The 56,014-nt window shown below is 61.7% G+C and carries 55 protein-coding genes and 1 tRNA gene (1 of these 56 only partly in view); 31 read left to right on the forward strand and 25 right to left on the reverse strand.

Features of this window, described 5'->3' with window-relative positions:
• The 5 genes from CWR53_RS00690 to CWR53_RS00710 all read left to right on the forward strand — a co-directional run.
• Window positions 1-127, forward strand: the final stretch of a protein-coding gene (locus CWR53_RS00690) for a hypothetical protein (protein ID WP_023535786.1). It extends 215 nt beyond the left edge of the window; only the last 127 of its 342 coding nucleotides appear in the window; its start codon lies beyond the left edge, outside the window; its stop codon occupies window positions 125-127.
• A gap of 196 nt (window positions 128-323) precedes the next feature.
• Window positions 324-1,223, forward strand: a complete 900-nt coding sequence (locus CWR53_RS00695) for a TauD/TfdA family dioxygenase (RefSeq protein ID WP_058604667.1) — start codon at window positions 324-326, stop codon at window positions 1,221-1,223.
• A gap of 16 nt (window positions 1,224-1,239) precedes the next feature.
• Window positions 1,240-2,259 (forward strand): ABC transporter substrate-binding protein, encoded by a 1,020-nt coding sequence (locus CWR53_RS00700; RefSeq protein ID WP_100850570.1) that lies wholly within the window; start codon window positions 1,240-1,242, stop codon window positions 2,257-2,259.
• Between the two features lie 3 nt (window positions 2,260-2,262).
• A complete protein-coding gene (locus CWR53_RS00705; RefSeq protein WP_100850571.1) occupies window positions 2,263-3,126 on the forward strand; it encodes an ABC transporter ATP-binding protein in 864 nt (287 codons plus the stop codon).
• Between the two features lie 15 nt (window positions 3,127-3,141).
• On the forward strand, window positions 3,142-4,005 hold the full coding sequence (locus CWR53_RS00710; protein WP_058604670.1) for an ABC transporter permease: 864 nt from the start codon (window positions 3,142-3,144) through the stop codon (window positions 4,003-4,005).
• A gap of 59 nt (window positions 4,006-4,064) precedes the next feature.
• On the opposite strand, the gene CWR53_RS00715 is transcribed toward CWR53_RS00710, so the two are convergent.
• The gene (locus CWR53_RS00715; RefSeq protein ID WP_058604671.1) at window positions 4,065-4,625 is read right to left on the reverse strand and encodes a WYL domain-containing protein; all 561 of its coding nucleotides are present in this window, start codon (window positions 4,623-4,625) and stop codon (window positions 4,065-4,067) included.
• A gap of 207 nt (window positions 4,626-4,832) precedes the next feature.
• Here CWR53_RS00715 and CWR53_RS00720 point away from each other — a divergent pair, with 207 nt between their 5' ends.
• From CWR53_RS00720 to CWR53_RS00745, 6 genes are all read left to right on the forward strand, one after another.
• Window positions 4,833-5,624 (forward strand): tetratricopeptide repeat protein, encoded by a 792-nt coding sequence (locus CWR53_RS00720; protein WP_058604672.1) that lies wholly within the window; start codon window positions 4,833-4,835, stop codon window positions 5,622-5,624.
• Window positions 5,625-5,760: 136 nt separating this feature from the next.
• Window positions 5,761-6,213: a MarR family winged helix-turn-helix transcriptional regulator gene (locus CWR53_RS00725; protein WP_058604673.1), complete on the forward strand. Its 453-nt coding sequence runs from the start codon at window positions 5,761-5,763 to the stop codon at window positions 6,211-6,213.
• Window positions 6,210-8,297: an FUSC family protein gene (locus CWR53_RS00730; RefSeq protein WP_100850572.1), complete on the forward strand. Its 2,088-nt coding sequence runs from the start codon at window positions 6,210-6,212 to the stop codon at window positions 8,295-8,297. The genes CWR53_RS00725 and CWR53_RS00730 overlap by 4 nt, the downstream gene beginning before the upstream one ends.
• Window positions 8,294-8,506 carry a DUF1656 domain-containing protein gene (locus CWR53_RS00735; protein ID WP_023535833.1) on the forward strand — a complete coding sequence of 71 codons (213 nt, stop codon included), beginning with the start codon at window positions 8,294-8,296 and terminating at the stop codon, window positions 8,504-8,506. Before CWR53_RS00730 ends, CWR53_RS00735 begins: the two co-directional genes overlap by 4 nt.
• Window positions 8,503-9,378 carry an HlyD family secretion protein gene (locus tag CWR53_RS00740; RefSeq protein ID WP_058604675.1) on the forward strand — a complete coding sequence of 292 codons (876 nt, stop codon included), beginning with the start codon at window positions 8,503-8,505 and terminating at the stop codon, window positions 9,376-9,378. Before CWR53_RS00735 ends, CWR53_RS00740 begins: the two co-directional genes overlap by 4 nt.
• The gene (locus CWR53_RS00745) at window positions 9,375-10,793 is read left to right on the forward strand and encodes an efflux transporter outer membrane subunit (protein WP_058604676.1); all 1,419 of its coding nucleotides are present in this window, start codon (window positions 9,375-9,377) and stop codon (window positions 10,791-10,793) included. The genes CWR53_RS00740 and CWR53_RS00745 overlap by 4 nt, the downstream gene beginning before the upstream one ends.
• A gap of 148 nt (window positions 10,794-10,941) precedes the next feature.
• Here the strand turns inward: CWR53_RS00745 and CWR53_RS00750 are convergent, their stop codons facing one another.
• Complete coding sequence (locus tag CWR53_RS00750) at window positions 10,942-11,187, reverse strand: TIGR02647 family protein (protein WP_023535777.1); 246 nt, start codon at window positions 11,185-11,187, stop codon at window positions 10,942-10,944.
• Between the two features lie 68 nt (window positions 11,188-11,255).
• The gene (locus CWR53_RS00755; RefSeq protein ID WP_058604677.1) at window positions 11,256-11,555 is read right to left on the reverse strand and encodes a hypothetical protein; all 300 of its coding nucleotides are present in this window, start codon (window positions 11,553-11,555) and stop codon (window positions 11,256-11,258) included.
• 147 nt (window positions 11,556-11,702) lie between these two features.
• Here CWR53_RS00755 and CWR53_RS00760 point away from each other — a divergent pair, with 147 nt between their 5' ends.
• Window positions 11,703-12,362 carry a glutathione S-transferase gene (locus CWR53_RS00760; RefSeq protein ID WP_100850573.1) on the forward strand — a complete coding sequence of 220 codons (660 nt, stop codon included), beginning with the start codon at window positions 11,703-11,705 and terminating at the stop codon, window positions 12,360-12,362.
• Between the two features lie 111 nt (window positions 12,363-12,473).
• Here CWR53_RS00760 and argH read toward each other — a convergent pair whose 3' ends face one another.
• The gene (gene argH / locus CWR53_RS00765; RefSeq protein WP_058604679.1) at window positions 12,474-13,868 is read right to left on the reverse strand and encodes an argininosuccinate lyase; all 1,395 of its coding nucleotides are present in this window, start codon (window positions 13,866-13,868) and stop codon (window positions 12,474-12,476) included.
• A gap of 310 nt (window positions 13,869-14,178) precedes the next feature.
• Here argH and CWR53_RS00770 point away from each other — a divergent pair, with 310 nt between their 5' ends.
• From CWR53_RS00770 to rsd, 7 genes are all read left to right on the forward strand, one after another.
• Window positions 14,179-14,922, forward strand: coding sequence for a LytTR family DNA-binding domain-containing protein (locus CWR53_RS00770; RefSeq protein WP_058604680.1), 744 nt, complete (start codon window positions 14,179-14,181; stop codon window positions 14,920-14,922).
• Between the two features lie 158 nt (window positions 14,923-15,080).
• Entirely contained in the window at window positions 15,081-16,022 is a 942-nt protein-coding gene (gene hemC, locus CWR53_RS00775; protein WP_100850574.1) for a hydroxymethylbilane synthase, read from the forward strand.
• Window positions 16,019-16,801: a uroporphyrinogen-III synthase gene (locus tag CWR53_RS00780; protein ID WP_100850575.1), complete on the forward strand. Its 783-nt coding sequence runs from the start codon at window positions 16,019-16,021 to the stop codon at window positions 16,799-16,801. Before hemC ends, CWR53_RS00780 begins: the two co-directional genes overlap by 4 nt.
• Window positions 16,802-16,832: 31 nt before the next feature.
• On the forward strand, window positions 16,833-17,933 hold the full coding sequence (locus CWR53_RS00785) for a uroporphyrinogen-III C-methyltransferase (RefSeq protein WP_058604683.1): 1,101 nt from the start codon (window positions 16,833-16,835) through the stop codon (window positions 17,931-17,933).
• Window positions 17,930-19,168, forward strand: coding sequence for a heme biosynthesis HemY N-terminal domain-containing protein (locus CWR53_RS00790; RefSeq protein ID WP_100850576.1), 1,239 nt, complete (start codon window positions 17,930-17,932; stop codon window positions 19,166-19,168). The genes CWR53_RS00785 and CWR53_RS00790 overlap by 4 nt, the downstream gene beginning before the upstream one ends.
• A gap of 222 nt (window positions 19,169-19,390) precedes the next feature.
• On the forward strand, window positions 19,391-19,912 hold the full coding sequence (locus tag CWR53_RS00795; RefSeq protein ID WP_100850577.1) for a disulfide bond formation protein B: 522 nt from the start codon (window positions 19,391-19,393) through the stop codon (window positions 19,910-19,912).
• A gap of 212 nt (window positions 19,913-20,124) precedes the next feature.
• Window positions 20,125-20,595 (forward strand): sigma D regulator, encoded by a 471-nt coding sequence (gene rsd / locus CWR53_RS00800; protein WP_100850578.1) that lies wholly within the window; start codon window positions 20,125-20,127, stop codon window positions 20,593-20,595.
• A 7-nt stretch (window positions 20,596-20,602) separates the two neighbouring features.
• Here the strand turns inward: rsd and CWR53_RS00805 are convergent, their stop codons facing one another.
• On the reverse strand, window positions 20,603-21,241 hold the full coding sequence (locus CWR53_RS00805; protein ID WP_100850579.1) for an FKBP-type peptidyl-prolyl cis-trans isomerase: 639 nt from the start codon (window positions 21,239-21,241) through the stop codon (window positions 20,603-20,605).
• A gap of 257 nt (window positions 21,242-21,498) precedes the next feature.
• Here CWR53_RS00805 and CWR53_RS00810 point away from each other — a divergent pair, with 257 nt between their 5' ends.
• Window positions 21,499-22,425, forward strand: coding sequence for an AlgP family protein (locus tag CWR53_RS00810; protein ID WP_100850580.1), 927 nt, complete (start codon window positions 21,499-21,501; stop codon window positions 22,423-22,425).
• On the opposite strand, the gene CWR53_RS00815 is transcribed toward CWR53_RS00810, so the two are convergent.
• Window positions 22,401-22,883: a TIGR02444 family protein gene (locus CWR53_RS00815; protein WP_058604689.1), complete on the reverse strand. Its 483-nt coding sequence runs from the start codon at window positions 22,881-22,883 to the stop codon at window positions 22,401-22,403. The genes CWR53_RS00810 and CWR53_RS00815 overlap by 25 nt on opposite strands.
• 50 nt (window positions 22,884-22,933) lie before the next feature.
• On the opposite strand from CWR53_RS00815, the gene CWR53_RS00820 reads away from it, so the two are divergent.
• From CWR53_RS00820 to CWR53_RS00830, 3 genes are all read left to right on the forward strand, one after another.
• Window positions 22,934-24,844, forward strand: a complete 1,911-nt coding sequence (locus CWR53_RS00820; protein WP_100850581.1) for an ATP-binding cassette domain-containing protein — start codon at window positions 22,934-22,936, stop codon at window positions 24,842-24,844.
• A 130-nt stretch (window positions 24,845-24,974) separates the two neighbouring features.
• Window positions 24,975-25,607 carry a LysE family transporter gene (locus tag CWR53_RS00825; RefSeq protein WP_058604691.1) on the forward strand — a complete coding sequence of 211 codons (633 nt, stop codon included), beginning with the start codon at window positions 24,975-24,977 and terminating at the stop codon, window positions 25,605-25,607.
• 214 nt (window positions 25,608-25,821) lie between these two features.
• Window positions 25,822-26,064, forward strand: a complete 243-nt coding sequence (locus tag CWR53_RS00830; RefSeq protein WP_100850582.1) for a DUF2789 domain-containing protein — start codon at window positions 25,822-25,824, stop codon at window positions 26,062-26,064.
• Between the two features lie 154 nt (window positions 26,065-26,218).
• On the opposite strand, the gene CWR53_RS00835 is transcribed toward CWR53_RS00830, so the two are convergent.
• Window positions 26,219-26,656 carry a CBS domain-containing protein gene (locus CWR53_RS00835; protein WP_100850583.1) on the reverse strand — a complete coding sequence of 146 codons (438 nt, stop codon included), beginning with the start codon at window positions 26,654-26,656 and terminating at the stop codon, window positions 26,219-26,221.
• Window positions 26,657-26,789: 133 nt separating this feature from the next.
• Window positions 26,790-27,164 (reverse strand): helix-turn-helix domain-containing protein, encoded by a 375-nt coding sequence (locus CWR53_RS00840; RefSeq protein WP_081322850.1) that lies wholly within the window; start codon window positions 27,162-27,164, stop codon window positions 26,790-26,792.
• A gap of 84 nt (window positions 27,165-27,248) precedes the next feature.
• On the opposite strand from CWR53_RS00840, the gene CWR53_RS00845 reads away from it, so the two are divergent.
• The gene (locus CWR53_RS00845; RefSeq protein ID WP_375335472.1) at window positions 27,249-27,500 is read left to right on the forward strand and encodes a hypothetical protein; all 252 of its coding nucleotides are present in this window, start codon (window positions 27,249-27,251) and stop codon (window positions 27,498-27,500) included.
• Between the two features lie 198 nt (window positions 27,501-27,698).
• On the opposite strand, the gene CWR53_RS00850 is transcribed toward CWR53_RS00845, so the two are convergent.
• Together CWR53_RS00850 and CWR53_RS00855 are read right to left on the reverse strand one after the other, a co-directional pair.
• Entirely contained in the window at window positions 27,699-29,429 is a 1,731-nt protein-coding gene (locus CWR53_RS00850) for a dipeptidase (RefSeq protein WP_100850584.1), read from the reverse strand.
• A gap of 155 nt (window positions 29,430-29,584) precedes the next feature.
• Window positions 29,585-29,661, reverse strand: a tRNA-Arg gene (locus CWR53_RS00855).
• 320 nt (window positions 29,662-29,981) lie between these two features.
• Here CWR53_RS00855 and gabD point away from each other — a divergent pair.
• Together gabD and gabT are read left to right on the forward strand one after the other, a co-directional pair.
• On the forward strand, window positions 29,982-31,424 hold the full coding sequence (gabD, locus tag CWR53_RS00860) for an NADP-dependent succinate-semialdehyde dehydrogenase (protein WP_058604696.1): 1,443 nt from the start codon (window positions 29,982-29,984) through the stop codon (window positions 31,422-31,424).
• A 182-nt stretch (window positions 31,425-31,606) separates the two neighbouring features.
• Window positions 31,607-32,884, forward strand: coding sequence for a 4-aminobutyrate--2-oxoglutarate transaminase (gene gabT / locus CWR53_RS00865; protein ID WP_023535755.1), 1,278 nt, complete (start codon window positions 31,607-31,609; stop codon window positions 32,882-32,884).
• A gap of 78 nt (window positions 32,885-32,962) precedes the next feature.
• Here gabT and CWR53_RS00870 read toward each other — a convergent pair whose 3' ends face one another.
• Window positions 32,963-33,949, reverse strand: a complete 987-nt coding sequence (locus CWR53_RS00870; protein WP_058604730.1) for a sensor domain-containing diguanylate cyclase — start codon at window positions 33,947-33,949, stop codon at window positions 32,963-32,965.
• Between the two features lie 128 nt (window positions 33,950-34,077).
• Complete coding sequence (gene desA / locus CWR53_RS00875) at window positions 34,078-35,262, reverse strand: delta-9 fatty acid desaturase DesA (RefSeq protein WP_058637055.1); 1,185 nt, start codon at window positions 35,260-35,262, stop codon at window positions 34,078-34,080.
• Window positions 35,263-35,470: 208 nt separating this feature from the next.
• On the opposite strand from desA, the gene dibA reads away from it, so the two are divergent.
• Window positions 35,471-37,366, forward strand: a complete 1,896-nt coding sequence (gene dibA / locus CWR53_RS00880) for a phosphodiesterase DibA (RefSeq protein ID WP_100850585.1) — start codon at window positions 35,471-35,473, stop codon at window positions 37,364-37,366.
• Between the two features lie 38 nt (window positions 37,367-37,404).
• Here dibA and CWR53_RS00885 read toward each other — a convergent pair whose 3' ends face one another.
• The 9 genes from CWR53_RS00885 to tcyJ all read right to left on the reverse strand — a co-directional run bounded on the left by CWR53_RS00885 (window position 37,405) and on the right by tcyJ (window position 46,313).
• A complete protein-coding gene (locus CWR53_RS00885) occupies window positions 37,405-38,049 on the reverse strand; it encodes a methionine ABC transporter permease (RefSeq protein ID WP_058604699.1) in 645 nt (214 codons plus the stop codon).
• Complete coding sequence (locus tag CWR53_RS00890) at window positions 38,039-39,148, reverse strand: methionine ABC transporter ATP-binding protein (RefSeq protein ID WP_100850586.1); 1,110 nt, start codon at window positions 39,146-39,148, stop codon at window positions 38,039-38,041. The genes CWR53_RS00885 and CWR53_RS00890 overlap by 11 nt, the downstream gene beginning before the upstream one ends.
• 5 nt (window positions 39,149-39,153) lie before the next feature.
• Window positions 39,154-39,951, reverse strand: coding sequence for a MetQ/NlpA family ABC transporter substrate-binding protein (locus CWR53_RS00895; RefSeq protein ID WP_100850587.1), 798 nt, complete (start codon window positions 39,949-39,951; stop codon window positions 39,154-39,156).
• Entirely contained in the window at window positions 39,944-41,335 is a 1,392-nt protein-coding gene (locus tag CWR53_RS00900; protein WP_100850588.1) for an LLM class flavin-dependent oxidoreductase, read from the reverse strand. The genes CWR53_RS00895 and CWR53_RS00900 overlap by 8 nt, the downstream gene beginning before the upstream one ends.
• A complete protein-coding gene (locus CWR53_RS00905; RefSeq protein ID WP_100850589.1) occupies window positions 41,335-42,516 on the reverse strand; it encodes an SfnB family sulfur acquisition oxidoreductase in 1,182 nt (393 codons plus the stop codon). Before CWR53_RS00905 ends, CWR53_RS00900 begins: the two co-directional genes overlap by 1 nt.
• A 49-nt stretch (window positions 42,517-42,565) precedes the next feature.
• Window positions 42,566-43,807 carry an SfnB family sulfur acquisition oxidoreductase gene (locus CWR53_RS00910; protein ID WP_058604704.1) on the reverse strand — a complete coding sequence of 414 codons (1,242 nt, stop codon included), beginning with the start codon at window positions 43,805-43,807 and terminating at the stop codon, window positions 42,566-42,568.
• A gap of 285 nt (window positions 43,808-44,092) precedes the next feature.
• On the reverse strand, window positions 44,093-44,851 hold the full coding sequence (tcyN, locus tag CWR53_RS00915; RefSeq protein ID WP_058637062.1) for an L-cystine ABC transporter ATP-binding protein TcyN: 759 nt from the start codon (window positions 44,849-44,851) through the stop codon (window positions 44,093-44,095).
• 2 nt (window positions 44,852-44,853) lie between these two features.
• A complete protein-coding gene (tcyL, locus tag CWR53_RS00920; RefSeq protein WP_023535780.1) occupies window positions 44,854-45,522 on the reverse strand; it encodes a cystine ABC transporter permease in 669 nt (222 codons plus the stop codon).
• The gene (gene tcyJ / locus CWR53_RS00925) at window positions 45,519-46,313 is read right to left on the reverse strand and encodes a cystine ABC transporter substrate-binding protein (RefSeq protein WP_058604706.1); all 795 of its coding nucleotides are present in this window, start codon (window positions 46,311-46,313) and stop codon (window positions 45,519-45,521) included. Before tcyJ ends, tcyL begins: the two co-directional genes overlap by 4 nt.
• Window positions 46,314-46,588: 275 nt before the next feature.
• On the opposite strand from tcyJ, the gene epsC reads away from it, so the two are divergent.
• Complete coding sequence (epsC, locus tag CWR53_RS00930; RefSeq protein WP_027914137.1) at window positions 46,589-47,521, forward strand: serine O-acetyltransferase EpsC; 933 nt, start codon at window positions 46,589-46,591, stop codon at window positions 47,519-47,521.
• 304 nt (window positions 47,522-47,825) lie between these two features.
• On the forward strand, window positions 47,826-49,787 hold the full coding sequence (gene betT, locus CWR53_RS00935) for a choline transporter BetT (protein ID WP_167339081.1): 1,962 nt from the start codon (window positions 47,826-47,828) through the stop codon (window positions 49,785-49,787).
• Between the two features lie 80 nt (window positions 49,788-49,867).
• On the opposite strand, the gene tauD is transcribed toward betT, so the two are convergent.
• The 4 genes from tauD to tauA are packed head-to-tail and all read right to left on the reverse strand — an operon-like array spanning window position 49,868 to window position 53,370.
• The gene (tauD, locus tag CWR53_RS00940; protein ID WP_100850590.1) at window positions 49,868-50,701 is read right to left on the reverse strand and encodes a taurine dioxygenase; all 834 of its coding nucleotides are present in this window, start codon (window positions 50,699-50,701) and stop codon (window positions 49,868-49,870) included.
• Between the two features lie 48 nt (window positions 50,702-50,749).
• Window positions 50,750-51,589, reverse strand: coding sequence for a taurine ABC transporter permease TauC (tauC, locus tag CWR53_RS00945; RefSeq protein WP_058637066.1), 840 nt, complete (start codon window positions 51,587-51,589; stop codon window positions 50,750-50,752).
• On the reverse strand, window positions 51,586-52,371 hold the full coding sequence (tauB, locus tag CWR53_RS00950; RefSeq protein ID WP_058604711.1) for a taurine ABC transporter ATP-binding subunit: 786 nt from the start codon (window positions 52,369-52,371) through the stop codon (window positions 51,586-51,588). Before tauB ends, tauC begins: the two co-directional genes overlap by 4 nt.
• Before the next feature lie 27 nt (window positions 52,372-52,398).
• Window positions 52,399-53,370, reverse strand: a complete 972-nt coding sequence (tauA, locus tag CWR53_RS00955) for a taurine ABC transporter substrate-binding protein (RefSeq protein ID WP_100850591.1) — start codon at window positions 53,368-53,370, stop codon at window positions 52,399-52,401.
• Window positions 53,371-53,861: 491 nt separating this feature from the next.
• On the opposite strand from tauA, the gene CWR53_RS00960 reads away from it, so the two are divergent.
• Complete coding sequence (locus CWR53_RS00960; RefSeq protein WP_058604713.1) at window positions 53,862-55,196, forward strand: OprD family porin; 1,335 nt, start codon at window positions 53,862-53,864, stop codon at window positions 55,194-55,196.
• A 160-nt stretch (window positions 55,197-55,356) separates the two neighbouring features.
• A complete protein-coding gene (locus tag CWR53_RS00965) occupies window positions 55,357-55,998 on the forward strand; it encodes a peroxiredoxin (RefSeq protein ID WP_100850592.1) in 642 nt (213 codons plus the stop codon).
• The last annotated feature ends 16 nt before the right edge of the window (window positions 55,999-56,014 follow it).

Genomic DNA, 56,014 nt, shown 5'->3' on the forward strand with positions numbered 1-56,014 from the left:
CGTGTTCAAGATCACCGATCTGCCACCTGGCGCCCAGGCCAAACTGCTCAACCGTTCGACGGCGCGCAAGGCGCTGAGCAGCCTCAACAACCTGATAGAGGAAGAAGAAGAGGGTGGCCTGATCTGACACCCAGCCCATGCACAGGCCGGACTATGGTTATGCTTTAAAGGTATTTAAAATATCTTTCTTATGACCTTATAGTTCACCCACTGCGTACCCGTCGACCAATCGATGCGCCGCACGACTCGAACCCACACGGGAGTCCCCCGTGCGTTTCCGATCGTCGCGCGTCATGAAGTCGCGCACTGCGTGGGAGTGAAACATGCCAGCCGCCTTGAACGCCCTGTCGCTCATCGATAGCGCGCCGTCACAACTTTTTGAAGTCCACCCGTTCGCCGGCGCCGTCGGCGCCGAAATCGTCGGCCTCGACCTTTCCAGGCCGCTCAATGTCCAGGACTTCGCGCGCATTCATCGCGCCCACCTCGATCATCATGTTCTGGTTTTTCGCGATCAGCGCATCACGCCTGAGCAGCAGATCGCGTTCAGCCGCCGCTTTGGCGAACTGCAGATTCATGTGCTCAAGCAGTTCCTGCTCGAAGGGCACCCTGAAATCCTGATTGTTTCCAACATCATCGAGAACGGCCAGAACATCGGCTTGGGCGATGCGGGCAAGTTCTGGCACTCGGACCTCTCCTACAAGGCACTGCCCAGCTTGGGCTCGATGCTGCATGCCCAGGAACTCCCTGACGAGGGCGGGGACACGTTGTTCGCCGACATGCACAAGGCCTGGGACGCGGTACCCGCTGCGCTACGCACGCTGGTAGCCGGGCGCAGTGCCGCTCATTCCTACACCGCCCGCTATGCCGAAACCCGATTCGAAGGCAATTGGCGCCCTGCACTGACAGCCGAGCAACTGGCTCAGGTGCAGGAAGTCATCCACCCCATCGTGCGTACCCACCCCGAAACCGGTCGCCAGGCATTGTTCGTCAGTGAAGGGTTCACCACCCGCATCGTCGGGCTGCCGGAGGACGAAAGCCGGGATGTCCTGCAGCAGCTGTATGCCTTGAGTGTGCTGGAGCACAACGTCTACCGCCATCAATGGCAGCCCCACGACCTGGTTTTCTGGGATAACCGCTCCCTGATCCACCTGGCTGCCGGTTGCCCTGCACACCTGCGGCGCAAGCTCTACCGCACCACCATCCAGGGCGATGCCCCGTTCTGACGACAAGGATTCCATCATGCGCAAATCCATCAGCCGCCTGGCGGCAAGCATCGGGCTGGGCGCAAGCCTCGTCATTGGCAGCCTCGTGGCCCCCGCCGCCGCCCAGGCAGAAGGCAAGATTCGTATCGCCGAACAGTTCGGCATCGTCTACCTGCTGCTCAATGTGGTGCGTGACCAGCACCTGATCGAAAAGCACGGCAAGGCGCAAGGCATCGACATCGACGTCGAGTGGGCACAGCTTTCCGGTGGCTCGGCCATCAACGACGCATTGCTGTCCGGCTCGGTGGATATCGCAGGTGCTGGCGTAGGCCCGCTGCTCACCGTCTGGGATCGAACCCGAGGGCGACAGAACGTCAAGGCCGTGGCTTCGCTGGGCAACTTCCCGTATTACCTGGTCAGCAGCAATCCGGGTGTGAAGACCATTGCGGATCTTTCCGACAAGGACCGCATCGCCGTGCCGGCGGTGGGGGTGTCCGTGCAGTCGCGCTTGCTGCAATACGCCGCGGCGCAGCAATGGGGAGACGAGCAATACAACCGCCTGGACAAGTACACCCTGGCGGTTCCTCATCCTGATGCGACGGCCGCCTTGCTGGCAGGCGGTACCGAACTCAACGGGCACTTCTCAAACCCGCCGTTCCAGGACCAGGCGCTGGCCAACAAGAACGTGCACATCGTGCTCGACAGCTACGACTTGCTTGGGCCGAATTCGCCCACGCTGCTGTTTGCCACCGAAAAATTCCGCAAGGACAACCCCAAGACGTACAAAGCCTTCGTCGATGCCATCGCCGAAGCGGCCACGTTTGCCCAGAACGACAAGGCGGCAGCCGCCGATACCTACATCCGGGTGACCAACGCCAAGATCGACCGCGCAAGCCTCATCAAGCTGATCGACAACCCTCGGTACGAATTTACCGTCACGCCAAAGAACACCTACAAGCTCGCCGAATTCCTCTACAGGGTCGGCGCGATCAAGCACAAGCCAGCGTCGTGGAAGGATTATTTCTTCCAGGATGAACGCCCGCTGCAAGGGAGCTGAGCCATGACTGCGCCATTGCCAGGCCACACGGTCAGCACCTTGAGCCATCCCATAGCACCGCCGTTGTTGAACGTGCAGGGCCTTACCCTTGAATACCGGACCCGGCAACGGGTGGTACGCGCTACCCATCAGGTCAGTTTCGAGGTGGATCAGGCTGATCGCTTCGTCCTGCTGGGGCCATCCGGTTGTGGCAAGTCAACCTTGCTCAAAGCTGTGGCCGGCTTCATCGAACCCCGTGAAGGACAGATCCTGCTTCAGGGGCAACCCGTCAGCGGCCCGGGGCCGGACCGCATCGTGGTGTTCCAGGAATTCGACCAGTTGCCGCCTTGGAAGACGGTGAAGCACAACGTCATGTTTCCACTGTTGGTATCGGGCCAATTGAAGCGGGCCGATGCCGAAGAACGGGCGCTTCACTACCTGGAGAAAGTTGGTCTTGCAGCCTTTGCCGATGCCTACCCGCATACGCTGTCAGGCGGCATGAAAGCGCGCGTGGCGATTGCCAGGGCCTTGGCCACGCAGCCGAAGATATTGCTGATGGACGAACCGTTCGCCGCCCTTGATGCACTTACCCGGCGCAAGATGCAGGAAGAGTTGCTGCTGCTGTGGGAGGAAGTACGCTTCACCTTGCTGTTCGTCACCCACTCCATCGAAGAGGCCTTGGTGGTGGGCAACCGCATCTTGCTGCTCTCGCCTCATCCCGGCCGGGTACGCGCCGAGGTGCACAGCCACCAATATGACCTGGGCAGCCTGGGGGGCAGCGATTTCCAGGCCAGTGCCCGGCGCATACACCGTTTGCTGTTCGATGAAGCGGCCGACCCCGCGCAGGTCGATGACATTGGTTTCAACGACATCCGCATTGCCTACTGATCAGGAGCTTGAGCCATGACCACAACCCCTGTGCGCCAGGAATACGAGGTGCAGCTGGAGCCATTGCTCAGCGTGCCTGTGGAACGCGACCTGTCGTTGAGTCAGCGCCTCTGGCAGCACGGTTGGCTGCGCAAGGCCGTCATCCTGATAGTTATCGCATTGCTGTGGGAAGCCGTCGCCCGTTATCAGGACAACGACCTGCTGCTACCGACCTTCCTGCAGACAGCTGCCGCGCTGTGGGAGGGCCTGGTCAGTGGAGAGCTGCCGGCCAAGGTCGGCGTGTCGCTGGTGATCTTGCTCAAGGGCTACCTGCTAGGGATTATCCTGGCCTTTGGTCTCACCAGCCTGGCCGTCTCCACCCAGCTTGGGCGCGACCTGCTGAGCACCTTGACCTCGATGTTCAACCCCCTGCCTGCCATCGCTCTGTTGCCATTGGCCTTGCTGTGGTTCGGGCTAGGCGACAACAGCCTGATCTTCGTCCTGGTGCATTCGGTGCTCTGGGCCCTGGCGCTCAATACCTATGCAGGGTTCCAGGGTGTTTCCGACACCCTGCGCATGGCCGGGCGCAACTATGGCCTCAAAGGGCTACGGCTGGTGATGCACATCCTGGTGCCGGCGGCGTTGCCCTCGATTCTGTCCGGGCTCAAGATCGGCTGGGCGTTCGCCTGGCGCACGCTGATTGCCGCAGAACTGGTCTTTGGTGCCAGCAGCGGCAAAGGTGGCCTGGGTTGGTACATTTTTCAGAACCGCAACGAACTCTATACCGACAAGGTGTTCGCAGGCCTTGCGGTGGTCATCCTGATCGGGCTGCTGGTTGAGGGGCTAGTCTTCAACACCCTGGAGCGCCTGACGGTCAAGCGCTGGGGCATGCAGCGCTGAGCTTGCAAGCGCCGGCGTTGGCCGGTCGCATTGGCCAAGGCCAATGCGAGCGTCCCTGGTCATGGCGTTAGATACTGGGCTGCGGCGTTGCTGAGAATCTTGCCGATCTCTTCGCGCAACTGCGCAGGCTGCTCGACCACCAGTTCGTCCCCACGGCTCAAAAGCCACCAGCGCAACGAGCTCCCGTCGCTCACCGTGGCCCGCAGCCGATGCCCCTGGTCATGGGCGGTCAACTGCATGTCGCTGCTCAGTGGAGCCTCTCTGAGCTGGCGCGCCAGGGGGTCACTGATGCGCGCCACCAATTCAATGCCTTCGCCCGGTGGCGCTTGCAGCGCTTCTCCTTTGAGATGCGCCAGCAGATCGGTGGTGCCGCGCAGCTCGCTCACAACGCCCGCGGCCCAGTGCCACCCGTAGGGAATGCTCTTGTCATTGCGCTCCAGCGGGAAGATCAACGACAGGTCATTGAGGTCGCGCTCCACGGTTCGCTTGCTGACGGTAAAGCCCAGGTCTCGTAGCCGACAAGCCAGCTCGGAACTGGTGAGGCCTGGAGAACGGCCCGGTAGCTGGCGCAGCAGCGCCCACTGACGGCTGAGGGTGGCGCGAGTGGTGGCGAACGGCAAAAGGTAACGTCCTTGTCTAGGCTTGCCGCTCTAGGATGGCGGCACGCGAGGGGCATGGCAATTGGCCACGGACCGCTCAGATCAAGTAAGTGACGGTTGGTTGCCTGCCTCCGAATCGTTCGCGACAGGTTTTGACGTCCTGTTGCGCAGAATCACGCCTCATCACAGCCGAAGGTTGAGGTTGTGCGTCGTTCAATGAGGATGAACATGTCTGCTGTCGGCAATATCCATTCGCTGCTCGCCCGCCTGCTTCCGGCACAGGTGATCGTTCCGCCCGCTGTCGCCCGACGCCAGCGGCTGTTTGCAGGTGTCGGCATGCCCAGTCAACGGACGATGCTGGTCAGCCGTCTGGACGAAGCCAGTGACCTGCAAGCGGTCTACCAGGATCTGCGCCTGCAAGCCCTGCAGGGGAATGTGGCAGCGCTGAACGACCTGGGTTGGATCTGGCTCAATGGCAAGTACTGGCGTGCTGATACGGTGTTGGCCGGGCACCTTCTGCGCATGGCGGCATTGCAGGGCAGTGCCGTGGCCTGGTTCAACCTGGGGCAGCAGCACTACTTCGGCAAAGGTGTGGATCGTTCCTACACGCAGGCCGCCGAATGCTACCGCCAGGCGTTCGAGCGAGGCATGTCGCATGCGGCCGCTGCGCTGGGAGACTTGTACGAAGAAGAAGTGTGCGATGGCCGTATGCAATGGCAGGTCGATCCGCAGCTGGCCTACCGATGGTTCCTGCAGGGTGCCGAACAGGGTGAGGCACGCTGTCGTTTCGAGGTTGGCTACCGGCTGATTCACGGCCTGCATGTGCAACCGGAGCTCAAGCCGGCATTGTACTGGCTCGAACTGGCGGCCGCTGCGGGTGTGGTGCAGGCGGCAGAAGAACTGGCCGTGCACTTCAGTCGACGCGATCAGGAGCGCTATCAGCAATGGCGCGATCGCGCCGTGCAGATGGGCAGTACCTTGGCCCTGACCATGAAGCTGGAAGACCAAGTTCAGCCTTGAGGCGTTGGCGTGGGTAGCGGTTGGCCTGGCCGTGTGAACAAGATTTCATGCAGGCGCTTCGTCGCCCCCGGTTGACGGAAGGGGGAGCATCAGGCGTATATTGATAGTTAGCAAACTATGAATATATGTGATTCCCATGTCCCTTGATCTTCTGCGTCTTCAGGTCAGCAGTGGCCTGGTCGTTGCCGCTCGGCACTGGCGCCGCATCTGCCACATGGCACTGACCGGCTACGGCATTTCCGAAGCCTGTGCCGCGCCACTGCTGATGATCGTGCGCCTGGGCGATGGCGTGCACCAGGTGGCGGTCGCCCAGGCGGCCGGGCTGGAAAGCCCGTCCCTGGTGCGCTTGCTCGACCAGCTGTGCAGGGCCGGGTTGGTGTTGCGTAGCGAAGATCCGATGGACAGGCGCGCCAAGGCCCTGAGCCTTACGGCTGAAGGGCGCGTGCTGGCCGAGGCCATCGAGGCGGAGTTGGTGAGGGTGCGCGGTGATGTGCTGAGTCGGCTCGATCCAGAGGACCTGCAGGCCACGCTGCGTGTACTGCGCGCATTCGAAGCAGCCGGGCTGGGCAGCACGGGCGGGGTCGCATGAACGGCTTCTTCAGCTCGGTGCCACCGGCGCGCGATTGGTTCTACGGCGTGCGCACCTTCGCCGCCTCCATGATCGCGCTATATATCGCCCTGCTCATGCAGTTGCCGCGTCCTTACTGGGCCATGGCGACCGTCTATATCGTTTCCAGCCCCTTCCTGGGGCCTACCAGCTCCAAGGCGTTGTACCGCGCCCTGGGCACCTTGCTGGGCGCCGCTGGGGCAGTGCTGCTGGTACCGCCCCTGGTGCAGTCGCCGCTGCTGCTGAGCATCGCAGTCGCCCTGTGGACGGGGACATTGCTGTTCCTCTCGCTGAATGTGCGCACGGCCAACAACTACGTGTTCATGCTGGCCGGGTATACCTTGCCGATGATCGCCCTGGCAGTGGTCGATAACCCATTGGCCGTGTTCGACGTGGCTTCCTCGCGGGCCCAGGAAATCTGCCTGGGGATCGTCTGCGCAGCCGTGGTCGGGGCCATTTTCTGGCCACGACGGCTGGCGCCTGTGGTGGTAGGGGCGACCGGCAACTGGTTCAACGATGCCATTCGCTACAGCGACAGCTATCTGGCCCGGCAGCAGAGCGCGGTCGATGTCGGTGGCATGCGCGGGGCGATGGTGGCGACCTTCAACTCACTGGAGTTGATGATCGGCCAGCTCGGCCATGAAGGTACCGGCCCCCATACCTTGAAAAACGCCCGTGAGCTGCGTGGGCGCATGATCCACCTGCTGCCGGTCATCGACGCGCTGGACGATGCATTGGCGGCCTTGCAAGGGCGCGCTGCGCAGCAATTCGAACACATCCTGCCTGTGCTCGACGCTGCACGTGAATGGCTCAAGGGCACCGCAGACAGCCCCTCTGTCCAGCGGTGGGCAGCTCTGCATCAAAGGATCGACGATCTGCGCCCGGATGCGGCTGCACTGGACCAACGGGCCGAGCTGTTGTTGTCCAACGCGCTCTATCGGCTTACCGAATGGGTAGACCTGTGGCAGGACTGCTGTACCTTGCAGCATGCCCTGCGTACCGACGACGCCACACCCTGGCGCGCCGTTTACCGGCACTGGCGCCTGGCGCGCTTGCGGCCATTCTTCGACCGGGGCCTGATGCTCTACTCGGTCACCTCCACCGTCCTGGCCATCATCGTTGCCTGCGGCCTGTGGATCGGCCTGGGCTGGAATGATGGCGCCAGTGCGGTGATCCTGGCGGCCGTCTCCTGCAGCTTCTTCGCGGCAATGGACGACCCGGCCCCACAGATCTACCGTTTTTTCTTCTGGACCCTGCTGTCGGTCATTTTCTCGAGCCTGTATTTGTTCCTCGTGCTGCCCAACCTGCATGACTTCCCGATGCTGGTACTGGCCTTCGCCGTGCCTTTCATCTGCATCGGCACGTTGACGGTACAGCCACGCTTTTACTTAGGGACATTGCTGACCATCGTCAACACCTCGACCTTCATCAGCATCCAGGGTGCCTACGACGCCGATTTCTTCACCTTCCTCAATTCCAACCTCGCCGGCCCGGTTGGCCTGCTCTTCGCGTTCATCTGGACCCTGGTCATGCGCCCCTTCGGTGTGGAGCTGGCTGCCAAGCGCCTGACCCGTTTCGCCTGGCGCGACATCGTCGAGGTGACCGAGCACGCAACCTTGGCCGAGCATCGCAAGGTGGGTGTAAAAATGCTCGATCGCCTGATGCAGCATTTACCTCGCCTGTCGCAAACCGGCCAGGACAGCAGCGTGGCGCTACGGGACTTGCGTGTTGGGCTGAACCTGCTCGACTTGCTGGCGTACATGCCGCGTGCCGGTCAGGTCGCCCGTGAACGACTGGCCTTGGTGATCGCTGAAGTGGGTGCCCATTACGCGGCCTGCCTGCGCGCCGGTGAGCGGCTGCACGCGCCACCTGCACTCTTGCGCAACATGGAAAGGGCCCGGCTGGCGCTCAGTCTCGATGAGCCCTGCGAACGCCTCGACGCCCGCCCGCATTTGTTGCATGCGCTGGCTGGCCTGCGCCTGGCGCTGCTGCCAGGCGTCGAGGTCATGCTCGAGCCTGCGGAGCAACTGCAACTACCGTCTGGCCTGGATGGAGCACCCCTGTGATCGGTGAACTGGATATCAGTGGGGTATTCCTGCCCACGCTGCTGGTGATGATGATTGGAACCTACCTGCTGTTTCTGGGTGTCCACGCCGTACTGGTGCGTGTGCACTTCTATCGCCTGGTCTGGCACCGGGCATTGTTCAACGTTGCCCTCTACGCCGTGCTGCTCGGTGCGGTGGACCACTTTTGTCGAAGCCTGATGCTGCCATGAAAAAACCTTTGCTGACCCTGGGCCGTGTGGTCCTTACTCTGTTGGTCGTGACATTTGCCGCCGTACTCGTCTGGCAGATGGTTGTGTACTACCTGTTCGCACCCTGGACGCGCGATGGCCACATTCGCGCCGATGTGATCCAGATCGCCCCGGACGTATCCGGGTTGATCCAGAAGGTCGAGGTGCGCGACAACCAGACCGTCAAGCGTGGCGATGTGCTGTTCACCATCGACCAGGACCGTTTCACCCTGGCGCTGCGTCAGGCCAAGGCCACGCTCGGCGAGCGTCAGGAAACTTTGGCCCAGGCCTCGCGGGAGGTGAACCGTAATCGTAAGTTGGGCAACCTGGTCGCGGCCGAACAGCTCGAAGAAAGCCAGTCGCGCCAAGCGCGCGCCCGCTCGGCGGTCAGCGAGGCGCAGGTGGCTGTCGACAGTGCCCAGTTGAACCTGGATCGCTCGGTGGTGCGCAGCCCCGTGGACGGTTATCTCAACGATCGCGCGCCGCGCAACCATGAGTTCGTAACCGCCGGGCGACCGGTGCTGTCGGTGGTTGACAGTGCCTCTTATCACGTCGATGGCTACTTCGAGGAAACCAAGCTGGGGGGCATTCACATCGGGGACGTGGTGGATATTCGTGTGATGGGCGACAACACCCGCCTGCGCGGGCATGTGGAAAGCTTTGCAGCCGGCATCGAGGACCGCGACCGCAGCAGCGGCACCAACCTGCTGCCCAACGTCAACCCTGCCTTCAGCTGGGTGAGGCTGGCCCAGCGGATTCCGGTGCGGATCGCCTTTGACGAAGTCCCGCAGGATTTCCGCATGATTGCCGGGCGAACCGCCACCGTCTCGATCGTCGAGGACATGCACCCATGAAACGGCTGATGCTCGCAGGGCTATGCCTGTCGCTCGGCGCCTGCATGACGGTCGGGCCAGACTACGAGCTGCCCAAAGAAGCGGCAATCCAGCGCACTGACCTCAATGGCCCCCTGCGCCAAGATGCCGACAGCGTGGTGTCGGCACCGGTGCCGGAAGATTGGTGGCAGCTGTATCACGACCCGCGGTTGAACGCGCTGGTACGCCAGGCCCTGAGTGCCAATGCCGAATTGCGCGTAGCAGCGGCGAACATCGCCAAGGCCCGTGCGCAGGTCGACATCGCTGAATCTCAAGGGGGCTTCGACGGTGGGGTGAAGCTAGGTGCTCAGCGCCTGCAGGAGTCTGGGGAGGCTTTCTTGCAGCCCGAAAAGGTGCCTGTGGCGAACATCGGCGAGGCGATCATAAGCGCGTCCTACCAGTTCGACCTGTGGGGCACCTTCAAACGCGGTACGGAAGCTGCCAGGGCCAGTGCCGATGCGGTACAGGCCGCAGCGGACACGGCGCGGATCACGCTGGTGGCGGATGTGGTCAAGGCCTACACCCAGGTGTGCTCGGCCAACGAGGAATACCACATTGCCCGTGAGTCGCTCGATTTACAGGCGCAAAGCGTCAAGCTCAGCCAGCGCCTGCGCGATGCGGGGCGTGGTGATGAAACTCAGGTGACGCGGTCGCAAACCCAGTTCAAGTCTTTGGGCGCCGAGCTGCCGCGATTCAAGGCCGAACGTGAGACAGGCCTGTATACCCTGGCCGCATTGCTGGCGGTCCCCGTGCAGAAGCTGCCAGCAGGAACTGCCGATTGCTCTGAACTGCCGCAGCTGACTCAGTTAGTGCCGGTGGGCGATGGCGCCGCGTTGCTCAAACGTCGCCCCGACGTACGCCAGGCAGAGCGCCAATTGGCGGCTGCCACCGCCAATATCGGTGTGGCGACCGGCGCGCTTTATCCACAGATCAGCATCGGCGCGCAGGTCGGGACCATCGGCATCCTGGACAACCTGGGCGAGCCTGCGACCAACCGCTGGGGCTTCGGCCCGCAGATCAGCTGGAGCATCCCCACCAACGGCACGCGGGCCCGCATTCGCATGGCTGAAGCGTCCACCCAGGCGGCCTTGGCGAATTTCGATGGTGTGGTACTCAATGCCATACGCGAAACCCAGACAAGGCTGGCTCAATACAGCGCACTGCTGGACCGGCGCGATGCACTGGCCGAGGCAGAGAAGTCTGCTCGGGAAGCGGCCGACCAGACGCACCGGTACTACCAGGCTGGGCGTGAGTCATTTCTGGCGGACTTGCAGGCGACGCGGACCTATACCGACATGCGTGCGCAGTTGGCGGCTGCGAACAGCCAGGTTGCAATGGGGCAGGTTGGCGTGTTTCTGGCGCTTGGAGGCGGTTGGAAGCGTCCCATGGAGCACTGAGGGGAAAATAGAGTCTGTGTGAAAAGTATCGAGACAAGGGCCAGGCAAGGCGCGCGCAGCCGAGAAAACAGAGTTTACGGTTTGTGAATGAGCATTCCGCGGCCAATGTACAGCAGGGGCTGCAACGCAGCCCCAGTCAATCACAAGGTCAGGCCGGCTGGGGCGCTCTCAGAATGTTCTGCAGCAACTGAACACTTTCGACCGCGTCGTGACCCAGGCTGGTCAGGTAGCCACCGTCGGGTTGATCGGTCAGGCCTTTTTCGTGCAGCCGCTGCGCGGCGGCGATGAGCGTCGGGGATGCGGTGTTGTGAATCTTGATGCCTTCCTGGCTGCTGTCGAGATTGAACAGTGCAAGCACTTCCAGTTCAGCGATCAGTTCGGGTGAAAAGGACATGGCGACTCCTGACTTCCAGACGAGGATAGCGGCACCGCGGGGGTGCCTGAATCTGAAGTGTAGCCGGGTTATTCGTCGTCGCCTTGATCCATCTCAGGAGGCAGTTGGGGTAGCGCGCGCAAGGCGTTTTCATACCACTGGCTATCGAAGGCTCGGTCCTGCGCCAGCATGTTGTCGATCTCGAAGGCCAGCACGTGGGCCATCAGGTTGAGGATATCCTCGCGCTCATACCCGACCAGTGTCAGCTTGTTGAACGTAGCCTTCGCCGCAGCCGGCTCGCCGCTTTCAATCTGGTTTTCGATGGCCTGGGTCAGCGTGGCTTCGGCGAACGCTTCATCGTCATTGTCGATATCGGTGGGCTCGCTCATGGGATTACTCCTGTCGTGGGCACTACAGTTTGCCACGTCCGTGGTGGCAATGCCTGGTCATTGACCGGGTGCATGACGCTGGTCAGCCGACGGCGAACGGGCTATAACAGCCCTGCCATCCCCATACGGCCCGGAGGCTGTCGAACCATGCTCAAGCTCCACGGATTCCCTGTCAGCAACTACTACAACATGGTCAAATTGGCCTTGTTGGAAAAGGGCGCGCCTTTCGAAGAAGTCCTGTTCTTCAGCGGTCAGACGCCCCAGGTGCTGGAAGTCAGCCCACGGGGCAAGGTGCCGGTACTGGAGACCGAGCACGGCTTTCTCAGCGAAACCACGGTGATCCTCGACTACATCGAGCAGACCCAGGACGGCAAGGCGCTGCTTCCCGCTGATCCGTACGCAAAGGCGAAGGTGCATGAGTTGGTCAAGGAGATCGAGCTGTACATCGAGCTCCCTGCGCGTACGTGCTACGCCGAAGCATTCTTTGGCATGCCCGTGGAACCATTGGTCAAGGAAAAGGCGCGCACCGAGCTTCTGGCAGGTTTCGCCACGCTCAAGCGCAACGGGCGTTTTGCACCTTACGTGGCAGGCGAGCAATTGACCCTGGCCGACCTGATGTTCTGCTTCTCGGTCGACCTGGCATGCGCCGTAGGCAAGAAAGTGCTCAACATCGACTTCCTTGAAGATTTCCCTCAGGCCAAGGCATTGCTCGAACTAATGGGGCAGAACCCCCACATGGCGAAAATCGTCGCAGACAAGGAAGCGGCAATGCCGTCCTTCCTGGAAATGATGCGCAACAGGCGCTGAGGCCGCGGGCTAGTCCGACCAGATGGGGGCTTGTGTTACAGCCCCCGTCAATCTGAATATTTTTGGAAAAGCGACGGGGCAGGGTAGCCCTCGCCCCGTCACTCAGCGCCGTTAGCGTGCGGCCAGCAACGCCTTGCCGCGCGCCACCGCTGCACGTACCTGCGCCGGTGCCGTACCACCGATGTGATCACGGGCATTTACCGAGCCTTCCAGCGTAAGGACGGCGAATACGTCCTGTTCGATCTGGTCACTGAATTGACGCAGCTCTTCCAGGCTCATCTCTGCCAGGTCCTTGCCGCTATCGACCCCGTACTTCACCGCGTGGCCCACGATTTCGTGACAGTCACGGAACGGCAGGCCACGGCGCACCAGGTAGTCGGCCAGGTCCGTTGCGGTCGAGAACCCGCGCAAGGCGGCCTCGCGCATGATGGCATGCTTGGGTTTGATGGCCGGGATCATGTCGGCGAAGGCACGCAGCGAATCGCGCAGCGTGTCTGCGGCATCGAACAGCGGTTCCTTGTCTTCCTGGTTGTCCTTGTTGTAGGCCAGCGGCTGGCCTTTCATCAGGGTCAGCAAACCAGTCAGTGCACCGAAGACGCGCCCGCTCTTGCCACGCACCAGCTCGGGCACGTCCGGGTTCTTTTTCTGCGGCATGATCGAGCTGCCGGTGCAGAATCGGTCGGGCAGGTCGATGAACTGGAACTGGGCACTGGTCCACAGCACCAGTTCTTCGGAGAAGCGCGAGAGGTGCATCATCGCCACACTGGCGGCGGCGCAGAATTCAATGGCGAAGTCACGGTCCGACACGCCGTCCAGGGAGTTGCCTGCCACGGCTTCGAAGCCCAGCAGCTTGCAGGTCAGCTCACGGTCGATGGGGTAGGTCGTGCCGGCCAGCGCAGCACTGCCCAATGGCATCCGGTTGGTACGCTTGCGGCAGTCGACCAGGCGTTCATGGTCGCGGCTGAGCATTTCGAACCAGGCCAGCAGGTGGTGGCCGAAGGTGACCGGCTGCGCCGTCTGCAGGTGCGTGAAGCCAGGCATGATGGTTTCGGCTTCGCGTTCGGCCTGTTCCAGCAGCCCTTCTTGCAGGCGGGTGATTTCGGCCAGAATCAGGTCGATTTCGTCACGCAGCCATAGGCGAATGTCGGTCGCGACCTGGTCATTGCGGCTACGGCCGGTGTGCAGTTTCTTGCCGGTGATACCAATGCGGTCGGTCAGGCGCGCTTCGATGTTCATGTGCACGTCTTCCAGGTCGACACGCCAGTCGAAGGTGCCAGCCTCGATTTCGCCCTGGATGGTCTTGAGCCCATCGATGATGGTGTCGCGCTCGGCATCGCTGAGCACACCGACTTGCGCCAGCATGGTGGCATGAGCGATGGAGCCCATGATGTCGTGGCGGTACAGGCGCTTGTCGAAATCGACCGAGGCCGTGAAACGGGCGACGAAGGCGTCTACGGGTTCACTGAAGCGGCCGCCCCAGGACTGATTGGTCTTGTCAGTGCTCATGGTTTCACTCATTGCAGGCGTGAACGAAAAATTGCCGCGATGATAACAGGGTTAGGCCCAGTGCCGCAGGGCGCCTGCAGGGTGGGCGCGAGGAAAAGGCATAGCGCGCTGTAGGCAACGGAGATTTTACGGATTGAACGGCAGTGTTCCATGGACCGTCTACAGTTTGACAGAGGCGGGCAGCTAATCTGCCAGCCACAGTGAATCTTTGGCTATCGCACCGGTCTAGAGCGTGACACGCAGCGTCGCTTCAAACACAGCTGTCTACGCTTTTAACCGTGCGAGACTCACTCAGGAATCCAGCGCAATTATGAATGTCCTGATCGTTGATGACGAACCCCAAGGCCGCGAGCGCCTAAGCCGAATGTTCGGTGAACTCGAGGGTTATACCGTGCTGGAGCCAAGTGCCACCAATGGTGAAGAGGCCCTTGCGCTGATCGAAAGCCTGAAACCCGACATTGTCCTGTTGGATATCGGAATGCCTGGCCTCGATGGTCTGCAGGTCGCCGCCCGGCTGTGCGAGCGTGAGGCGCCGCCTGCGCTCGTGTTCTGTACCGGTGATGACGAGTATGGGGAAGATGCCTTCAAGGAAACCCCCCTCAGCTACGTGACCAAGCCTGTTCACGGGCAGGCGCTTCGCGAGGCACTGCGCAGGGCCGACCGGCCGAACCGCAGCCAGCTGGCCGCGCTCACGCGTCCAGGCCACGAGGGCAGTGGTCCCCGCAGCCACATCAGCGCCAGAACCCGCAAAGGCATCGAGCTGATCCCTATCGCTCAGATCATCTATTTCATTGCCGATCACAAGTACGTGACCCTGCGCCATGAAACGGGCGAAGTGTTGCTCGACGAGCCCCTCAAGGCGCTTGAGGATGAATTTGGCGACCGTTTTGTGCGTATCCACCGCAATGCGCTGGTTGCGCGGGAACGGATCGAACGCCTGCAACGCACACCTCTGGGGCATTTCCAACTGTACCTTCGAGGGCTCGACGGTGATGCCCTGACCGTGAGCCGGCGCCATGTAGCAGGCGTGCGCAAGATGATGCAGACCCTCTGAGCGCTTGAGGCAATAACGCGCCATCGCTAATGAGAGTCGCGCGCAGGCCTCCAGCCGGGCTGTCATTGGCAGCTTCGGCCATGCTGTTGATCCGTATCTGCTAGTGCCGCCGGTGATGCTGTTATCATCGGCGGCATTTCTCTGGTTCGGGGCGTTACATGTCCACTCGCGAAATCCGTATTGCCACTCGTAAAAGTGCCCTGGCCCTGTGGCAGGCCGAATACGTCAAGGCGCGCCTGGAACAGGCCCACCCTGGCCTGAAAGTCTCCCTGGTGCCCATGGTCAGCCGAGGTGACAAGCTGCTTGATGCACCTTTGGCCAAGATCGGCGGCAAAGGGCTGTTCGTCAAGGAACTGGAAACCGCTCTGCTCGAGCACGAAGCCGACATTGCCGTGCACTCGATGAAAGACGTCCCCATGGACTTTCCCGAGGGCCTTGGCCTGTATTGCATCTGCGAGCGTGAAGATCCGCGCGATGCCTTCGTTTCCAACCGGTTCGACAGCCTCCAGTCGTTGCCCGCCGGCAGCATCGTCGGAACCTCGAGCCTGCGTCGACAGACCCAACTGCTGGCCCGTCGTCCCGACCTGCAAATCCGCTTTCTGCGCGGCAACGTCAATACACGCCTGGCCAAGCTCGACGCGGGTGACTACGACGCCATCATCCTGGCGGCAGCCGGGCTCATCCGCCTGGGCTTCGAAGCGCGAATCACCGACAGCATCAGCGTCGACGATAGCCTTCCTGCCGGGGGGCAAGGCGCCGTCGGCATCGAGTGCCGCAGCGCCGACGCAGAGATCCACGCGCTCCTTGCGCCTTTGCATCATCTCGATACGGCCGATCGTGTGGTAGCCGAGCGCGCCTTGAACAAGCGCCTCAACGGCGGTTGCCAAGTGCCGATCGCCTGTTATGCCGTGCTTGAAAAAGACCAGCTGTGGCTTCGCGGCCTGGTAGGGCATCCAGACGGCGGTACCCTGTTGGTCGCCCAGGCCAGGGCGCCTCGTCTGCAAGCCGAAGCACTCGGTATGCAGGTGGCCGAAGACCTGCTCAATCAGGGTGCTGAGGCCATTCTCAAGGAAGTCTACGGCGAGGCAGGGCATTCGTGAGCCCTTGGCGCCTGCTGTTGACCCGGCCCGCCGAGGAGTGTGCAGCGCTTGCCCACACACTGGGCGAAGCCGGCATAGCCAGCAGCTGCATGCCTTTGCTTGCAATCGAACCAGTCATGCTGCAGCCGCCGCAGTTGGAATTGCTCAAGGAACTGTCCACTTACCAGGGGTCCATCGTGGTCAGTAAACCGGCCGCCCGGCTGCTGCTGGCGGCAGCGGCGCAGCGGCAGCTATCCCTACCGCCCCAGGGTTGGTTCACGGTAGGCGCGGCTACTGCTGCGGTGCTGCAGGATGCACAGCTTGATGTCAGCTTCCCCGCATGCGGGGACGACAGTGAAGCCCTGCTCGAATTGCCTGCGCTACAACAGGTACTGGCGAACCCAGCGCCGCGCATCTTGATCGTGCGGGGTGTCGGAGGTCGCGAACTGCTGGCAGAGCGTCTTGCTCAGCTAGGTGCTACCGTCGATTATCTGGAACTGTATCGCCGCAACCTGCCGCCGTACCCTGCGGGCTACCTGTTGCATCGCATCGAAGCGGAACGCCTTAATGGCCTGGTGGTCAGCAGTGGACAGGGTTTCGAACACTTGCAGCAACTGGCTGGTAGCCAATGGCCGCAGCTGGCACGCTTGCCGGTGTTCGTACCGAGCCCGCGGGTCGCCGAACAGGCCCGGGCCGCAGGTGCCCAACACGTTGTGGATTGCCGTGGCGCCAGCGCCACGGCCTTGCTGGCAGCCGTGCAGCGCAGCGCTGCACCTGCCGACCCAGGCGCCAAGCTCTAAGGCGGCGCGCCCCCATGCAAAGGATGGATACGTGAGCGAGACTGTCTTGTCCAACAAGGATCAAACATCGGCACAGGCGCCGACGGAGCCTGTCACCCCAGTGCCCGCCAAGCGCTCTGGCAATGGCTTGGCCGCGCTGGCCCTGTTGTTGGGCGCTGCCGGCATCGCTATCGGTGGTTGGGGCGCTTGGCAAGTGCACCAACTGCAAGGCAGCGAATTCGATCAGGGCCAGCACCTGGAGGCGCTGAACCAGCGTGCCGAGGCACTTCAGCAGCGCGAACAGAAAATCAGCGCGCAGTTGGCAGGTCTGCCGGCAGCCAGTGAGCTTGAAGACCGCCGTCGCCTGGTGGCGCAGCTCCAAGGCGATCAACAGCGTCTGAGTCAGCGGCTTGAGACCGTACTTGGTGAAAGCCGCAAGGAATGGCGCCTGGCCGAAGCCGAACACCTGTTGCGCCTGGCGACCCTGAGGCTGTCGGCTTTGCAGGACATCACCAGCGCCAAGGCACTGGTCGAAGGCGCGGACGAGATTTTGCGCGAGCAAAGCGACCCTGGCGCCTTTGCCGCGCGCGAGCAACTGGCCCGCAGCCTCGCCACCCTCAACAATACCCAGCAACCTGACCGCACCGGCCTGTTCCTGAAATTGGCGGCCCAGCGTGAGCTCGTCCAGCAATTGAGCGCCCAGTCGCCCGAATTCGACAATGACGCCAATGCCATGGGTGCGCTGACCAGTGACGGCGATGGTGCCAGTCGCCTGGCCAAATGGTGGTCGGAAATATCCAAGTATTTCCAGATTGAATTCAATGCCGACGAGAATGTGAAACCGTTGCTCGCCGGTCAGCAGCTCAACCAGCTGCGCCTGGCGCTGAGCCTTACGCTGGAGCAGGCGCAATGGGCAGCGCTCAACGGTGATGCGAAGGTCTATGCCCAGGCATTGGATGATGCACGCAGCGTGCTGCTGGCCAACTTCAACGCCGACAACCCGCAGAGCAAAGCCATGCTCGACAGCCTCAACGCACTGGCCAAGCAACCCGTTTCGGTCGTGACCCCTGATCTCAGTGAAAGCCTTGCCTCCGTTCAGGCCTATATCCAGCGCCGGCATCTGCCTGCCGAGGACAAGGGAGACAAGCCATGAAGCGTGTCTACCTATTGGCGGTATTGGCCATTGTGGTGGCGGCGGCCCTCGGCGTGGCCGTTGCCAAGCACAGCGGCTACGTGATGATTTCCTATGGCAGCTTCCGTTACCAGTCCGGGCTTTGGGCCGCGCTGTTGGGGCTGCTGGCCGTCATCCTGGCGCTGCTGGTGTTGCGTTTTCTGGTCGGCCTGGTCCTGGCCTCTGGCGGGGCGGTCAACCCCTGGTCCCGGCGCAACCGCAACCGGCGTAACCGCGTTGCCATCGAACAGGGCCAGCTGGACTTGGCAGAAGGGCGCTGGGCCAGCGCCCAGCGTCATCTGCACAGGGCCGCAGAGGCTGAACGTCAACCGCTGATGTATTACCTTGGCGCCGCCAAGGCCGCCAACGAGCAGGGCCGTGTCGAGGAAAGCGACGGTCTGCTGGAGCGTGCGCTGGAGCGGCAACCTCAGGCGGAGCTTGCCGTAGCCCTGACCCATGCCCAACTGCAAATGGACCGTGGCGACAACGACGGGGCGCTTCAGACGTTGCTGGCCATGCAGGAGCGTCATCCGCACAACACTCAGGTACTGCGTTTGTTGCAACGCTTGCAGCTCGAGCGCGGCGACTGGCCTGCGCTCATTCGCCTGATGCCGGACCTGCGCAAGAACAAGGTGCTGCCCGCTACCGAGCTTGCCACGCTCGAACGTCGTGCCTGGGGGCAAAACCTGAGCCTGGCACAGACCCGGGGCGAAGATGCGCAAACGGCTCGCCAAGCCTTGGAGCGTGCCTGGCAGCAATTGACCTCCGCCCAGCGTCAGGAGCCGCAACTGGTCCTGGCCTATGCCGAACAACTGCGCCAGCTCGGCGCCCAGGGCGAGGCCGAGCAGGTGTTGCGTACGGCGCTCAAGCGCAGCTACGAAAGCCATCTTGCCCGGCTGTACGGTCTGGTGCGCGGTGAAGATCCCGCGCGCCAGCTGCAGACCGCCGAAGCTTGGCTCAAGGACCATCCCCAGGATGCCAGTCTGCTGCTGACGCTGGGTCGACTCAGCTTGCAGAATCGGTTGTGGGGCAAGGCCCGTGACTACCTGGAAAGCAGCTTGCGCATGGAGCGCAACCCCGAAGCCTGCGCCGAGCTGGCGCGTCTACTCGCTGGCCTTGGCGAAACCGAACGCAGCAATCTGCTTTTCCAGGAAGGGCTTGGTTTGCTCGATGAGCGTTTGCTCGCGCTGCCTTTGCCGGAGACGGTTCGCGCTTGACCTGACCCTGGCCCGCGGGAAGCCGCGGGCTTCATGGGCAGGTAATCTTTCGGTTTGGGGTGGAGAAATCCTGACGTATTTTCTTAAGGTGCGTCTTACACGGCAGTTGGATATTTCCTAGGCAACGCTGGGAATTGTCTCGACTGTTGTGCCTTGAAACAAAGGATGTGTTTCCTCTACCGTTTCAAGTCACGACCACCGATACCGGGACCCCCACTGCCCATGCTGCCGGCCCGCCTGCGTACTTTCTTCTTCCCTGCCTGCCTGGTGGCGCTCACTGCCCTGGTCACTGCATTCAAGCTGCAGGACGCGCTTGGGCTTTTGCCGTGCCTACTGTGCCTGACGCAACGGGTGCTGCTGGCAGGGTATGTCCTGGTGTGTCTAAGCGCGGTGCTGCATGGGCCGACACTTGAAGGCCAACGCCGCTATGCCCAGCTAGCGCTTGGCTTTGCTCTGGGTGGCGCTGCAGTAGCCGCAAGGCATGTCTGGTTGCAGGGGGTTGTTGTCGATGATCTGGTGTGCCCCGTCGCCATCGACCACAACGCCGGGCAGTACTGGAACGAGCTTGCCCGGCAACTGTTTTCCGGGGCCCCTGATTGCAATGCCCTGACCTGGAGCTTCATGGACTTGACGCTACCCGAATGGAGCCTGATGGCTTTTGTGCTCCTGGCTGCGTTGGCGCTTGGCCATCTACTTGCAAGTCGCCTGCATGCCTTGGTCACCCATGACATCGAGCAACGCTGAACCGCCGCACGACCGGTGGTGCCAAGGCGGTTTATTAAACACTTGTACGAAGTTATTACCCTGCGTACCTTGAAGGGCAGCTTGCGTGGGAATAATCTCCGAGCACGCATACCGAAAATCCAAGGTTTGATGCTGTCCTGCTGATTCAGTCTCGTGCCATAGCAGCGCTACGCGAGGAGCAGCGGCATCAGCCCACAGGGGAAGAGATCGCCATGCTCGATAGTTGTCAGAATGCACAGGAACGCTGGGGCGGGGTCAACACGCTGATCGACCGTTGGCTGAGCGAGCGCGAGCAACTGGTTCATGCCTATCGTTCTTTGCGCGATGCCAAGCCTGCCTTTGCAGACAAGGACACCAACGGCGACTTCTGTGCGCTGCTGGTGGATTACGTCTCGGCGTGGCATTTCGAAATCTGTGAACAACTGGTCAGCGAGGCCAAGGCATTCGGAGACACCCGAGCCCTTGACCTTGCAGGCGAGATCAGCCCACGCATCGATGACATTACCCAGATTGCACTGGCGTTCAACGATCACTGCGTCAAGGCTGAATGCAGGGACACCGAGCGCTTTGCCGAGAAGCTCGGCAAGCTTGGCAGCTTGTTGCATGAGCGCTTCGAGCTTGAAGACTGTCTGATTGAAGTGCTGCACAACGCGCACAAGGAAGAAGGGCTGGCGCCCGTCTGAGGGCCATTCAGTCCTTGGTTTGCAGCAATTGGATTTCAAAAACCAGCGGCGTGTAGGGTGCGATCAAATCACCCGCGCCGTCGGCGCCATAGGCCAGTGCAGACGGAATCACCAGTCGCCATTTTGCCCCCACCCGCATCTGCGGCAGCGCCACCTGCCAGCCCTCGATAACCGAGTCGAGGCTGAACCACTGCGGTTCGCGGCTTTGGTCGAACACGTCCCCGCTGGGCAACCGCCCCACATAATTCACTAGTACTTTGGCGCCTGCCTTGGGCTGCGGGCCATTGCCTGCTTGTAGCTCGCTGTACAGCACGCCTTGCATCAACTCACGCACACCAGCACGCGCCCGCTCATTGGCCATGAAACGTACCTCTGCGGCTTCAGGCGCCTGGGGCACAGCGTCTTGCTGCTGCGGTTGGTGCTGTTCGAGCAGCGACTGCATGCGGGCCTGGCTCAACTTCAAGGGCTGTTGCTGGTAAGACTGGCGCAAGCCCTCGACGAGCGCATCGAGCTGTAGCCTTGGCATTTCGTGTCGCAGCCGTTCACCCAGGCTGGCGCCCAGGCTATAGGCGAGGTCCTGATCATCGGTGTTGGCCACGGCCAACATCGGCAGTAGGCAAAAACCTAGAACAATGGATCGAAGCATGACCAATTCCTACGGCGATGGGTGGCGAAGTATGTCAGTGTTCAGGGAGGTACGGGCTCGCCCCGTGCCGGGCACATGATGCATTCAGCAACGGCAGTTAGCGCCGGCGATGAGTTGTTGATTGAAGTGTTTGCGATGCGCAATGTACTCAGACGTTGATATGCAACAGTGTATGGATATTGCGGTCAAGATGCCCTAGCGGCCTGCGCAGCGGAAGCATAGTATGAGTCGCACTCTCATCAGTCAGGAGGTAAGTCATGTCGGCAAAGAAAAAGCCAGTCAGCACGCCGTTACACCTGCTTCAGCAACTTTCGGGTAGCTTGCTTGAACATTTGGAAGAGGCCTGCTCGCAAGCGCTGGCTGATGCAGAGAAGCTGTTGGCCAAGTTGGAAAAGCAGCGCGGCAAGGCCCAGGAAAAACTGCATAACGGTCGCTTGAAGTTGCAGGACGCAGCAACGGCGGGCAAAGCCAAGTCGCAAAACAAGGCCAAGAAGGCAGTTGCCGAGCTCGAAGCGCTGCTCGACTCGCTCAAGGACCGTCAGACCCAGACTCGCGGCTACATCCAGCAGCTAAAGCGCGATGCTCAGGACAGCCTGAAACTGGCCCAGGGCGTTGGCAAGGTGCGTGAAGCTGCCACCAAGGCCCTCGAGCAACGTGCAGCCCAGGCTGCCGCCCCAGCCGCTACCAAGCCTGCTGCCAAGACCACAGCCGCCAAATCGTCCACCCAAGCTACCGGCAAGGCCAAACCAGCCGCGCGAACCGCAGCGACCAAGCCTGCGGCCAAGGCCGCCGACGCCAAATCCGTGGCAGCCAAACCCGCTGCGAGATCGGCCTCGAAGCCTACCGCGGCCAAGGCTGCCGCGAAGCCGGCCGCGGCCAAGTCCCCTGCCAAAGCAACGGCGGCCAAGTCTTCCGCGACCGAACCTAATGCAGCCCGTCCCCAGGCGGCTAAGTCTGCATCAGGCGCTGCGGGTGCAAAAGCCACAAGCAAGCCCGCACCTGCCAAACCCTCGACCCGTGGCACCGCTACCAGAACGGCGACTCGCACTGCCAGCAGCCGCTCCGCGAGTGCCAAGCCGGCAACAGCTGCGGAAGAAAAAGCCCCATCGTCCGGCAACTCGGTGAGCCCTGCCACACCAGTATCCGATGTAAGTGCTGCTCAGTCGTCGTCCACCGACGCCTGATGCGCCAGTGCCGCCGCGCGCAATTGTTCAAGCGCGCGGTGATCTTGCAGCTGGCTCGGCACAAGCCCAGCCAGCCAGTCGCCCGTTTGTCCAGGTCTGCCAGCGGGCCACTGTGATGCACAGGCTTGCAAGCGCTCCAACAGCGCTCTTTCGGCCGAAAGCTCCAGCTTTTTAAGTTGCTCTCGAAGTTCAGCCAACGGTTGATCGTCTGTGGCTGATTCTCGCCATTGTTCGCGCAGGCTTCGCAAGGGCGATACCACATCCCGTTGCCAGGGCCCTGCACAGCCCTGCAATGCCTCGATGCGCTGTTGCTGCACCTCGATTGACCTGGCCTGCAGCCAGGTGGCGCACAGTAGCAGGCATACATCGCCTCCTTGCCGTTGCAGGTCGAGGCAAGCCGCTTCCACACCGGGCCTGGCGTACAGGCTCAGGGCGTGATCCCACAAGTCGCTTTGCATGGTTCCACTCGCGCTATGGGCCGAGGAAGCTGGTAGACTCCGCGACCATCATGATCAGACTATCCAACCTCACTTTACAGCGTGGTCCTCAGCGCTTGCTAGATGGCGCCGAGATGACCCTGCACACCGGTCACAAGGCCGGCCTCATCGGTGCCAACGGTGCCGGCAAATCCAGCTTGTTCGCCTTGCTGCGCGGTGAGTTGTCACCCGATGGCGGTGATTGCCACCTGCCGGCAGACTGGCGGATCGCACACATGCGCCAGGAGGTCGATACCCTTGACCGGGTGGCCGTGGACTATGTGCTCGACGGCGATGTGCGATTGCGCAGGGTGCAGGCTGCGTTGGCAGAGGCCGAACAGGCCCATGACGGTACGGCACTGGCCCGGCTGCACAGTGAGTTGGACAGTGCTGACGGTTATACCGCCGATGCGCGAGCGCGCAAGCTGCTGGCGGGGCTGGGCTTTACCAACGAGCAGATGGACCGCCGCGTCGGCGACTTCTCCGGTGGGTGGCGGATGCGCCTGAACCTGGCCCAGGCATTGATGTGCCCCTCCGACCTGTTATTGCTCGACGAACCGACCAACCACTTGGACCTGGACGCCATCCTCTGGCTGGAAGACTGGCTCAAGGGCTACCCAGGCACGCTGTTGTTGATCTCCCACGACAGGGATTTCCTCGATGCCGTGGTCGATCACGTGCTGCATGTCGAACAACGCAAGCTGAACCTGTACAAGGGCGGCTACAGTGCCTTCGAGCGCACCCGTGCCGAACGCCTGGCCCAACAGCAGCAGGCCTATGAGAAGCAGCAGGCGCAGCGCGCGCACATGGAAAAATACATTGCGCGCTTCAAGGCCCAGGCCACCAAGGCGCGTCAGGCACAGAGCCGCATAAAGGCCCTGGAGCGCATGGAGGAGCTGTCAGCTGCTCACGTGGATTCGCCGTTCGATTTCGTGTTCCGCGAGTCGCAGAAAATCTCCAGCCCCCTGTTGAGCTTGTCCGAAGGGCGACTGGGTTATGGCGACAAGGCCATCCTCGAGAAGGTGAAGCTGCAACTGGTGCCAGGTGCACGCATTGGCCTGCTAGGCCCCAACGGCGCAGGCAAGTCCACCTTGATCAAGAACCTTGCCGGTGAGCTTGAGCCGCTGTCCGGGCGCCTGGTGCGAGGTGAAAACCTCGCCGTCGGCTATTTTGCCCAGCATCAGCTCGACTCGTTGGACGACAAGGCCAGCCCCTTGCTGCACCTGCAGCGCATTGCCCCAACCGAGCGCGAGCAAACGCTGCGCGATTTCCTCGGTGGTTTCGATTTTCATGGCGATCGCGTAGACGAGCCGGTCGTGAACTTCTCAGGTGGCGAAAAGGCACGGCTTGCGCTGTCGCTCATCGCCTGGGAGCGGCCGAACCTGCTGCTGCTCGACGAACCCACCAACCACCTGGACCTGGAAATGCGCCTGGCCCTGACCATGGCCTTGCAGGAATTCGCAGGGGCAGTGGTCGTGGTGTCCCACGACCGGCACCTGCTCAAAAGCACCACTGATGACTTCTTGCTGGTCGCCGATGGCAAGGTCGAACCCTTCGACGGGGACCTCGATGACTATAGCCGCTGGCTCGTGGACTATCGTCAGCGCAACGCGCCGGTCAGTAGCGCGGTAGCCAACCCCGACAAGACCGACAAGAAGGCCATGCGCCAGGCTGCGGCAGCATTGCGCCAACAATTGGCGCCGCACAAGAAGACCGCTGACAAGCTTGAAGCTGAACTCAACCAGGTGCATGCACAGTTGGCGGAGATCGAGGCTGCGTTGGGTGATGGTGGTCTCTACGAAGCTGCGCGCAAGGACGAGCTGCGTGAATTGCTGGCCCGGCAAACTGCGCTCAAGCAGCGTGAAGGTGACCTCGAAGACGCTTGGATGCAGGCATTGGAAACGCTTGAAGCCATGCAGGCCGAACTCGAAGCGCTCAGCTGACGCGCGCTCTGCGAGCTTTGCTACCGGCCCCTCGGAAGCAGAGCTGCAGAATCGTTCAAATTGCGCTGGTCATTTTTTCATCGGCACCTTAGCTTAATGTTTTGAAACATGTGCATGAGCGAGGTGTGGGATGTCGATGGAAGTGTGGTTGGGTTTTTTTGCCGCCTGCTGGGTAATCAGTCTGTCTCCCGGCGCGGGCGCGATCGCCTCGATGTCCAGCGGGCTGCAATATGGGTTCTGGCGCGGTTACTGGAATGCGCTGGGCTTGCAGATCGGCCTGGTGATGCAGATCGCAATCATTGCTGCAGGTGTCGGAGCCATCTTGGCTGCCTCGGCTACCGCCTTCCATGTGATCAAATGGTTCGGCGTCGCCTACCTGGTGTACCTGGCCTATAAGCAATGGCGCGCCCTGCCCATGGACATGAGCGATGAATCCGGTATACGACCCATCGGCAAACCGCTGAGCCTGGTGTTCCGGGGTTTTCTGGTGAACGTCAGCAACCCCAAGGCCCTGGTGTTCATGTTGGCGGTGCTGCCGCAGTTCATCAATCCCCATGCGCCTTTGCTGCCACAGTACATCGCCATCGCCGCGACCATGGTCGCCGTCGACATGCTGGTGATGGCGGGCTATACCGGGCTTGCAGCCCGCGTGCTGCGGGTGCTGCGCACACCCAGGCAGCAAAAGCGCCTCAACCGTACCTTTGCCGGGCTGTTCATCGGTGCGGCCACGTTCCTGGCCACCTTGCGCCGCGCGCCGCTGTAAATCCAGGGCAGGGAGGCTGCGCCTTTTGGCTCACAGTCGTCTGCTCAAGGCATTACTGGGATTTATCGAGTCTTCTGCTTTGGCGCGCTGTCTATTTCTCAGGCACGATGATTGCGGTCATCCTGCCTGGGGCGCTGATGCCCACCCTTGAGCGCAAGCTCTCAAACAGGACTGGCGCTTACACCGAAGCGCATGCCGGCACTGCGGAGGAATCATGGACAAACCGACTCACCACTTTTCCGAATTGTTCAAGCAGCTTGGACTGGACGACGACCCGGTCGAGATCGAGCGCTTCATCACTACCCATTCGCCGCTCGACGATGATGTGAAGTTGGTCGATGCACCGTTCTGGAGTGAAGGCCAGCGTGATTTTCTCAAGGAAAGCTACACTGCCGATGCCGACTGGATTCCCATGATCGACCAGTTGAACGAAGCACTTCATCCGGCCAAGAAATAAGTTACCCGCAGCGAAAGAAAGTAAGTGGCCGTGAGTCGCCCTAGTCAATGCGCCGTTACCGCCATTCAAGCGGCATAGGGTGTGGACCGTTCTGGACTCGGCTGACGGCCAGCCTTACCTGTGGCGCGTGCGGACAAACGCGTTTCCAAGCGTTTCACTCACCGCGGATGTACTGTTCGAGCTGCAAGATCAGCCCTGCCTGCTCCGCAATGGTCTCCTTGACCAGGTCGCCAATCGACAACAGCCCCAACAGCTCACCGTTGCTCACCACCGGTAGATGGCGCAAATGCCGGTTGGTCATCAGGTTCATGCAGTATTCAAGGTTGTGCTTCGGCTCCACGGTGACCACCGGTGCGCTCATGATATCGCGCACCGGCGTGGCGGCCGACGAGCGTCCCTTGAGCACCAGTTTGCGCGCATAATCGCGTTCACTGACGATACCTACCACCTCGTTGCCTTCAACGACAGGCAATGCGCCGATGTTCCTCTCGGCCAACAGTCTGAGGGCGTCGAGCACTGAGTCGTCCGGGCCGATGGTATACACGGTCTGGTGTTCGGACTTGCTCTTGAGGATTTGTTCGACGTTTTTCATGGCGGCCTCTGCGGGTGGAGGGAAACACTGGCGACGGTCCTGCAAGCATCGACCACCCAGCGCCGTCCGGCAATGCAGGAAACGGCATCGAGGTGATTGAAAAACGTCATGAGCATGCAGGGGAGCGTTTGCCTCAACCCTCTCGGGTGATCAATTGTCGGTGACAGTCCTCCGGGCTCAACTGCCGGCCTGTACGGGATCGAACGATGATCGTCTCGATGGGTTCATCCGTCGCGTTATCCAGCATGATCGAATGGCACTCGCCTGAACCGTACAGGAAACGTTCCCCCCACTGGCGCATGCTGATGACAATGGGGAAGGCGGCCCGCCCCATCTCGGTCAGCACATACTCCTTGTAAGCGCTCCCATCCGAAGCAGGCCGGACCTCGAACACGCCCAATTCGACCATTGCCTTGAGCTTTACGGTGAGGATGTTCTTGGCAACACCCAGTCGCTTCTGAAAATCACTGAACCGCCGTACGTCGTCGAACGCTTCGCGGATGATCATCAGTACCCATCGGTCCCCAATCGCTTCAAGGGTGCGCGCTACTGGGCATTCACTGCGCGCTAGCTGTGGCGCAGCGTGTATTTCGTGTCGGTCTTGCTGATGGCGGGGATGGCCTTGGTGTTGTGGCGCATGCTGCCCGCACCTTCACCGGCTTCGGTCAGCGGCGGCTACTTTGTCTTGCTCCGTTCGGTGCTGCAGCTGTTTCTCAGTGAACGTACCCTGCGCGTGCGCGGGGTGTTCACGTCGCTCATCTTCGCAGCCTTCAGCGTGCTCTGGACCTCCATGGTCCTGCCGCTTCGCATACCCAAATCGGACTATTTGGCTTTGCCGGCGTAGTTTCGGGCTATGCGCGTTGCCCGCTATCTTCTTTGTCCGTAAACCCGACGTACCCCGGCGCTTCATCATCTTGTATGGCTTTGTCGCCGGCTCGTCACCGCCTTGTTCGCACGCGCTCGCGCTGCATGACGATCCCAACGCGAAGGTCGGGTCGTCATGCACAAGCGGGCAGAGCCCAGGCTCAAGAAGGCAGATGCTTCAGAGCTTCGGCATCTGCCCGATCCGCGCCACCATTTCGCTGACCACCTGCAGGTCCAGCATGAACTGGTCCACGGTCTTGAACTCGTTGTCATTATGCCCGGTGTACTTCACACCGGGCATGGCCAGACCAAACTGCACGCCGTTGGGCAGGTCATGCACCGAGGTGGCCCCGGCGGACGTACCGAACGCGTGCTCCATGCCCAGGTTTTCGCTGGCCACGGCCAGCAGTGCCTTGACCCACTCGCCTTCAGGGTTGCGGTACATCGGCTCATCCAGGCTGTAGTCATAGGCTGGGGTGATATGGCTTTGCTGCGACCATTTGCCGAGCTTGTCGGCGATTTCATCCTTGATCGTTGCGACCGCCTTGCCCTTGGGAATGCGCAGGTTGATCGCCAGCTTCAAGCCTTTGTCATCCACACCGACGAAGGTTGGCGAGGCGGTAAGCGGCCCCATGAACGCATCGTCATAGGCGATGCCCAGCTTCTTGCCCAGGTAGTCCAGGCCCCAGTTGTCCGCCGCATAGCGGGCAGCATCGGTGAACTGGTTCTGCTTCAATGGCACCGTTTTGTCCACGGCATTGATGAAGTCCAGCATGCGCGCGACAGGGTTCACGCCCGATTCGGGTTCTGAGGAATGAGCTGACACACCGGTCACGGTGAGCACCACCTGCTTGCCGTCGGGTTTGGCAGCGATGCTGAAGTCGCCACCGTTTTGCTTCACGTACTCGGCACCGGCCGTGTTCAGTCGCTGCGCCAGGGCGCTGGAGTCGTCGGTGAGCAAGGTCGCTACCGAGGTGGACGGGATTTGATTGGTAGCAAGCCCACCGGTGAGGTTGACGATTTCGGCCCCCTGGCCGCTGGCCGCACGCTTGGCAAAATTCGCCATCACGGTGCCGTAGCCTTTTTCCGCGATGACCACCGGGTAGCCGCCATCCAGGGCGAGGTTGTAGTCAGGCGTGGGGTTGCGCTCGAAGTAGTACGGGATGGCATCGCCGCTGGTTTCCTCGGTGGTGTCGATCAGCAGTTTGAATTGCCGCGCCAGGGGCAGGTTTTCATCCTTGGCGACCTTCAGGGCATACAGCGCTACGACGATGCCATTCTTGTCGTCCTCGGTACCACGGCCGTACATGCGATCACCGACCAGGGTGACCTTGAACGGGTCCAGGCGCGTGCCGTCGGCGAGCTTCCAGTTTTCCGGTGTGACAGGGACCACATCGGCATGGGCATGGATACCGACCACTTCCTTGCCGCTTCCAAGGGAGATTTCGTAGACACGGTTGTCGACGTTGCGAAAAGCCAGCCCAAAGCCGTCGGCCAGTGCCTTGATCTTGTCGGCGATCTTCAGGAACTCAGGGTTTTCATGCTGAGGTGTGCCCTCGACGGTGACCGTGGGAATGGCCACCAATTCGCGCAGCGTCTGGGTGGCAGCCTTGCCGTACTTGATGCGGGTGTAGAGCCCGAGCAGGCGATTGATCTCGTTCTGCTGCTCGGCGTCCAACGGCTTGCCGGCCAGGTAAGTGTCCAGGGTGGCGCCCTGGCCATCGGCCTGGTTCAGGTCGCTGGCTTTGAGCTTGCCGAGAAACTGCTTGAAGTCATGCGGATCGCTGCCGTCGAACGCCTTGACGATCGCCGCAGACTGCTGCTGGGTGAGGTTGGCCTGGGCAGGCAATGTGAACAAGCCGATGCTGGCCGCCAGCAGGGAAACAGAGGTGAGCTTTTTCAGGTGCATGAGTGTACGCATTCCTTCGCCAGTCATTGATGAGGCCCCGTCGTGCGGGAAGGCCCTCACGCTAACACCAATGACCTGTGGTACGGCAGTACCAGGCGTGTGACAGGGCGCACAAACGAAAAAGCCCCAGGCGTTGGCCTGGGGCTTTTCATGTATGGCGCACTCGGCGGGATTCGAACCCACGACCCCTGCCTTCGGAGGGCAGTACTCTATCCAGCTGAGCTACGAGTGCAACGCGCACGCATGATACCTATCTCGTTCGTCGGCGTCCATCGCCTTGATCTGTAGCCCTTTTTACCTGTTGCCGTATTTCGCCTCCATGGTGCTGCTGCCTAGGGCTACAATTTTCGATTCGTGCTCGCCCAGGTCCGGCGGGCTGCATTACGCCAGGCCAGCGGGCCGATTTCAGATTAAGGTGTTCAACCGCTCGTTCTTTTTTTCGAACAGCCTATTGTCCAACACCCCAGCAGACGCTTAGCATTCGTTTGAGATTTCAAACGCTCGGAGCCCTGCGCTGGGCGCTTTCAACAATCAACAATTCGGGAAGCCGACATGCAGCTCAAAGACGCTCAGTTGTTCCGCCAGCAAGCCTTCATCAACGGTGAATGGCTGGATGCGGACAGCGGCCAGACTATCAATGTGACCAACCCTGCCACGGGCGAAGTCATTGGTACCGTGCCGAAGATGGGTACTGCGGAAACCCGCCGCGCCATCGAGGCAGCCGACAAGGCCCTGCCGGCCTGGCGTGCTCTGACCGCCAAGGAGCGCTCGACCAAGCTGCGTCGCTGGTTCGAACTGATGATCGAAAATCAGGACGACCTCGCTCGCCTGATGACCACCGAACAAGGCAAGCCGCTGGCTGAAGCCAAAGGCGAAATCGCCTATGCCGCCTCCTTCATCGAGTGGTTCGCCGAAGAAGCCAAGCGCGTCTATGGCGACACCATCCCGGGCCATCAGCCTGACAAGCGCCTGATCGTCATCAAGCAGCCGATTGGCGTCACTGCGGCCATCACCCCGTGGAACTTCCCGGCTGCCATGATCACCCGTAAAGCCGGCCCGGCCTTGGCCGCTGGCTGCACCATGGTGCTCAAGCCTGCCTCGCAGACGCCGTACTCCGCGCTGGCCCTGGTCGAACTGGCCAACCGTGCCGGTATTCCGGCGGGCGTGCTGAGCGTGGTCACCGGCAGTGCTGGCGAAGTCGGCAGCGAGCTGACCGGCAACGCCTTGGTGCGCAAACTCTCCTTCACAGGCTCCACCGAAATCGGTCGCCAGCTGATGCAGGAATGCGCCAAGGACATCAAGAAAGTATCCCTGGAGCTGGGTGGCAACGCCCCGTTCATCGTGTTCGACGACGCCGATCTGGATAAGGCAGTCGAAGGCGCGATCATCTCCAAATACCGCAACAACGGCCAGACATGCGTCTGCGCCAACCGTATCTACGTGCAGGACGGCGTCTATGACGCGTTCGCGCAGAAGCTGGCCGCCGCTGTCGCCAAGCTCAAGATCGGTAACGGCCTGGAAGACGGCACCACCACTGGCCCGCTGATCGACGGCAAGGCCGTGGCCAAGGTGCAGGAGCACATCGAAGACGCAGTGAGCAAAGGCGCCAAGGTCCTGTCCGGCGGCAAGCTGATCGAAGGTAACTTCTTCGAGCCGACCATTCTGGTCGACGTGCCCAAGACCGCTGCCGTTGCCAAGGAAGAAACCTTCGGCCCGCTGGCGCCGCTGTTCCGCTTCAAAGACGAAGCCGAAGTCATTGCCATGTCCAACGACACCGAGTTTGGCCTGGCCTCCTACTTCTACGCCCGCGACATGAGCCGTGTGTTCCGTGTCGCCGAAGCGCTGGAATACGGCATGGTAGGCATCAACACCGGCCTGATTTCCAACGAAGTGGCGCCATTCGGCGGTATCAAGGCTTCTGGCCTGGGCCGCGAAGGCTCCAAGTACGGTATCGAGGATTACCTCGAAATCAAATACCTGTGCATCAGCGTCTGATCGCACGGTAAAGGCTTTACCTCTGCCAGCGGGGCGCGAGAGCGACGTTCCGCTGGCCTTTTTTACATTGCAGCACCTGGTGGCCAGGGCGCTCGCGGCGGTCGATCAACGAATACTGACTGCGGGCAACCCCAGCTACCCCCGAATAAAAGCGCCATGTTCAACGGCGCAATGAGGGCATTATGAGCAAGACCAACGAATCCTTGATGCAACGCCGTGTCGCCGCCGTTCCACGTGGCGTCGGCCAGATCCACCCGATTTTCGTTGAATCGGCCAAGAACTCCACCGTCATCGACGTCGAAGGCCGCGAACTGATCGACTTCGCTGGCGGTATCGCCGTGCTGAACACCGGGCACCTGCACCCAAAAGTGGTTGCAGCGGTGCAAGAGCAGCTCACCAAGGTCAGCCACACCTGCTTCCAGGTGCTGGCCTATGAGCCCTACGTAGAGCTGTGCGAAAAGATCAACAAGCTGGTGCCAGGTGACTTCGACAAGAAGACCCTGCTGGTATCCACCGGCTCCGAAGCGGTCGAGAACGCCGTCAAGATCGCCCGTGCCGCGACCGGCCGCGCTGGCGTGATCGCCTTCACCGGCGGCTACCACGGCCGTACCATGATGACACTGGGCCTGACCGGTAAAGTCGTGCCGTACTCCGCAGGCATGGGCCTGATGCCAGGTGGCGTCTTCCGTGCACTGTTCCCGAGCGAGCTGCATGGCGTCAGCGTCGACGATGCCATCGCTTCGGTCGAGCGCATCTTCAAGAACGATGCCGAGCCACGTGACATCGCCGCTATCATCCTCGAGCCCGTACAAGGCGAGGGCGGCTTCTTGCCAGCGCCTAAAGAGCTGATGAAGCGTCTGCGTGCCCTGTGTGACCAGCACGGTATCCTGCTGATCGCCGACGAAGTGCAGACCGGTGCAGGCCGTACTGGCACCTTCTTCGCCATGGAGCAGATGGGCGTTGCGCCTGACCTGACGACCTTCGCCAAGTCCATTGCTGGCGGCTTCCCGCTGGCCGGTGTGTGCGGCAAGGCCGAATACATGGACGCCATTGCACCAGGCGGCCTGGGCGGCACTTATGCCGGTTCGCCAATCGCCTGTGCGGCGGCCCTGGCCGTCATCGATGTATTCGAAGAAGAAAACCTGCTGGACCGCAGCAAGGCCGTGGGCGAGCGCCTGACTGCCGGCCTGCGTGAAATCCAGCAGAAGCACCCGATCATCGGTGACGTGCGTGGCCTGGGTTCGATGATTGCCGTCGAAGTCTTCGAGAAAGGCACTCATACCCCTAACGCTGCAGCTGTCGCCCAGGTCGTTGCCAAGGCACGCGACAAGGGTCTGATCCTGCTGTCCTGTGGTACCTACGGCAACGTCCTGCGTATTCTGGTGCCACTGACCGCCGAAGACGCCTTGCTGGACAAGGGCCTGGCCATCATCGAAGAGTGCTTCGCTGAACTCGCTTGATGTAGCTGGCTTTAAAAAAACCCGCTTCGGCGGGTTTTTTCATGTCAGCAATATACAGACGGCAGGGGGCGGCGATATTCACCCCTGAACGATCTGATTCTTGCCTTGGCGCTTGGCTTGATACATGGCTGCGTCGGCGCGGGCATACAAGCTGTTCAGGGTGTCATCGTCATCCAATAAACCCGTCAGGCCCTGACTCACCGTCACGCTGTAGGTCTGGCCCTCCTGGCCGAAGCTCAGCCGCTGAACCTCCCGCTGCAACCGTTCGGCGATCTGTTCTGCCACTTTGGCCGTACAGCCTGGGAACACCGCGGCAAACTCTTCGCCCCCGATCCGGCCGAACAGATCACCTCGGCGCAGTACCGTCCTGCCGCTGTGGGCGATGCGCTGCAGCACCTGGTCGCCTTCCTGGTGGCCATAGCTGTCATTGATGTTCTTGAAATCGTCGATGTCCAGAAGCAGGAACGTCAGCGGTGTACCGTCCTCGCGTGCCTTGTCAAACGCCTGCTTGGCGCATTCGAAGAAATGGCGACGGTTACTGCTCTGGGTCAGGACATCGGTAGTGGCCAGGCGCTGAAGCTCGCCTTCCAGTCGTTTCTTGTCAGTGATGTCTTCGGCGATGCCAACGATGGTTACCCGATCGCTACCTGGCTGCTGGCTGACGTAGCACTTGTCGCTTAACCAGCGCAGTTCGCCATCGCCATTGAGAATGCGGTATTCGCGGTGTTCCACGGAGCCTGTGGACAGTACCTGAGCCAGGCTCTGTTCGGCAAATTCAAGATCATCCGGATAGATGCTGTCGCGCCATACGTTGAAATCGGCCATGACCTGGCAGACAGGGCGACCGAAGATGCGCTCGAACGCAGGGCTTACGTACAGCACTTGCCGCGTTTCCCAATCGAAGGCCCACAGTACGGCGTTGACACTTTCGAGCAGCGAACTGAACAACTGCTCACGTTCGCTGAGACGGGCGACTTCGCCTTGTGCATGCATCAGTGCCAGCAGGGTTTGAGCAGCGTCGGGGGGAGGAGTACCGGGCAGAATCTTGGGATTGTTCTTGGCCATGTGCACAGAGCGCGCTCGACGGGTAAAGGTGCGGCCACCTTCCGGCCGATGTGGGCAGTTCGAGTCGAAACAGAGCTGTGAAGTTCCTGAGCTTACGCCCCAGAATGGGGCGTATCGATCAACGGAGGTCAGGCAGCGGTCGGGCGCAGGGAATAGGTTTTCAACTGTGACGCGAAGTCGCGCAGGGCGTGGATGCCACTGGTCTCGGCCTCATGCACCCAATCCTTCATGGCGGCAAGCATATCGTGGCCGTTGGCGCTGGTCCGCGCCCAGATCTGCTGCAGGGCCAGGCGTTTCTCGTAAATAGTCTTCAATGCCTGGCTGTGCGCCAGCATGGACTCGATACGGACATGGTGGCGATCCTCCAGCAAGCTGGTCTCGCGGGACAGCAGGCGCTTGGCGCGTCGGAAATGGTGGCTGACCGAGGCATCGACGCGGTCCAGTTCCTGTTTGACCAGCGGGCCGATCACAAGCTTGCGGTACTGGGCCATGATCTGGAAGCGGTTGTTCAGGATGGCCATGGCGGTGTCCATGTCCAGGCTGGCCTTGCCGGCAACGCGGTGGGCGATGGGGGCCACGCGCTGGACCTTGGCCAGCCGCAGCAGGCAGAACAGGCGAATCCACGCCCAGCCCATATCGAATTCCCAGCGCCTGACCGAAAGTTTGGCCGAGTTGGGGTAGGTGTGGTGATTGTTGTGCAGCTCTTCGCCGCCAATGACGATGCCCCAAGGCACCAGATTGGTCGCAGCGTCGCGGCATTCGAAATTGCGATAGCCCACGGCATGGCCCAGCCCATTGACTACCCCGGCTGCCCAGAAGGGAATCCACATCATCTGCACGGCCCAGATCGTGATGCCGGCGGTACCGAACAGCAGCAGGTCGATGAGCGCCATCAGCACGATACCGCCCAGCTTGTAGCGGGAGTAGAGGTTGCGTTCGACCCAGTCGTCCGGGCAGTTCTTGCCGTAGATGCGCAGGGTCTCAGGGTTGCGCGCCTCTTCGCGGTAGAGCTCGGCCCCTTTACGAAGCACCGTGCTCAAGCCCTTGTAGACTGGGCTGTGCGGGTCGTCCGGGGTTTCGCACTTGGCGTGGTGCTTGCGATGGACAGCGGTCCATTCACGGGTGTTCTGCGCCGTGGTGAGCCACAGCCAGAAGCGGAAGAAATGCTTGAGCCCGGAATTGAGCTCCAGCGCGCGATGCGCGGAATAGCGATGCAGGTAGACCGTGACGCTGACAATGGTCACATGGGTCATCAACAAAGTGATGCCGACCAGTTGCCAGGCCGACAAGTCGAGCAGGCCGTTGTACCACATAGGTAGAAATACCCTCGAAATTCAGGGGAAAGGTGCGATTATCCCTGGGTCGGGAAATAAAACCAGTCAAAGCTGACCACGCGATGTTTCAGCGGGGCGGCGGTGCCCGGCATGCCTTGGCGCCAGGCCTTTGCAAAGCGGCAACCGCACGTCGGGCAGCAGAAGCTTTATAATCCCCCAACATTTTCCATGGGCAATTCCACCCGACATGTCTGTTTCCGTTCGCGACGCCTTGCGCATGGCTGCGCTCTATGTGGTGCTCTCGATCCTCTGGCTGGTGCTGGCCGAGGTGGTGCTGCACAGCATGACTGAAGACCCCCTGGCCCTGACGGTGGGGCGCCAGATCAACGTCGTGGTCTGGGTGTTGCTCAGCGCCTTGCTGATCTACGTCTCGCGTGTGCGGCTGTTGAACTTCATCGGTGCCGGTGCGCGCCTGCGCGGCGAAGACCGTGAGCGCTTGCGCATGGCCGCCGCGGTGTTCGACTGCACCCTGGAAGGGGTCCTTGTGACCGACCGGCAGGGGGTGATCGTGCACGTCAACCGCGCGTTCATGCGCATCACCGGCTATCAGCAGGATGAGGTCATCGGCCAGCGCCCGAGCAAGTTCAAGTCGGGGCACCATGGCGCCGCGTTCTACCAGCAGATCTACGCGGCCCTGACCGAGACTGGGGAGTGGAGCGGCGAGATCTGGAACCGCCGCAAAAGCGGTGAAATCTATCCTCAATGGCAGACCATCCGCGCCATTCGCGACGACGAAGGCGAACTGAGCCATTACGTGGCGGTATTCAGTGACATCAGCGCCATCAAGCATTCGGAGCAGGAGCTGGCCTACCTGGCCCACCATGATCCCCTGACCGACCTGCCCAATCGCCTATTGTTCACCGACCGGGTCCAACAGGCGTTGGCTGCGGCCCAGGCCAAGAAGCGCGGTTGTGCGCTGCTGCTTCTGGATCTCGATCATTTCCAAAGCATCAACGACGGGCTGGGTCATACGATCGGCGATCAGTTGCTTAAGTTGGTGGGCGCCCGCCTGGGCGAAGTGGTGAGCAGCGGGGTCACCCTGGCGCGCCTGGGCGGCGACGAGTTCGGCGTCCTGGCCGAGCACTGCCAGGACCTGGGGCAGGCGGCAAAGCTGGCCCAGCGCATCATCGAACGCATGCGCGAGCCCTTCCTGTTCGAGGGCCATCGCTTGTTCATCAGCGTCAGCGCAGGCATCAGCCTGTTCCCAAGCGACGCCCTGAGTGCCGAGCAGTTGCTGCGCAATGCCGATTCGGCGCTGTACAAGGCCAAGACCAACGGTCGCGCCTGCTACGCCCTGTACACCGAGGAGCTGACCGCGCACGCCCAGTTGCGCGTGGAAACGGCCGGGGAATTGCGCCGCGCCCTCGAGCAGGATGAGCTACGCGTGTTCTACCAACCAGTGCACGACCTGGCCTCGGGCAGCCAGGTGGGGGTCGAGGCGCTGGTCCGCTGGCAGCATCCCCAGCGGGGCCTGGTGGCACCGGGCGAATTCATTCCGATTGCCGAACGCACCGGTCTGATTGCTGAAATCGATGCCTGGGTGCTACGCCAGGCGTGCCTGCAGATGGTGCGCTGGCAGCAGGAAGGCCGCCCACTGGCATTCGTGGCCGTGAACATCTCGAGCCGGTTGTTTGGTCAGCATGAGTTGTACCGGCAGGTGGCCGATGTGCTGCATGAAACAGGCCTGGCGCCAGCGCTGCTTGAGCTGGAGGTCACGGAAAGTGCGGTGATGGAAGACCCGGAAGTGGCCCTGGAGCAGCTTCACCGTCTGCGCGAGCTGGGGGTGACTTTGGCCATCGATGATTTCGGCACCGGGTATTCCTCGCTGCTACGCCTCAAGCGCATGCCGGTGCAGAAGCTCAAGATCGACCAAGGCTTCGTAACCGGGCTGCCGTGCGATGAAGATGATGTCGCGATCGTACGTGTGATCATCGCCCTGGCCCGCAGCATGGGCATGCAGGTGCATGCCGAAGGCATCGAGCAGCAAGAGCAGGCCAGCTTCCTGCTGCAGGAGCATTGCCAGCTCGGGCAGGGCTACTGGTTCGGCCGGCCGGTCGCCGCAAAGGACCTGCGCTGGGAGTGAGGCCAGGGGCTGGCTTGGCGCCAGCCCTTCGCCTTCGCTCATCGCTTGTTCAACCCTCGGGCCAGCCGGTCGCCACCGAGCTGGATCAGTGCCACCAGGGCCACCAGCATGGCGATCACCGTCAACATGATCTGGCTGTCGAAGCGCTGGTATCCATAGCGGTAGGCGATGTCCCCCAACCCTCCGGCACCGATGGCGCCCGCCATGGCGGATGAATTGATCAGCGTCACCAAGGTGATGGTGAAGCCGCCGACGATGCCTGGCAGGGCTTCTGGCAGCAGCACGTGCCAGACGATGTGCCAGCGTCGGCACCCCATGGCCTGCGCCGCCTCCACCAGGCCGTGGTCGACCTCTCGCAGGCTGACTTCGGCGATGCGGGCGAAAAAGGGCGTGGCCGCGATGGTAAGGGGCACGATGGCCGCCCAGACGCCATAGGTTGTGCCGACCACCCACCGCGTAAAGGGGATCAGGGCAACCATCAGGATCAGAAACGGCACCGAGCGAAACAGGTTGACGAACGCGCCCAGCACCCGGTTGAGCAGCGGCGCCGCATAGATGCCGCCCTTGTCGCTGGTCACCAGCATGACGGCCATCGGTACGCCCACCAGCAAGGCGATCAGCGAAGAAACGCCCACCATCAGCAGCGTGTCGAGCAAACCCTCCAGCAGACGATCAACCCACATGGCCCAGCACCTCCACATCTTCGGCCCAGCGCCGACTGCGTTCCAGGAGGCGGTTGGCGTCGTGGGGCGAGTGCTGCACCGACACGATCAGTTGCGCCAGGGTATGCGCGCCGATGGATTGCACACCCCCCTGCAGCAACCGCACGCGTCCGCCCAACTCGGCGAACAACGCCGACAGATCGGGCTCGCCGAACGCTGTCAGCTTCAGCACGATGGCGCTGTCGGGGCTCGATGGCGCAGCCTTGATGTTCGCGGTCAAGGCCTCTGGCAAGGTCGGTTGCAGGGGCGCCAGCAACGTGCGCGTGGTGGCGTGCCGTGCCGCGCCGAACACCTGCCAGACCTCGCCCTGCTCGACCAATTGGCCACGCTCCAGTACCGCAACCCGATGGCAGGTGTCGCGCACCACGGCCATTTCATGGGTGATCAGCACGATGGTCAGGCCCAGGCGTTGGTTGATGTCGCGTAGCAGTTGCAGGATTGAGGCGGTAGTCTCCGGGTCCAGCGCCGAGGTCGCTTCGTCGCACAGCAGGATACTTGGGTCATGCACCAGAGCGCGGGCAATGCCCACGCGCTGCTTCTGGCCGCCGGACAACTGCGCAGGGTAAACGTGGTGCTTGTCCTCGAGGCCAACCAGTTGCAGCAGCTCGCGCACCTTGTGCTGGCGCTGCGCTTTGGCGACGCCGGCCACCTTCAGGGGTAGCTCGACGTTCTGCCATACGGTCTTGGCTGACATCAGGTTGAAGTGCTGGAAAATCATGCCGATGCTTCGGCGCAACCCCACCAGTGCGTCCTCGTCGTAGCTGGCAATGTCCGCCTGCTCGATCAGCACTCGGCCTTGCGTAGGCTGTTCCAACCGGTTGATGGCGCGCAGTAGCGACGACTTACCCGCCCCGCTGCGGCCGATGATGCCGAAGATTTCACCGCGCCGGATGTTCAGGTCGATGCCTTGCAGGGCTGGCTGGCTCTGGCCTGGATACGTCTTGCCCAGCCCGATGAACCGCACATGGGCGTGGTTGACGTCAGGGCGCAGGTCCAAGTGTTCAGCCTGACGGGGTGGTGCAGGGGATTCGAGTGCTCGCCGTGCAGTGGACTGGCTCATCGCTGTCACTCCCAACCGGCCTGGTAGAGCGTGCCATGAGCCTTGTCCAAGGCCGCACGTACAGCGGGCGAGTGCTGGTAGATGTCGACGAACTTGGCCAGGCGAGGGTCATCCTTGCTTTGTGGGCGAATGACGAACTGAATCACGTATTCCTTGTTCTCCAGGCCATCGAAAAGCAGGGCCGAGGTGGCGTCAAAACTGTTGGCCAGCCGAATGTAGGCGGGATAGCCCTGCACCAGGTCCGCGTCGTCATACGCCCGTACCAGCTGGACCGCTTCGACCTGAATGATCCTGAGCTTTTTCGGGTTGGCCGTGATGTCCTGTTCGGTGGCCTTGTAGCCCACACCCGGTTTGAGCGTGATCAAGCCAGCCTTGGCCAGCAATTGCAGGCCGCGTCCGCTGTTGATCGGGTCGTTGGCGATTGCGACGCTGGCCCCTTCGGGCAGGTCGGCGAAATTTTTATAACGCTTGGAATACAGGCCCACGTTGTTGATGATGCCTGGGGCGTAGGGCACCAGATCGAAACCGGCAGCAGCCTTGGCATTTTCCAGAAAGGGAATGTGCTGGAAGTAGTTCACGTCGATGTCGCCACTGTTGAGGCTGACATTGGGGGCTATCCAGTCGCTGAATTCGATCAGCTTCACCTCGAGCCCTTGCTTGTGCGCCTCTTCGACGGCGGCTTCCAGCGGGATGGCGAAGGCTGAGGTGGTGCCGATCTTAAGCGGCTCATCGGCCAGGGCTGCGCTGGAGAAGCCCAAGGCAATCGCGACGGCCGCAATGGGACGAAATAGTTTTTCAAGCATGGTGCAAGGCTCCAGTCGAGGCGGGGGCAGGCGCAAAGCGGTAGGTCGAGCCAGGGTGATCGGCTGGCAAGTAGGGATGGTCGGTTGCGAACAGCTTTTCGCGCAGCGTGCCGCCGGCGTAGGCGGTCTTGTAGCGGCCGCGCGCCTGTAGCGGCGGAATCACCAGGTCGATGAAGTCCTCAAAGCTTTCCGGTGTGACGGTGCGGGTCAGGTTGAAGCCGTCCAGGCCGGTTTCGTCGGCCCATGCGATCAGCTCATCAGCCACCTGCTCGGGGTCGCCGACCAAGGTGACGTAGCGACCGCCCAAGGCGTGCTGTTGCAGCAGGCGGCGTCGGGTCCAGGCGTTTTCCTGCAGTTGGCGGGTGGCCGACTGGATGGCGTTGCCTTGGGTAAAGGCAATCGGCTCGTCCAGATCGAAGGCCGCAAAGTCGATGCCGGTGGAGGCGGCAAAATGCGCGACGCCGGCTTCGGGGCTGGCATGGCGCAGGTATTCGGCGTGCTTGGCCAGGGCTTGTCGCTCGGTGGGCGCCACGATCACCGTAATGCCCATGAAAACCTTGACTGCCATTGGGTCGCGACCCGCAGCCCTGGCAGCGGCGCGCACCTTGTCCACCTGGGCGCGGGTTGAAGCCTTGTCCTGGCCGCTGATGAACACGCACTCGGCATGGTTGCCCGCAAACGTCAGGCCGCGCGGCGAGCTGCCAGCCTGGAACAGTACCGGCGTACGTTGTGGCGACGGCTCGCACAGATGATAGCCTTCGACATCGTAGAACTCCCCGTGGTGATGGACCTTGCGCACTTTGTCGGGGCGCGCGTAGATGCGTTGTCCGCGGTCAGCCAGCACGGCATCGTCGGCCCAGCTTCCCTCAAGCAGTTGGTACAGCACCTTGAGGTATTCATCGGCCTGGTCGTAGCGACGGTCATGCTCAGGCTGCTGGGTCAGGCCCATGGCGCGCGCAGCGCTGTCCAGATAGCCAGTGACGATGTTCCAGCCGACTCGGCCATTGCTCAGGTGATCCAGGGTCGAGAGACGGCGTGCAAACAGATAAGGCGCTTCGTACGTGAGGTTGGCCGTGAGGCCGAAACCGAGATTGCGGGTAACGGCGGCCATGGCAGACACCAGTAGCAGAGGGTCGTTGACCGGCAACTGGATGGATTCCTTTAACGTTACGTCCAGCGACTGGCCGTAGACATCGTAGGTGCCGACGATGTCGGCGATGAACAGACCGTCGAACAGGCCCCGTTCCAGCAGACGCGCCAAATCGGTCCAGTATTCGAGGGTCTTGTACTGGGTCGACGTATCGCGCGGGTGCGTCCACAGGCCATGGTTGATATGCCCCACGCAGTTCATGTTGAAGGCATTGAGCAGGATCTGCCGGGCCATCAGATGGTCCCCCGGCGCGGTGGGTTTTGCTCGTTGAGGTAGTAGTTGCCGATGGCGTGGTATTTCCAGCGCACCGGGTCGTGCAATGTGTGTACCCGGGCGTTGCGCCAGTGGCGGTCGAGATTATGTTCGGCCAGCGTGGCCTGACTGCCACTGAGCTCGAACAGCGTAGTGCCGGCGGCCAGGGCGATTTCCGTGCTGATGGCCCGTGCCTCTGCTACGGCAATGGAAGCCGCGGCTACGGTTTCGGCCGTGCTGTCGTCACGCGCGCTGTCCAGGTAGTGGCCTGCGCGTTCGAGCAAGGCTTCGGCAGCGTGCAGGCGGATAGCCAGCTGCCCGAAGCTCTTGACGGTCAACGGATCGTCGCTCGCCTGCTCCACGCCTGAGTCCACCCATGGCCGGCTGCGGGTCCGCACGAAATGCAAGGCGTCCTCATAGGCTGCCCGGGCGATGCCGGTATCGATGGCGGCATGAAGAATCTGCGCCAGCGGGCCTACCGGGGTGGGGCGATCGAACACGCTCTGGAACGGTACGACGTCCTGTGCGCTGACGGGGACGTTATCGAACACCACCGAACCGCTGCCGGTGGTGCGCTGGCCGAAGCCACTCCAGTCGTCGATCACCTGCAGGCCGGGGCTGTCGGCAGGCACGAATGCCAAGTGCTGGACGCCTTGGTCATCGACCACCGAGGTGGGTATGCGCTGGGCGTATAGCGCGCCAGTGGCGTAGAACTTGCGACCGTTGATGCGAAAGCCATCGCCTTCGCGGCTCAGGCGTGTGGTGCGGTCATTGGCTGTCTTGGTGCCCAGCTCTGCCAGGGCATTGCCGAACCGCCGGCCTGCCAGCACTTCGGCGTACAGACGCTGCTGCTGTTCGGGCGTGCCGTTTACCCGCAGCACTTCCAAGGCATAGAAATGGTTTTGCGGAATCTGCCCGAGCGAGCCGTCGGCCTGCGCGATGATGGCGATGACCTTGGCCAGGGTGACGTTGGATACGCCCGCCCCGCCGTAGGCCTTGGGTACGCTGATACCCCATAGGCCCGAGCGTGTGAACAGCGCCAGCTCAGGGTGTGGCAGACGCCGCTCACGGTCGCGCACCGCGCTGTCGGGGCTTAGCTGGCGGGCGATGTCCAAGGCAACGGCCAAGGCTTCGCCGTCGCTGGTAATGATGCGTGTGGTCATGGTGTGTCTCCGGTGCCCCGGACCGCGCAGCGGTCCTGCAGGCTACCCATCAGATCCAGGAATGCCGCGCGGGCAGGGTGCCGTTGAGGTGGTACGCGCCAACCGCGTGGTATTTCCAGCGCACCGGGTCGTGCAGGGTGTGCACGCGGGCGTTACGCCAGTGGCGGTCGAGGTTGAACTCGGCCAGGGTGGCGCGGCTGCCAGCCAGTTCGAACAGTTTCTCGCTGGCCTGCAGGGCAATCTCGGTGGTCAGTACCTTGGCCTCGGCCACCGCAATTGACGCACGGGCAGCCGACTCGGCATCCACCGGCGCTGCGTTGACCTCGTCCAGCACCTGCCCGGCCCGGCGCAGCAGCGCCTCGGCGGCATGCAGTTCAAGCTTCAGGCGGCCGATGTCGGCGATGACATAGAGGTCGTCGCTCGCGCGCTCTACCTGGGCTTCGACCCAGGGGCGCGACTTTGTGCGCACGAAAGCAATGGCGTCATCGATGGCGGCCTCGGCAATGCCTGCGTCGATGGCCGCCTGGATGAGCTGCGAGGCGGCGCCCTGGGTATTGGGTACCTCCCGCTGACGCCAGTTGTCGATAACCAGGTCTGCCTCTACCGGAACGTCATCGAGCAGTACCGTTCCGCTGGCCGTGGTGCGCTGACCAAACCCCGACCAATCGTCGACGATGCGTAACCCGGGGGTGCCGCGGCGCACGAAGGCCAGGCGCTGGCGACCTTCCTCGTCCAGCGCCTTGACCGCCACCCAGTGGGCGAACAACGCGCCGGTGGAGTAGAACTTCTCGCCACTGATGCGATAGCCATCACCTGCGCGGTTGATCCGTGCCTTGAGGGTGAGGGTGTCCTTGGTTCCGCGCTCAGGGCCTGCATTGCCGATTCGCCAGCCGTCCAGCACGCTGCGAAACAGCACTGCCTGTTGCGCCGGCGTGGCTGTCAGGCGCAGCAGTTGCAGCATGCCGAACTGGTTCTGCGGGATCTGCCCCAGCGCAGGATCGGCAGCGCTGATCAGGCGGAACACTTCGGCCACGGTTTCGAACGACACATCAGGGCCGCCGTAGGCCTTCGGAACGCTGATGCTCCCCAGGCCACTGCGGGTAAACAATTCGATTTCGGCCCAGGGCAGTTCGCGTTGCTGATCCCGACGGGCAGCCTGTTCGCGCGCGACAGCGGCGACTTCACGTGCAGCTTGCAGCGCTTGGGCATCGCTGTGCAGAACCTTGGCTGGCAGCAAGGGCGGTGCACTGTCGAGCACGCTGCGGGAGGAAATAAGGGCTTGGCTGGACATCAGTGCCGCTCCTTGGCTGCACTCAATGCCCTGGCGTTCTGCACTGGGGTGATGGTGATCCTGACCATTGCTGACCTCACATGTAGGTTATGCCGCTACAGCTGATCGCGACAGACGTATGCTGGTCCGGTGGTCCGGTGTATATACCGTAAGGGTTTATAAAATATTTATGAACTAACGCTTTGGAATATATATAGAAGCGCGTCGCCTGCCCCCAGGCGACATGGACTCAGGTGTGAGCTGAGTGACGTACGGGCTACTACAGCGCGGGCTGGCTTTGCAGGCTTATTCAGAAGCAGCCGTGCCCAGAAACTTGCGCAGGAATTGCCGCGTACGCTCCTGTTGCGGGGCCGCGAACAACGCCTTGGCCTCACCTTGCTCCACTACCACACCCTTGTCGAAGAAGATGACCCGGTTAGCCACGTCGCGAGCGAAGCTCATTTCATGGGTAACGATGATCATGGTGCGTTTTTCTTCTGCCAGGCTGCGAATGGTCGCCAGGACCTCGCCTACCAGTTCCGGGTCCAGCGCCGAGGTGGGTTCATCGAACAGAATCACCTCCGGCTCCATGGCCAGGGCACGGGCAATGGCCACCCGTTGCTGCTGGCCCCCGGACAGGCGACGCGGGTAGGCGTCTTCCTTGCCTGCCAGGCCCACCTTGGCCAATAGACGCCGGCCAAGGTCCACCGCTTGGTCGCGCGGTGTTTTCTTGACGATCACCGGCCCTTCGATCACGTTCTCCAAGGCCGTGCGGTGGGGAAACAGGTTGAAGTTCTGGAACACGAAGCCTGCCTGTTGGCGCAGGCGACGTATGGCGCTGTGTTGCGGGCCGAGGGGACGGTTGGCGTCGATGCTGATGGCGCCGATCTTGATTTGCCCGGCATCGGGCGTTTCCAGCAGGTTCAAGCACCGCAGGAAGGTGGTCTTGCCCGACCCGCTGGGGCCGATTATCGCTACCACTTCACCCGGCTGCACCGTCACATCGATGCCATCGAGCACGGTCTGGCCCTTGAAGCGTTTGGTCAGGCCTTTGACTTCGATCATGCTCAGTGCTCCTGGTCATGTTGGTTGACCCGCGCTTCCATGCGGTTCTGGAAGTAGGCCAGGATGCTGCACAGCACCCAGTAGACCACGGCCACTGCCACGTACATGGTGAACACCTCGAACGTACGTGCTGTGATCAGCTGGGCCTGACGGAACAGCTCCGGCACCTGGATGGTGGCGGCCAGCGCGGTGTCCTTGACCAGCGAGATGAAGCTGTTGCCCAACGGCGGCAACGCGGTGCGCAGCGCCTGGGGCAGTATCGCCCGGCGCATGGCTTGTACGCGGGTCATGCCGATGCTGGCCGCTGCTTCCCACTGCCCACGGTCGATCGAAGAGATCGCGGCGCGCAGGATCTCGCAGATGTAGGCGGCCATGTTCAATGACAGCCCGATCAGCGAGGCGGGGATCGGGTCGAGCTCGATGCCGATCTGTGGCATGCCGAAGTAGATGACGAACAGCTGCACCAGCAGGGGCGTGCCTCGGAAGAACGATACGTATATCCGTGCCAGCCAGTTGAGCGGCAGCACTTTGGACAAACGCATCAACGCCAGGGCAAAGCCCAGCACCAATCCGAAAAACATGCCCCCTACGCTGAGCAGCACGGTGTAACCCGCACCCTTGAGCAGGAAGGGTGCGGAGTCGGCGACCAGTTGCAGGCTTTCAGCGATCATCGGGTGACGTCAGCACCGAAGTACTTTTCGGACAGCTTGGCCAGCGTCCCGTCCGCCTTGAGCTTGTCGATGGCCGTGTTGATGGCGGCCAGCAGTTCAGGTTCGCCCTTGCGCATGGCAACCCCGCTCTCCAATCGCGAGAAGGCATCGCCCGCCAGTTGTGTGTCCTTGGCTTTCTGCGCGTATTCAAGCGCAGCCAGGCGGTCGATCAGGATGGCATCGATGCGGCCATTGCGCAGGTCTGCGAACTTACTGGGGTCGTCCTCATAGGTCCGCACTTCGGCCTTGGGCACATCCTGCTTGACCCATTGCTCGTAGTTGGTACCCAGGCCTACACCGACTTTCTTGCCTGCCAGGTCCTGAGCGCCCTTGATGCCGAGCTGGTCAGCCTTCTTCTTCAGCACCAGCGCCTGGATACCCGAGACGGTGTAGGGTTCGGAGAAATCGTATTTCTTCTTGCGCTCTTCGGAGATGGTGACCTGGTTGACGACGATGTCCAGCCGCTTGGACTCCAGCGCAGCCAGGATGCCGTCCCATTTGGTCGGCTGAATCTTGGCCTTCACGCCCAGTTCCTTGGCCAGCAATTCGGACAGCTCGACTTCGAAGCCGGTCAGCTTGCCGTTTTCATCCTGGAAGCTGAACGGCGGGTAGGTGCCTTCGAGGCCGACGCTGATCACGCCTTTTTCCTGGATGGTCTTCAACTCTTCGCCGGCAAAGGCCTGGCCAAGCAGGCCCGTGCCCAGCAACAGGGCCAGGCTGGCATTGAGTAGCGGTTTGGCGAACTTCGACATGTCTGAGCCCCGAGCGTGTTGTGAATGAAGTGATGGCGACTATAGGGTTGGATGCGCAACGCAGGAAATAGTCAAAAATTATCGCACCTTGCCTATTTATGCGTTTGGAAATTGTCCATTGATCTTGAGGGTAGGCGAGGCCGGCATGGCTGTCATCGCCCTTGCCTTGCGATGCAGTGTAAAGAGGCAGAGATGAGGGCCTGGTCCACGGGCTTGCCCGTAGAATGACGGCATCGACAACAGAACAGATAGCCTAAAAGGCAGGAGAACACACCGTGAGCGAACAACCCGCCTCCGGGCACTGGCAACTGCAGGGGATCGTGGCCGGCTTGCGCGGTGCCCGTGAGCAATGGCGCACCCGCAATGGCCGCAGCAGCGGCGAGCAAGGTGGCCGGGAGCTGCCCTCGCGCGAAGCGGTACGACAGATCCTCGAACAGCTCTGCGGCGCGTTGTTCCCCATGCGTCTCGGCCCGGTGGACCTGCGCGAGGAGAGCGAGGATTTTTATGTCGGCCATACCCTGGACGCCGCGCTCAATGCGTTGTTGGTGCAGGCACGCCTGGAACTGCGCTACGCCGCCCGCCAAGGCAAGGAGGACCTGGCGGGTGTCGATGCCCATGCCCTGAAGCTGATCCAGGGCTTTGCCGCGGCGCTGCCAGGCATGCGTGTGCTGCTCGATACCGACGTGCTGGCGGCCTATCACGGCGATCCGGCGGCACGCAGTGTCGATGAGGTGTTGCTGTGCTATCCCGGCATCCTGGCGATCATCCACCACCGTCTGGCCCATCACCTGTATACGGCCGGGCTGCCACTGCTCGCACGGATCAGCTCGGAGCTGGCGCATTCGGCGACGGGTATCGATATTCATCCCGGGGCTCAGATCGGCCCAAGCTTCTTCATCGACCACGGTACCGGCGTGGTCATCGGCGAAACTGCGATCATTGGCGAGCGCGTGCGGATTTATCAGGCGGTGACCCTTGGCGCCAAGCGCTTCCCGAGCGATGAGTCCGGCACGTTGCACAAGGGCTTGGCACGTCATCCGATCGTTGAGGATGACGTGGTGATCTATGCCGGCGCCACCGTGTTGGGGCGTATCACCATCGGGCAGGGTTCCACCATCGGTGGCAACGTGTGGTTGACGCGCAGCGTACCGCCGCACAGCAACATCACCCAGGCCAACCTGCAGCTCGATTGCCAGGACAAACAGTGATCCTAGGCGGTGCCTTGGGTAGGCACCAGACCGTCACATGCCCCTTCAGCCGGGGGGCGACAGGGCAAGTCAGGCTGGCCAAAGGGTGTCTCCAGGGCGTTACCAATCGGCGCTCCAATTCGCAATGAGGCTCAAACCATGTTTAACTTGAACGCTTGTTCAATTAAAAAAACGCTGGTCCGCTGCCGGTGTTCATCAGGAGGATTCCTTTGCTGAACCCGTTAATTATGCGTCTTTCGTCCTTTGACGAGGTGCACACGCGATGAGTGCACCGACCCCTTCGCTTGCCCCTGGCAAGATCCGCATGAACCCCCCGGTGTTCTATTTCGCGGCAAGTTTCATCCTTATCTTCGGCCTTGTGGTCATTACCAATCCGCAGAGTGCGGGCCAGTGGTTGCTGGCGGCGCAGAACTGGGCTGCCAACACGGTAGGCTGGTACTACATGCTGGCAATGACGCTGTACCTGGTCTTCGTGGTGGTCACCGCCGTATCGGGCTACGGCAAGATCAAGCTCGGTGCCGACCACGACGAACCCGAATTCAGCTACCTGTCGTGGGCGGGCATGTTGTTCGCTGCGGGGATCAGCATCACGCTGTTCTTCTTCTGCGTCTCCGAACCGCTTACCCACATGTTGCAACCACCCCAGGGTGAAGGGGGCACGGCTGAGGCGGGCCGGCAGGCAATGCAGATCCTGTTCCTGCATTGGGGCCTGCATGGTTGGGGCGTCTTTGCCTTCGTCGGCATGGCGCTGGCCTATTTCGCCTACCGGCACAATCTGCCGCTGGCCTTGCGCTCTGCGCTCTATCCGCTAATCGGCAAGCGCATCAACGGGCCTATCGGCTATGCGGTCGACGGCTTCGGCATCATCGCCACGGTGTTCGGCCTGGGGGCCGACATGGGCTTTGGCGTGCTGCACCTCAATGCCGGCCTGGATTACCTGTTCGGCATCAGCCACAGCCAGTGGGTGCAGGTGGTGCTGATCACGCTGATGATGGGCGCGGCGGTGGCCGTGGCAGTAGCCGGTGTGGAAAAAGGCGTACGGGTGATGAGCGACATCAACCTGTTCCTGGCCTGTGCGCTTTTGCTCTTCGTGCTGTTCGCAGGCCCCACCCAGCACCTGTTCAATACCCTTATCCAGAACCTGGGCGACTATTTGGGCGCCTTGCCGCGCAAGAGCTTCGATGTCTATGCCTATGGCGATAACCGTGAGTGGCTGGGCGGCTGGACGGTGTTCTACTGGGCTTGGTGGATCGCATGGGCGCCCTTCGTGGGCTTGTTCATCGCGCGCATCTCCCGTGGGCGGACCATTCGCGAGTTCGTCTTCGGTGTGCTGCTGATTCCGCTTGGCTTCACCCTGGCGTGGATGTCGATCTTCGGCAACAGCGCACTGGACCAGGTCATCAATCACGGCATGACCGCGTTGGGCCAAGCCGCGTTGGACAACCCATCGATGAGCCTGTACCTGCTGCTGGAGACCTACCCGTGGAGCAAGGCGGTAATCGCCATGACGGTGTTCGTCAGCTTCGTGTTCTTCGTGACGTCGGCAGACTCCGGTACCGTGGTGCTGTCCACGCTGTCGGCGACCGGCGGCGATGCCGACGAGGACGGCCCGAACTGGCTGCGCATCTTCTGGGGTGCCATGACGGCGCTAGTGACCAGTGCCTTGCTGTTCGCCGGCAGCATCGATTCGCTGAAGTCGGCGGTGGTGCTCACCTCGTTGCCCTTCTCGCTGATCCTGTTGTGCATGATGTGGGGGCTGCACAAGGCCTTCTACCTGGAGTCGCAGCGCCAGATCGCGCAGATGCATTCGCTGGCTCCCTTCGCCCAGTCGCGCCGAGGCCGTGGGGGTTGGCGCCAGCGCCTGAGCCAGGCCGTGCATTTCCCTTCGCGGGACGAGGTGTACCGGTTCATGGACGATGTGGTGCGCCCGGCCATCGCCGATGTGCGTGAGGTGTTCGAGCAGAAAGGGCTGGTGCTGATCACCCAGGACGACCCGAGCCATGACAACGTCAGCTTGAAAGTCGGGCATGGCGATGAGCAGCCGTTCATCTACCAGGTGCAGATGCGCGGTTACTTCACGCCCTCGTTCGCCCGTGGTGGCCTGGGTGCCCATGAGTTGAAGAACCGCCGCTATTACCGGGCGGAGGTCTACCTCAGCGAAGGCAGCCAGAATTACGACCTGGTGGGCTACAGCAAGGAGCAGATCATCAACGACATCCTCGACCAGTACGAACGGCACATGCAGTTCCTGCACCTGGTACGCTGACCCTCCGCGCCAGACCAGCCCTGAAAAGGCGAACCACCAGGTTCGACCTTTCAGGGCTGGGGCATCGGCCATCCCTCTCGTTAATAGGGCGCATCGCCCAGGATCGTTGCCCTGTGCATCACCCGCCGGCTTGGCCGGTAGTCATCCACCGCGTAGTGCTGGGTGACGCGGTTGTCCCAGAACGCCACGTCGTTTTCCTGCCAGCGCCAGCGGATCGTGAACTCCGGCCGGGTGGCGTGGGCGAAGAGCAGCTTGAGCAGCGCTTCGCTTTCCAGCTCGCTCAGCTCATTGATGCGTGTGGTAAACCCCTCGTTGACGAACAGTGCCTTGCGCCTACTCACCGGGTGCGTGCGCACCACCGGATGCGACAGCGGCGGGTTCTCGCGCCGGGTCTGCTCCCAGCGCGCCAGCTCCTGTGGCGTGGTGCCAAAGCGCTCCAGCGGGAATGACTTGGTGAAGTCGTGGGTCGCCGTCAGCCCGACCAGCATCGCCTGCAGTGGCGCTGACAATCCTTCGAAGGCTGCAATGCCACTGGCCCACAGGGTATCGCCGCCATAGGCCGGCAATTGCTTGGCACTGAGCACTGCGCCCAGGGCCGGTGTCGGTAGGAAGGTCACGTCGGTGTGCCAGACGGCATTGTCTCGGACGTCGGTGACCGCAGTATCGAGCACCAGCACCTGGGGCGTGCCGGGTACGTTGGGGTAGATGGGGTGGATATGCAGGTCGCCAAAGCGGGCGGCAAAACGCGCCTGCTGGACGGGGGCGATGGGCTGGTCGCGGAAGAACAGCACCTGGTGGCGAAGCAACGCGTGCTCGATGGCATCGCGCACCTCGTCGCTGATGTCGCGGGCAAGGTCCACGCCGCTGATCTGTGCGCCCAGCGCCGGGCTGAGTGGGGTAATGGTCAGGCTCATGTCGGTCTCTTGAGGCAGGCGCCCTGGCGGGCGCACGAGCGGTAGGGGTCAGTGGCTTTGCCCGTGCCAGGGCACCAGTCGGCGTTGCAGCGCGCGCAGGCTCATCTCCAGCGCGAAAGCGATCAGCGCGATCAGCAGGATGCCCAGCACCACCACATCGGTGACCAGAAACTGCGCGGCCGACTGCACCATGAAGCCAAGGCCGCTGGTGGCGGCGATCAGTTCGGCCGCCACCAGCGTCGACCAACCGACGCCCAGGCCAATCCGAATGCCCGTCAGAATGTCGGGCAGCGCGCTGGGCAAAATCACGTGGCGAATCAGCTGGGCCCTGGTCGCGCCCAGCGATTGCGCGGCGCGCAGCTTGGCAGGGTCGGTGGTGCGCACACCCGTGGCTGTGGCGATGGCGATGGGCGCGAAGATCGCCAGGTAGATCAGCAGCACCTTCGACAACTCGCCGATCCCGCACCAGATGACGATCAGCGGCAAGTAGGCGAGCGGGGGGATGGGCCGGTAGAACTCGATCAACGGGTCGAAGATGCCCCGTGCCACCCGGCTATACCCAATGGCGATACCCACCGGAATGGCCGTGAACACCGCAGCCAGCAATGCCGTGCCGATACGCCCGAGGCTGGCGCCAAGGTGCTGCCACAGGCTGGCGTCCATGTAGCCCTGGGTAAGCAAGACCCAGGCTTTGGCCATGATGTCAGCAGGTGAGGGCAGAAACAGGGGCTCGACCCACTCGGCGGCCGTGACCAGCCACCAGGTCAGCACCAGGCTGGCCAGGGTCAATGCGCTGATCCAACGGGTGGGCAGCAGACGAGCCCCGCTGGCGGCAGGTGCTGATTGAACAGTGGGCTCACTGGCCGCTGGCATATCAAGGCTGCTCATGCGCGCTCCTGGGATTGACGGTGGGAAAAGACCCGGGCCAGCACATGCTCGCGAGCCTCGATGAAGCGCGGGTCGGACTTGATCGCCCGCGCCGACTCACCGTTGGCGTAACGCTGGCCGAAGTCCAACTCAAGCCGCTCGACGATGCGCCCTGGGCTGGGCGCGAGCAGCACCAATTCAGTGGCGAGAAACACGGCTTCCTCTATGTCATGAGTGATCAGGAATACGGGTTTGTCGGTGCGCTGCCAGATATCCAGCAGCAGCGTCTGCATGTGCTCGCGGGTGAACGCATCCAGTGCGCCGAACGGTTCATCCATCAGCAGTACGCCAGGGTCGGCTGCCAATGCACGGGCCAGGCCCACGCGCTGCTTCTGGCCGCCTGAAAGCTGCCATATGCGCCGCTCGGCGAAATCCGCAAGGTCGACCAGGGCGAGCATCTCGCGTGCCTTGGCTTCACGTGCCGTGCGTGGCACACCGGCCAGTTCCAGGCCGAAGGCGACATTGCCCAGCACGTTCTGCCAGGGCAGCAGGGCATCGTCCTGAAAGACCACGCCACGCTCGGCACCTGGCCCCTGCACAGGAATGCCGTCGAGCGTGATGCGTCCCGCGCTGGGGCTGACGAATCCTGCGACCAGGTTCAGCAGCGAGGTCTTGCCACTGCCTGAGGGCCCGAGCGCCACCAGCAATTGCCGCGGCCCTAGGCTCAGGGTGATGTTGGCCAGCACCGGGCTCGCGGCACCCGGGTACTGTGCGCTGATGCGCTCCAGTTCGAGCAAGGCCATGTCAGGCTCCTGTGGTTGTCTGCAAATTCAGTGGGGGAGGTACTGGGCACTGACGTAAGGGCTGTAGTCCGGCAGTACGGCCTCGACCTTGCCTTGTTGCTTGAGGAACGTGGCCGTGTCGGTCAGGGCCTGGGTAGTAGGCGTGCCCAGGGCGCTGGCCTGGTCTGCGGCCAGCGGGTAGACGTTGCCTTGCAGCAACACCGGGATGTCCGAAGTCTTGGCGCCGGACAGCTTGGCCAACTTGGCGACGTTGTCCTGGTTCGCCAGCCAGGCTTGCGGATCCTTTCGGTAATCTGCATACGCCTCTAGGGTGACCTGCGCGAAAGCCCTGACCACGTCGGGGTGCTTGGAGGCGAAGTCTTTGCGCACGATCCAGGCGTCGAAGGTGGGGGCCCCTGCCTTGGCCAACTCGCCCGAGGTGATCAGCACCTTGCCGCTTTCCTTCGCCACGCCCAGCGCAGGGTCCCACACGTAGGTCGCGTCGATGTCGCCACGTTTCCATGCCGCGATGATCGCTGGCGGTGCCAGGTTCAGGATCTGCACCTTGGCAGGATCGATGTTCCAGTGCTTGAGCGCTGCCAGCAGGCTGTAGTGCCCGGTCGACACGAAGGGTACGGCGACTTTCTTGCCCACCAGATCCTGAGGGGTCTTGATCGCGTCGCGCACCACCAAGGCTTCGCCAGCCCCGATCTGCGTGGCGATCAGAAACGTCTCGATCGGCAGCTTGCGGGTTGCGGCGGCTGCCAATGGGCTGGAGCCCAGGTAGCCGATCTGCACATCCCCACTGGCAACGGCGGTGATTACATCGGCCCCGTTGTCGAACTTGCGCCAGTCGATGCTGGCTTTGGTCGCCGCCTCATAGTCGCCATCGACTTGCGCCACCTTGGCAGGATCGACCGTTGTTTGATAGGCCACCGTAAAGTCTGACGCCTGGGCTATCCAGCTGGCGCCAGCAAGCGCCAGGGTACTGAGAATTCGCAGGGTGCGGTGCGGGTTCATGGTGAGCTCTCATCGGGCAAGGGATGCATGAGCTAAGGCTAATTGATCTAAAAAACTAAAAATAAATAACTTTTAAGAATTAGCTTAGCGCTCATTTGGCACCCTTGGTCGATGATTGACCACGCGCAATGGCAAAGTCAGCCGACGCTGCTAGGCTCAGCCTCCCTATAGATCCAATTGGAATGAGGTTATGAGCAAACGATTGCAAATAGCCGGGGGTTATGAGAAACCCACTTGCTACAACAAAATGCAGTAATGGTTCCTTACATATTCCTTAAAAGTCTTACAGATTCACAAAACAGTCATTTTGGATTTATAGGATTGTCATTATCCTGTAGCCCAGGTTGGCGCCTTAGACCAAAGTCGCGAAACGTTTAGAAATGATTGACTAAAGGGTCACGCTTTGGGACTAAATCGCCCATCCATGGTGAGCGGGGCAATAGACCCGGCCGCCTGAGATACACAAAAATTAGAACGTAGAGGAGCAAAGCATGTACAAGTCCAGCCTGGCCATGGCCGTGGCACTGGGTGTTCTCGCCCAACAAGCAGGTGCTGCCGGTTTCGTGGAAGACAGCAAGCTGTCGGTCAGCTCGCGCACCATGTACTTCAATGGCGACAACCGTGACGGTGGCGCCGACAACCGTGAATCGGGCCAGGGCTTCAAACTGGACTACCTGTCCGGTTTCACCCAGGGCACCGTTGGTTTCGGTGTAGACGCCCAGGCCCTGTGGGGTATCCACCTCGACGGCGGCCGTGGCAAACACCCTGACAACAGCAGCTTCTTCCCGAGCGACTCCGACGGCTCTGCCGTGAGCCAGTGGGCTCGCCTGGGCGCCAACGCCAAGGCCAAGTTCTCCAAGACTGAAGTCCACTACGGTAGCGCCCTGGCGCCTAACCTGCCGATCCTGGTCTCCAACGATGGCCGTCTGCTGCCGCAGACCTTCGAAGGTGGCACCATCCAGTCGAAGGAAATCGACAACCTGACCATCAACGCCGGTCAGCTGACCCACGCCATGGGCCGCGCCTCGAGCAACCGCACCGGCCTGTCGGTCAACGGCGCCTTCCGCGACAGCAACAAGTTCCGCTACGGCGGCCTGGACTACAAGCTCACTCCAGACCTGACCCTGCAGTACTACTATTCGAACCTGGAAGACTTCTACAAGCAGCACTTCCTGGGCGCTACCCACGTCTTCAAGATCGCCGACGACCAGTCGTTCAAGACTGACCTGCGCTACTTCAACAGCAGCAGCGACGGCCGCAACGGCGACTCGGGCTACACCTTCAACAACAACGGCGGCTTTGCCAAGACGCCTGGCGAGGTCGACAACAAGACCTGGTCGGCGATGTTCACCTACACCCTGGGCGGTCACTCGCTCATGCTCGGGCACCAGCGCGTCAACGACGACGGCGGTTTCGTCTGGTTGAACCAGGGTAGCGTGCGCAAGGACGGTTCGCGTTCCTCGCTCGAAGGCGCCGGCGGCGCCAGCTTCTACCTGTTCACCGACAGCATGATCAACCAGTTCGCCAAGGCCGGTGAGAACACCACCTTCGGTCAATACGCCTACGACTTCGCGCGCCTCGGCGTACCGGGCCTGAAGGCTTCGGTGTCCTACCTCAAGGGTGAAGACGGCAAGAACGCCAGCGGCAATGGCCACTTCAGCGAGTGGGAACGCGACGCCCGGATCGACTACGTCATCCAGGAAGGCACGTTCAAAGGCCTGGGTGCGAGCCTGCGCCACGGTGTTTACCGCGGCACCGGTGAAAGCTCGGTGGCCGATCAGGACCAGACCCGTTTCATCGTGAACTACACTTACAACTTCCTGTAAGCCGTAGCCACATCAGAAGCCTCGCTTGATGCGAGGCTTTTTTGTGAGCGAAATTTGTTATGCATAAAAAGCATTAACAAAGCTTTATTTATTCTTTTTCAGGTTGACGAAATTCAGGCACATTCATTCCACAGGCACCCCAGCACAGGAGCTGCATCCCATGAGCCTCAAACTCGGCGATATCGCCCCGGATTTCGAACAGGACTCCAGCGAAGGCAAAATCCATTTTCACCAATGGCTGGGCGACAGCTGGGGCGTGCTGTTCTCGCACCCTGCCGACTTCACCCCGGTATGCACCACCGAATTGGGGCTCACGGCCAAGCTCAAGGATGAATTTGCCAAGCGCGGGGTCAAGGCCATCGCGCTGTCGGTCGACCCGGTGGACTCGCATCACCGTTGGATCGAAGACATCAACGAAACCCAGCAGACCGTGGTCAATTTCCCGATCCTTGCCGATGCCGACCGCAAGGTGTCGGATCTGTACGACCTGATCCACCCAAACGCCAGCGATACCCTGACCGTACGCTCGCTGTTCGTCATCGACCCGAACAAGAAGGTTCGCCTGACGATTACCTACCCCGCCAGTACCGGGCGAAACTTCAACGAGATTTTGCGGGTAATCGACTCGCTGCAACTGACCGATTCGCACAAGGTAGCCACGCCAGGCAACTGGCAGGACGGTGACGATGTGGTGATCGTTCCTTCGCTCAAGGACGAAGAAGAGATCCGGCAACGATTTCCAAAAGGCTACACGGCGGTCAAACCCTATTTGCGTCTGACGCCTCAACCGAACCGAGCGTAAATACTGTGTTGCATAA

It is taken from the genome of Pseudomonas sp. SGAir0191 (genome assembly GCF_002812565.2).
Lineage (GTDB): Bacteria > Pseudomonadota > Gammaproteobacteria > Pseudomonadales > Pseudomonadaceae > Aquipseudomonas > Aquipseudomonas parafulva_B.

Coding starts and splice junctions, on each gene's coding strand:
- CWR53_RS00730 (WP_100850572.1), top strand. CDS start 6,210: ATGAACGGCTTCTTCAGCTCGGTGCCACCGGCGCGCGATTGGTTCTAC.
- CWR53_RS00850 (WP_100850584.1), bottom strand. CDS start 29,429: ATGCACCTGAAAAAGCTCACCTCTGTTTCCCTGCTGGCGGCCAGCATC.
- tauA (WP_100850591.1), bottom strand. CDS start 53,370: ATGAACCCGCACCGCACCCTGCGAATTCTCAGTACCCTGGCGCTTGCT.
- CWR53_RS00825 (WP_058604691.1), top strand. CDS start 24,975: ATGTCGATGGAAGTGTGGTTGGGTTTTTTTGCCGCCTGCTGGGTAATC.
- CWR53_RS00965 (WP_100850592.1), top strand. CDS start 55,357: ATGAGCCTCAAACTCGGCGATATCGCCCCGGATTTCGAACAGGACTCC.
- CWR53_RS00760 (WP_100850573.1), top strand. CDS start 11,703: ATGCTCAAGCTCCACGGATTCCCTGTCAGCAACTACTACAACATGGTC.
- CWR53_RS00805 (WP_100850579.1), bottom strand. CDS start 21,241: ATGCTTCGATCCATTGTTCTAGGTTTTTGCCTACTGCCGATGTTGGCC.
- CWR53_RS00720 (WP_058604672.1), top strand. CDS start 4,833: ATGTCTGCTGTCGGCAATATCCATTCGCTGCTCGCCCGCCTGCTTCCG.
- CWR53_RS00815 (WP_058604689.1), bottom strand. CDS start 22,883: ATGCAAAGCGACTTGTGGGATCACGCCCTGAGCCTGTACGCCAGGCCC.
- CWR53_RS00820 (WP_100850581.1), top strand. CDS start 22,934: ATGATCAGACTATCCAACCTCACTTTACAGCGTGGTCCTCAGCGCTTG.
- CWR53_RS00890 (WP_100850586.1), bottom strand. CDS start 39,148: ATGAGCCAGTCCACTGCACGGCGAGCACTCGAATCCCCTGCACCACCC.
- CWR53_RS00750 (WP_023535777.1), bottom strand. CDS start 11,187: ATGTCCTTTTCACCCGAACTGATCGCTGAACTGGAAGTGCTTGCACTG.
- rsd (WP_100850578.1), top strand. CDS start 20,125: ATGCTCGATAGTTGTCAGAATGCACAGGAACGCTGGGGCGGGGTCAAC.
- tcyN (WP_058637062.1), bottom strand. CDS start 44,851: ATGATCGAAGTCAAAGGCCTGACCAAACGCTTCAAGGGCCAGACCGTG.
- CWR53_RS00830 (WP_100850582.1), top strand. CDS start 25,822: ATGGACAAACCGACTCACCACTTTTCCGAATTGTTCAAGCAGCTTGGA.
- CWR53_RS00745 (WP_058604676.1), top strand. CDS start 9,375: ATGAAACGGCTGATGCTCGCAGGGCTATGCCTGTCGCTCGGCGCCTGC.
- desA (WP_058637055.1), bottom strand. CDS start 35,262: ATGTGGTACAACGGCCTGCTCGACTTGTCGGCCTGGCAACTGGTCGGC.
- tauC (WP_058637066.1), bottom strand. CDS start 51,589: ATGAGCAGCCTTGATATGCCAGCGGCCAGTGAGCCCACTGTTCAATCA.
- CWR53_RS00885 (WP_058604699.1), bottom strand. CDS start 38,049: ATGTGGGTTGATCGTCTGCTGGAGGGTTTGCTCGACACGCTGCTGATG.
- CWR53_RS00810 (WP_100850580.1), top strand. CDS start 21,499: ATGTCGGCAAAGAAAAAGCCAGTCAGCACGCCGTTACACCTGCTTCAG.
- CWR53_RS00840 (WP_081322850.1), bottom strand. CDS start 27,164: ATGATCATCCGCGAAGCGTTCGACGACGTACGGCGGTTCAGTGATTTT.
- CWR53_RS00900 (WP_100850588.1), bottom strand. CDS start 41,335: ATGGCCCGGCAGATCCTGCTCAATGCCTTCAACATGAACTGCGTGGGG.
- dibA (WP_100850585.1), top strand. CDS start 35,471: ATGTCTGTTTCCGTTCGCGACGCCTTGCGCATGGCTGCGCTCTATGTG.
- CWR53_RS00835 (WP_100850583.1), bottom strand. CDS start 26,656: ATGAAAAACGTCGAACAAATCCTCAAGAGCAAGTCCGAACACCAGACC.
- CWR53_RS00910 (WP_058604704.1), bottom strand. CDS start 43,807: ATGTCCAGCCAAGCCCTTATTTCCTCCCGCAGCGTGCTCGACAGTGCA.
- CWR53_RS00870 (WP_058604730.1), bottom strand. CDS start 33,949: ATGGCCAAGAACAATCCCAAGATTCTGCCCGGTACTCCTCCCCCCGAC.
- CWR53_RS00755 (WP_058604677.1), bottom strand. CDS start 11,555: ATGAGCGAGCCCACCGATATCGACAATGACGATGAAGCGTTCGCCGAA.
- CWR53_RS00700 (WP_100850570.1), top strand. CDS start 1,240: ATGCGCAAATCCATCAGCCGCCTGGCGGCAAGCATCGGGCTGGGCGCA.
- betT (WP_167339081.1), top strand. CDS start 47,826: ATGAACCCCCCGGTGTTCTATTTCGCGGCAAGTTTCATCCTTATCTTC.
- hemC (WP_100850574.1), top strand. CDS start 15,081: ATGTCCACTCGCGAAATCCGTATTGCCACTCGTAAAAGTGCCCTGGCC.
- tcyJ (WP_058604706.1), bottom strand. CDS start 46,313: ATGTCGAAGTTCGCCAAACCGCTACTCAATGCCAGCCTGGCCCTGTTG.
- argH (WP_058604679.1), bottom strand. CDS start 13,868: ATGAGCACTGACAAGACCAATCAGTCCTGGGGCGGCCGCTTCAGTGAA.
- CWR53_RS00905 (WP_100850589.1), bottom strand. CDS start 42,516: ATGACCACACGCATCATTACCAGCGACGGCGAAGCCTTGGCCGTTGCC.
- CWR53_RS00710 (WP_058604670.1), top strand. CDS start 3,142: ATGACCACAACCCCTGTGCGCCAGGAATACGAGGTGCAGCTGGAGCCA.
- CWR53_RS00740 (WP_058604675.1), top strand. CDS start 8,503: ATGAAAAAACCTTTGCTGACCCTGGGCCGTGTGGTCCTTACTCTGTTG.
- CWR53_RS00960 (WP_058604713.1), top strand. CDS start 53,862: ATGTACAAGTCCAGCCTGGCCATGGCCGTGGCACTGGGTGTTCTCGCC.
- CWR53_RS00705 (WP_100850571.1), top strand. CDS start 2,263: ATGACTGCGCCATTGCCAGGCCACACGGTCAGCACCTTGAGCCATCCC.
- CWR53_RS00695 (WP_058604667.1), top strand. CDS start 324: ATGCCAGCCGCCTTGAACGCCCTGTCGCTCATCGATAGCGCGCCGTCA.
- CWR53_RS00770 (WP_058604680.1), top strand. CDS start 14,179: ATGAATGTCCTGATCGTTGATGACGAACCCCAAGGCCGCGAGCGCCTA.
- CWR53_RS00790 (WP_100850576.1), top strand. CDS start 17,930: ATGAAGCGTGTCTACCTATTGGCGGTATTGGCCATTGTGGTGGCGGCG.
- CWR53_RS00725 (WP_058604673.1), top strand. CDS start 5,761: ATGTCCCTTGATCTTCTGCGTCTTCAGGTCAGCAGTGGCCTGGTCGTT.
- gabD (WP_058604696.1), top strand. CDS start 29,982: ATGCAGCTCAAAGACGCTCAGTTGTTCCGCCAGCAAGCCTTCATCAAC.
- CWR53_RS00795 (WP_100850577.1), top strand. CDS start 19,391: ATGCTGCCGGCCCGCCTGCGTACTTTCTTCTTCCCTGCCTGCCTGGTG.
- tauB (WP_058604711.1), bottom strand. CDS start 52,371: ATGGCCTTGCTCGAACTGGAGCGCATCAGCGCACAGTACCCGGGTGCC.
- gabT (WP_023535755.1), top strand. CDS start 31,607: ATGAGCAAGACCAACGAATCCTTGATGCAACGCCGTGTCGCCGCCGTT.
- tcyL (WP_023535780.1), bottom strand. CDS start 45,522: ATGATCGCTGAAAGCCTGCAACTGGTCGCCGACTCCGCACCCTTCCTG.
- CWR53_RS00895 (WP_100850587.1), bottom strand. CDS start 39,951: ATGCTTGAAAAACTATTTCGTCCCATTGCGGCCGTCGCGATTGCCTTG.
- tauD (WP_100850590.1), bottom strand. CDS start 50,701: ATGAGCCTGACCATTACCCCACTCAGCCCGGCGCTGGGCGCACAGATC.